This is a genomic window from Pseudomonas putida (assembly GCF_001976065.1).
Taxonomy (GTDB): Bacteria; Pseudomonadota; Gammaproteobacteria; order Pseudomonadales; family Pseudomonadaceae; genus Aquipseudomonas; species Aquipseudomonas serbica.
Genome location: NZ_MNAH01000007.1, coordinates 227224 through 283530 on the forward strand (window position 1 = coordinate 227224; position 56307 = coordinate 283530).

General features: G+C 60.2%; 53 protein-coding genes and 1 tRNA gene (1 of these 54 only partly in view). 35 read left to right on the plus strand and 19 right to left on the minus strand.

The window, feature by feature from the left end:
- Nucleotides 1–13 precede the first annotated feature (13 nt).
- Nucleotides 14–1495, minus strand: a complete 1482-nt coding sequence (locus BKX96_RS23095) for a methyl-accepting chemotaxis protein (protein WP_046816140.1) — start codon at nucleotides 1493–1495, stop codon at nucleotides 14–16.
- Between the two features lie 178 nt (nucleotides 1496–1673).
- On the opposite strand from BKX96_RS23095, the gene BKX96_RS23100 reads away from it, so the two are divergent.
- From BKX96_RS23100 to BKX96_RS23130, 7 genes are all read left to right on the plus strand, one after another.
- A complete protein-coding gene (locus tag BKX96_RS23100; protein WP_046816141.1) occupies nucleotides 1674–2204 on the plus strand; it encodes a hypothetical protein in 531 nt (176 codons plus the stop codon).
- A gap of 81 nt (nucleotides 2205–2285) precedes the next feature.
- Entirely contained in the window at nucleotides 2286–2477 is a 192-nt protein-coding gene (locus BKX96_RS23105) for a PLDc N-terminal domain-containing protein (protein ID WP_008061810.1), read from the plus strand.
- 86 nt (nucleotides 2478–2563) lie between these two features.
- Complete coding sequence (locus tag BKX96_RS23110; RefSeq protein ID WP_046816142.1) at nucleotides 2564–2797, plus strand: hypothetical protein; 234 nt, start codon at nucleotides 2564–2566, stop codon at nucleotides 2795–2797.
- Between the two features lie 217 nt (nucleotides 2798–3014).
- Nucleotides 3015–3359: a ribonuclease E inhibitor RraB gene (locus tag BKX96_RS23115; RefSeq protein WP_046816143.1), complete on the plus strand. Its 345-nt coding sequence runs from the start codon at nucleotides 3015–3017 to the stop codon at nucleotides 3357–3359.
- Between the two features lie 357 nt (nucleotides 3360–3716).
- A complete protein-coding gene (locus tag BKX96_RS23120; RefSeq protein ID WP_046816144.1) occupies nucleotides 3717–5126 on the plus strand; it encodes a circularly permuted type 2 ATP-grasp protein in 1410 nt (469 codons plus the stop codon).
- Between the two features lie 12 nt (nucleotides 5127–5138).
- A complete protein-coding gene (locus tag BKX96_RS23125) occupies nucleotides 5139–6089 on the plus strand; it encodes an alpha-E domain-containing protein (protein ID WP_046816145.1) in 951 nt (316 codons plus the stop codon).
- A complete protein-coding gene (locus BKX96_RS23130) occupies nucleotides 6086–6895 on the plus strand; it encodes a transglutaminase family protein (protein WP_077185559.1) in 810 nt (269 codons plus the stop codon). Before BKX96_RS23125 ends, BKX96_RS23130 begins: the two co-directional genes overlap by 4 nt.
- 177 nt (nucleotides 6896–7072) lie before the next feature.
- Here BKX96_RS23130 and BKX96_RS23135 read toward each other — a convergent pair whose 3' ends face one another.
- A complete protein-coding gene (locus BKX96_RS23135) occupies nucleotides 7073–7894 on the minus strand; it encodes a c-type cytochrome (RefSeq protein ID WP_077185560.1) in 822 nt (273 codons plus the stop codon).
- A 597-nt stretch (nucleotides 7895–8491) separates the two neighbouring features.
- On the opposite strand from BKX96_RS23135, the gene BKX96_RS23145 reads away from it, so the two are divergent.
- The 3 genes from BKX96_RS23145 to BKX96_RS23155 all read left to right on the plus strand — a co-directional run bounded on the left by BKX96_RS23145 (nucleotide 8492) and on the right by BKX96_RS23155 (nucleotide 12684).
- Nucleotides 8492–9697, plus strand: coding sequence for an acetyl-CoA C-acetyltransferase (locus BKX96_RS23145; RefSeq protein ID WP_077185561.1), 1206 nt, complete (start codon nucleotides 8492–8494; stop codon nucleotides 9695–9697).
- Nucleotides 9698–9721: 24 nt separating this feature from the next.
- Nucleotides 9722–11866: a 3-hydroxyacyl-CoA dehydrogenase NAD-binding domain-containing protein gene (locus BKX96_RS23150; protein WP_077185562.1), complete on the plus strand. Its 2145-nt coding sequence runs from the start codon at nucleotides 9722–9724 to the stop codon at nucleotides 11864–11866.
- Nucleotides 11867–11961: 95 nt separating this feature from the next.
- Nucleotides 11962–12684 carry an amidotransferase gene (locus BKX96_RS23155; RefSeq protein ID WP_046816151.1) on the plus strand — a complete coding sequence of 241 codons (723 nt, stop codon included), beginning with the start codon at nucleotides 11962–11964 and terminating at the stop codon, nucleotides 12682–12684.
- Between the two features lie 52 nt (nucleotides 12685–12736).
- Here BKX96_RS23155 and BKX96_RS23160 read toward each other — a convergent pair whose 3' ends face one another.
- From BKX96_RS23160 to BKX96_RS23170, 3 genes are all read right to left on the minus strand, one after another.
- The gene (locus BKX96_RS23160; RefSeq protein ID WP_046816152.1) at nucleotides 12737–13708 is read right to left on the minus strand and encodes a magnesium and cobalt transport protein CorA; all 972 of its coding nucleotides are present in this window, start codon (nucleotides 13706–13708) and stop codon (nucleotides 12737–12739) included.
- A 145-nt stretch (nucleotides 13709–13853) separates the two neighbouring features.
- Nucleotides 13854–14576 carry a lysophospholipid acyltransferase family protein gene (locus BKX96_RS23165; protein WP_077185563.1) on the minus strand — a complete coding sequence of 241 codons (723 nt, stop codon included), beginning with the start codon at nucleotides 14574–14576 and terminating at the stop codon, nucleotides 13854–13856.
- Nucleotides 14577–14780: 204 nt separating this feature from the next.
- Nucleotides 14781–15470, minus strand: coding sequence for a crotonase/enoyl-CoA hydratase family protein (locus tag BKX96_RS23170; protein WP_077185564.1), 690 nt, complete (start codon nucleotides 15468–15470; stop codon nucleotides 14781–14783).
- 309 nt (nucleotides 15471–15779) lie between these two features.
- On the opposite strand from BKX96_RS23170, the gene BKX96_RS23175 reads away from it, so the two are divergent.
- From BKX96_RS23175 to BKX96_RS23215, 8 genes are all read left to right on the plus strand, one after another.
- Nucleotides 15780–15869: transfer RNA gene (locus BKX96_RS23175), tRNA-Ser, on the plus strand.
- A gap of 199 nt (nucleotides 15870–16068) precedes the next feature.
- A complete protein-coding gene (locus BKX96_RS32500) occupies nucleotides 16069–16293 on the plus strand; it encodes a hypothetical protein (protein ID WP_143512462.1) in 225 nt (74 codons plus the stop codon).
- Nucleotides 16290–16610, plus strand: coding sequence for a YbjQ family protein (locus tag BKX96_RS23180; RefSeq protein WP_046816155.1), 321 nt, complete (start codon nucleotides 16290–16292; stop codon nucleotides 16608–16610). Before BKX96_RS32500 ends, BKX96_RS23180 begins: the two co-directional genes overlap by 4 nt.
- 143 nt (nucleotides 16611–16753) lie before the next feature.
- Nucleotides 16754–16942, plus strand: coding sequence for a hypothetical protein (locus tag BKX96_RS23185; RefSeq protein ID WP_046816156.1), 189 nt, complete (start codon nucleotides 16754–16756; stop codon nucleotides 16940–16942).
- Between the two features lie 1148 nt (nucleotides 16943–18090).
- Nucleotides 18091–18459 carry a hypothetical protein gene (locus BKX96_RS23195; protein WP_046816163.1) on the plus strand — a complete coding sequence of 123 codons (369 nt, stop codon included), beginning with the start codon at nucleotides 18091–18093 and terminating at the stop codon, nucleotides 18457–18459.
- A gap of 113 nt (nucleotides 18460–18572) precedes the next feature.
- The gene (locus BKX96_RS23200) at nucleotides 18573–19040 is read left to right on the plus strand and encodes a glycine zipper domain-containing protein (protein WP_046816164.1); all 468 of its coding nucleotides are present in this window, start codon (nucleotides 18573–18575) and stop codon (nucleotides 19038–19040) included.
- Between the two features lie 107 nt (nucleotides 19041–19147).
- Complete coding sequence (locus BKX96_RS23205; RefSeq protein WP_046816165.1) at nucleotides 19148–19366, plus strand: hypothetical protein; 219 nt, start codon at nucleotides 19148–19150, stop codon at nucleotides 19364–19366.
- A 627-nt stretch (nucleotides 19367–19993) separates the two neighbouring features.
- Complete coding sequence (locus tag BKX96_RS23215) at nucleotides 19994–20692, plus strand: HAD-IA family hydrolase (protein ID WP_077185566.1); 699 nt, start codon at nucleotides 19994–19996, stop codon at nucleotides 20690–20692.
- Between the two features lie 27 nt (nucleotides 20693–20719).
- Here the strand turns inward: BKX96_RS23215 and BKX96_RS23220 are convergent, their stop codons facing one another.
- Nucleotides 20720–21466, minus strand: coding sequence for a 3-oxoacyl-ACP reductase family protein (locus BKX96_RS23220; protein WP_046816167.1), 747 nt, complete (start codon nucleotides 21464–21466; stop codon nucleotides 20720–20722).
- 126 nt (nucleotides 21467–21592) lie between these two features.
- On the opposite strand from BKX96_RS23220, the gene BKX96_RS23225 reads away from it, so the two are divergent.
- Nucleotides 21593–22516, plus strand: a complete 924-nt coding sequence (locus tag BKX96_RS23225) for a LysR family transcriptional regulator (protein WP_077185567.1) — start codon at nucleotides 21593–21595, stop codon at nucleotides 22514–22516.
- A 116-nt stretch (nucleotides 22517–22632) separates the two neighbouring features.
- On the opposite strand, the gene BKX96_RS23230 is transcribed toward BKX96_RS23225, so the two are convergent.
- The 3 genes from BKX96_RS23230 to BKX96_RS23240 form a co-directional block, all read right to left on the minus strand.
- Entirely contained in the window at nucleotides 22633–23361 is a 729-nt protein-coding gene (locus tag BKX96_RS23230; protein WP_046816169.1) for an aspartate/glutamate racemase family protein, read from the minus strand.
- A gap of 56 nt (nucleotides 23362–23417) precedes the next feature.
- A complete protein-coding gene (locus BKX96_RS23235) occupies nucleotides 23418–24959 on the minus strand; it encodes an NCS1 family nucleobase:cation symporter-1 (RefSeq protein WP_077185568.1) in 1542 nt (513 codons plus the stop codon).
- A gap of 498 nt (nucleotides 24960–25457) precedes the next feature.
- On the minus strand, nucleotides 25458–26198 hold the full coding sequence (locus BKX96_RS23240; RefSeq protein WP_046816171.1) for a phosphoadenylyl-sulfate reductase: 741 nt from the start codon (nucleotides 26196–26198) through the stop codon (nucleotides 25458–25460).
- Nucleotides 26199–26361: 163 nt separating this feature from the next.
- Here BKX96_RS23240 and thrH point away from each other — a divergent pair, with 163 nt between their 5' ends.
- A complete protein-coding gene (thrH, locus tag BKX96_RS23245) occupies nucleotides 26362–26979 on the plus strand; it encodes a bifunctional phosphoserine phosphatase/homoserine phosphotransferase ThrH (protein WP_077185569.1) in 618 nt (205 codons plus the stop codon).
- Between the two features lie 84 nt (nucleotides 26980–27063).
- Here thrH and pabB read toward each other — a convergent pair whose 3' ends face one another.
- The 4 genes from pabB to rloA form a co-directional block, all read right to left on the minus strand.
- On the minus strand, nucleotides 27064–28401 hold the full coding sequence (gene pabB, locus BKX96_RS23250) for an aminodeoxychorismate synthase component I (protein WP_046816173.1): 1338 nt from the start codon (nucleotides 28399–28401) through the stop codon (nucleotides 27064–27066).
- Nucleotides 28402–28590: 189 nt separating this feature from the next.
- Nucleotides 28591–29577 carry an alpha-L-glutamate ligase-like protein gene (locus tag BKX96_RS23255; protein WP_077185570.1) on the minus strand — a complete coding sequence of 329 codons (987 nt, stop codon included), beginning with the start codon at nucleotides 29575–29577 and terminating at the stop codon, nucleotides 28591–28593.
- Nucleotides 29577–31112 (minus strand): osmotic stress tolerance membrane protein RloB, encoded by a 1536-nt coding sequence (rloB, locus tag BKX96_RS23260; RefSeq protein WP_046816175.1) that lies wholly within the window; start codon nucleotides 31110–31112, stop codon nucleotides 29577–29579. The genes BKX96_RS23255 and rloB overlap by 1 nt, the downstream gene beginning before the upstream one ends.
- A 5-nt stretch (nucleotides 31113–31117) precedes the next feature.
- Nucleotides 31118–31654, minus strand: coding sequence for a retropepsin-like aspartic peptidase RloA (rloA, locus tag BKX96_RS23265; RefSeq protein ID WP_046816176.1), 537 nt, complete (start codon nucleotides 31652–31654; stop codon nucleotides 31118–31120).
- 303 nt (nucleotides 31655–31957) lie between these two features.
- Here rloA and BKX96_RS23270 point away from each other — a divergent pair, with 303 nt between their 5' ends.
- The 6 genes from BKX96_RS23270 to prpD all read left to right on the plus strand — a co-directional run bounded on the left by BKX96_RS23270 (nucleotide 31958) and on the right by prpD (nucleotide 40388).
- A complete protein-coding gene (locus BKX96_RS23270) occupies nucleotides 31958–32674 on the plus strand; it encodes a GntR family transcriptional regulator (RefSeq protein ID WP_178134434.1) in 717 nt (238 codons plus the stop codon).
- Entirely contained in the window at nucleotides 32671–33561 is an 891-nt protein-coding gene (gene prpB / locus BKX96_RS23275; RefSeq protein ID WP_046816178.1) for a methylisocitrate lyase, read from the plus strand. The genes BKX96_RS23270 and prpB overlap by 4 nt, the downstream gene beginning before the upstream one ends.
- A gap of 42 nt (nucleotides 33562–33603) precedes the next feature.
- Nucleotides 33604–34731 carry a bifunctional 2-methylcitrate synthase/citrate synthase gene (prpC, locus tag BKX96_RS23280; protein ID WP_046816179.1) on the plus strand — a complete coding sequence of 376 codons (1128 nt, stop codon included), beginning with the start codon at nucleotides 33604–33606 and terminating at the stop codon, nucleotides 34729–34731.
- Between the two features lie 204 nt (nucleotides 34732–34935).
- Nucleotides 34936–37530: a Fe/S-dependent 2-methylisocitrate dehydratase AcnD gene (gene acnD, locus BKX96_RS23285; RefSeq protein WP_046816180.1), complete on the plus strand. Its 2595-nt coding sequence runs from the start codon at nucleotides 34936–34938 to the stop codon at nucleotides 37528–37530.
- A 67-nt stretch (nucleotides 37531–37597) separates the two neighbouring features.
- On the plus strand, nucleotides 37598–38788 hold the full coding sequence (gene prpF / locus BKX96_RS23290; protein WP_077185571.1) for a 2-methylaconitate cis-trans isomerase PrpF: 1191 nt from the start codon (nucleotides 37598–37600) through the stop codon (nucleotides 38786–38788).
- A gap of 115 nt (nucleotides 38789–38903) precedes the next feature.
- On the plus strand, nucleotides 38904–40388 hold the full coding sequence (gene prpD, locus BKX96_RS23295) for a 2-methylcitrate dehydratase (protein WP_077185572.1): 1485 nt from the start codon (nucleotides 38904–38906) through the stop codon (nucleotides 40386–40388).
- 115 nt (nucleotides 40389–40503) lie between these two features.
- On the opposite strand, the gene ppsR is transcribed toward prpD, so the two are convergent.
- Nucleotides 40504–41322 carry a posphoenolpyruvate synthetase regulatory kinase/phosphorylase PpsR gene (ppsR, locus tag BKX96_RS23300; protein ID WP_008048584.1) on the minus strand — a complete coding sequence of 273 codons (819 nt, stop codon included), beginning with the start codon at nucleotides 41320–41322 and terminating at the stop codon, nucleotides 40504–40506.
- A gap of 174 nt (nucleotides 41323–41496) precedes the next feature.
- Between ppsR and ppsA the strand changes: the two genes are divergently transcribed.
- The 8 genes from ppsA to BKX96_RS23340 all read left to right on the plus strand — a co-directional run bounded on the left by ppsA (nucleotide 41497) and on the right by BKX96_RS23340 (nucleotide 49574).
- Nucleotides 41497–43872 (plus strand): phosphoenolpyruvate synthase, encoded by a 2376-nt coding sequence (ppsA, locus tag BKX96_RS23305; RefSeq protein WP_046816183.1) that lies wholly within the window; start codon nucleotides 41497–41499, stop codon nucleotides 43870–43872.
- A 94-nt stretch (nucleotides 43873–43966) separates the two neighbouring features.
- Nucleotides 43967–44956 carry an alpha/beta fold hydrolase gene (locus tag BKX96_RS23310; protein ID WP_046816184.1) on the plus strand — a complete coding sequence of 330 codons (990 nt, stop codon included), beginning with the start codon at nucleotides 43967–43969 and terminating at the stop codon, nucleotides 44954–44956.
- A gap of 137 nt (nucleotides 44957–45093) precedes the next feature.
- On the plus strand, nucleotides 45094–45585 hold the full coding sequence (gene rraA, locus BKX96_RS23315; RefSeq protein ID WP_046816185.1) for a ribonuclease E activity regulator RraA: 492 nt from the start codon (nucleotides 45094–45096) through the stop codon (nucleotides 45583–45585).
- Between the two features lie 34 nt (nucleotides 45586–45619).
- A complete protein-coding gene (cmaX, locus tag BKX96_RS23320) occupies nucleotides 45620–46615 on the plus strand; it encodes a divalent cation transporter CmaX (RefSeq protein WP_046816205.1) in 996 nt (331 codons plus the stop codon).
- Nucleotides 46616–46678: 63 nt separating this feature from the next.
- Entirely contained in the window at nucleotides 46679–46927 is a 249-nt protein-coding gene (locus tag BKX96_RS23325) for a hypothetical protein (RefSeq protein ID WP_046816186.1), read from the plus strand.
- A gap of 2 nt (nucleotides 46928–46929) precedes the next feature.
- Entirely contained in the window at nucleotides 46930–47754 is an 825-nt protein-coding gene (locus tag BKX96_RS23330; RefSeq protein WP_034147984.1) for a mechanosensitive ion channel family protein, read from the plus strand.
- A 90-nt stretch (nucleotides 47755–47844) separates the two neighbouring features.
- Entirely contained in the window at nucleotides 47845–48435 is a 591-nt protein-coding gene (sigX, locus tag BKX96_RS23335) for an RNA polymerase sigma factor SigX (RefSeq protein WP_075949123.1), read from the plus strand.
- Between the two features lie 107 nt (nucleotides 48436–48542).
- Nucleotides 48543–49574, plus strand: a complete 1032-nt coding sequence (locus tag BKX96_RS23340) for an OmpA family protein (protein ID WP_046816187.1) — start codon at nucleotides 48543–48545, stop codon at nucleotides 49572–49574.
- A gap of 65 nt (nucleotides 49575–49639) precedes the next feature.
- On the opposite strand, the gene cobA is transcribed toward BKX96_RS23340, so the two are convergent.
- The 5 genes from cobA to BKX96_RS23365 form a co-directional block, all read right to left on the minus strand.
- Entirely contained in the window at nucleotides 49640–50404 is a 765-nt protein-coding gene (gene cobA / locus BKX96_RS23345; protein ID WP_046816188.1) for a uroporphyrinogen-III C-methyltransferase, read from the minus strand.
- A gap of 51 nt (nucleotides 50405–50455) precedes the next feature.
- The gene (locus BKX96_RS23350) at nucleotides 50456–52126 is read right to left on the minus strand and encodes a bifunctional protein-serine/threonine kinase/phosphatase (protein ID WP_077185573.1); all 1671 of its coding nucleotides are present in this window, start codon (nucleotides 52124–52126) and stop codon (nucleotides 50456–50458) included.
- 7 nt (nucleotides 52127–52133) lie between these two features.
- A complete protein-coding gene (locus BKX96_RS23355) occupies nucleotides 52134–53345 on the minus strand; it encodes a nitrate/nitrite transporter (protein WP_077185574.1) in 1212 nt (403 codons plus the stop codon).
- Between the two features lie 271 nt (nucleotides 53346–53616).
- On the minus strand, nucleotides 53617–54192 hold the full coding sequence (locus BKX96_RS23360) for an ANTAR domain-containing response regulator (protein WP_008056396.1): 576 nt from the start codon (nucleotides 54190–54192) through the stop codon (nucleotides 53617–53619).
- A 15-nt stretch (nucleotides 54193–54207) separates the two neighbouring features.
- Nucleotides 54208–55419, minus strand: a complete 1212-nt coding sequence (locus BKX96_RS23365; protein ID WP_046816191.1) for a CmpA/NrtA family ABC transporter substrate-binding protein — start codon at nucleotides 55417–55419, stop codon at nucleotides 54208–54210.
- A gap of 230 nt (nucleotides 55420–55649) precedes the next feature.
- Between BKX96_RS23365 and BKX96_RS23370 the strand changes: the two genes are divergently transcribed.
- Nucleotides 55650–56307, plus strand: partial view of a quinone-dependent dihydroorotate dehydrogenase gene (locus BKX96_RS23370; protein WP_077185604.1) — the 5' portion only. It continues 362 nt past the right edge of the window; only the first 658 of its 1020 coding nucleotides appear in the window; its start codon is at nucleotides 55650–55652; its stop codon lies beyond the right edge, outside the window.

The window sequence follows — 56307 nt, forward strand, 5'->3', positions numbered from 1 at the left end:
TTGATGTTGCCCGTTATAGCTTGAGCTGCCCTATCGCCTTGCTCAATTGACCGGCCAACGCCGCCAGCTCATCACTGGTGGTGGCCGAGCTGACGGTCTGGCGTACCGTGTTCTCGGTGACGTCGCGGATGCTCACCACCGCGCGGTTCATCTCTTCGGCCACCTGGCTCTGTTGCTCGGCCGCCACGGCGATCTGGGTATTGCTTTCGCGCATCTGCGCCACTGCCCCGGTGATGTGTGCCAGCGCGGCCCCGGCCTCCTGGGCCTGCTGCACGCATTCGTCGGCCTTGAATGAACTCTCCTGCATGAAGTCCACCGCATCGCGAGTGCCCGATTGCAATGCGGATACCATCACGGTGATTTCATCGGTGGAGGTCTGCACGCGCTTGGCCAGGTTGCGCACTTCATCGGCGACCACCGCAAACCCGCGGCCCATTTCCCCGGCCCGGGCCGCTTCGATCGCTGCGTTCAGCGCCAGCAGATTGGTCTGCTCGGCAATGCTGTGGATCACATTGACCACGCCATTGATCTTCTGGCTGTCCTGGGCCAGGCGCTGGATCATCTCGGCGGTCTGTTGCACCCCGGTGGACAGCCCGGCAATCGATCGCTGCACGCGCATGACCACTTCCTGGCCGCTGCCGGCCAGGGTGTCGGCCGATTGCGACAGGTCGCGGGTGGCACCCGCATGCTGGGCAATGTGGTAGACGGTGGCGGTCATTTCATTGATGGCCGTCGCCGCCTGATCGGTTTCGCTCTGCTGGCCCAGCATGCCGTGACGCACTTCATTCATGCTCGATGCCAGGCGTGCGGCGCCGTCGTCCAGTTGTCGGACCGTGCTGGCGACGGTGCTGACCACACGCTGGTAACCGGCCTGCATGGCGTTGAATGCGTTGGCCATCTGTCCGACTTCGTCGCTGCAGGTCAGCGGCACACGGGCCGCCAGGTCGCCGGTTTTTTCAACGTGAAGCATCACATCCTTCAAGGTGTTGAGCTGACTGAGCAAAAAACGGATCAACAACTGTGAGGCACCGAGCATCGCCAGCATCAGGATGAACACCGCCGCCGCATAGTTGGCAAACCGCTCGCCGAACACCTGGGCCAGGCTTGGGCCATGGGCAATCAACGCGACCCGCTGGCCATCCGCACGGGTGAAGACTTCGGCACCGATCGGCAGGTTGTCACCGAAATATGGCAGCGCATCGATCTTGACCCAGCCGTTGGCATCGGCCAATCCCGGCACCGTCTGCCCGTTCACCTGCGGTGCCTGGCCGTGACTGAAGGCCAGCAGATCATCGGCTATGGGCAGCGGCTGCCCGGCAGGCCAGGCCGCGAGCAATCGTGCCTGGGCCTGGGCCGATGCCTGGGCGGCATGGCTGCGGGCCTGTTGTTCGAGTTGCACGGCATAAAACACCAGCAGTAGCGTGGTGACGAAGGCGACGGCATTGACCGCCCAGAATTTGTACTTCAACGAGATGTTGCTAAGCCAGGCACCCATGGAGGTCTTCTCTGATAGCGGAAACAGTTTTGGCAAGGTGCCATTATTGTGCCGCTACGCTTCGGTTGAGCGCTTGATGTGGGTCAAGATAACGAGCCATGCTTGCATGCCGCCTTCCCTGGGCGTAATGCGCTATCCTGCGCGCCCTCAAAATTTTCTTGCTACAGGATCCGCCCCCATGAAAGCCGCACTCATCGAACTCATCAGCAACATCAGCTCCGGGTGCATGGGCGATGACGAAATCGAGAAAGTCGCTGACGAAGCGGCCCAGGCTTACGCTGATCCAGCCGCTTTCCTGAGCGCCAACCCGGACATCAACTACGACGACAGCTTCCCGATCCCGCTCGGTGAATGGGTGGTCGTTGGCAGTTTGCCTGAGACGGTACTGTTCCAGGCCGACACCTATATGGACCTGTTTGCCCAGATCGTTGCCTCGTTCGGCCCGGGGGTGGAATTCAATCTCAAACCCAAGCAATTGGCCAAGACCGAAGCCCTGACCGCGCTGAACCGCATCCAGGTGCAGATGAGCAGCCTGAACAAGGAAAACGGCGGTTACACGCTGATGAACTTCAGCCAGTTGCTGGACGATGAACTGCAAGTGGTTTTGGTCTACGGCAATGCTGTGCCACGGGTACTGGAGTTGTGCGCCGAAATCGGCATCGCTGCCGCACCCTCGCTCGAAGCCTTGAAAGTGGCAATCCACGTCTGACCGTTAAAGCTGTCAAAAAAAGGGAACCCTGGTCAGTGCCGGCTATCCTAAGAGGGCATACCACTCTTCGGGAGCGTCATCATGGGTTCCACGTTCAATAGCCTGGTTGGCCTGATCATTCTTGCCTTGGACATCTGGGCAATCATCAACGTGCTCAAAAGCGGCGCCGAGACAGGGATGAAAATTTTCTGGGTGCTATTGATCCTGTTGCTGCCGGTTCTGGGCTTGATCATCTGGGCCATCGCAGGGCCGCGAGGCAATGTGCGCGTTTGACGGAGATCACTCGCCGGAACATTTGTCCGGCGTTCAGAGTCGAAATAGATGTAAGCCCATTCATGGGTTTTATCGAGGAGGCACCGATGCAAAAGTGGAAAGTCACTTTCGTGGATGATCATGGTGAAGTAATCGACGAAGTCTTCGAGTGCGAGGAGTGTCCGAGTCATGAGAAGGCCGCCAGGCTCATCAAGGAACGGCTCCTTCCTGTGGCCGCCGAACTGGATCTGAACGATCTGGAGGGGCGAACCACCGATGCAGGCGTGAAAAGCCTGAAAACCCAGAACAGTATCGAAATCCACAGTATTACCCCCATCTGATTCTCTTCCCGTCATTTACAGCAGCAACCAGGCCTTGGCAGCGGCTCTATCTTGGGGCTACTCTGCACTCGAGATCAGCGAAAGGATCGCTAAGGTCTGGTCTTGTCAGCTCCATGCTTGTTTCCCATCGGCATCTGGTTGTCGATTCGTGCGCACCTTTGGGCTGCGCACCTCGGGAGTACGGAAAGTCTATCCATCAGTTTGAGGAGGACGTTTCATGAGCACAGCCTATCAAGAAGACATCAGCAGCAATGTACTGCGCCGCATGAAAGAAGGCGGTTTCGACTTTTCCCGGTTCCATCCCATCGAGTTCTACGCCATTTTCCCGGACGAGGAGCGGGCACGCAGGGCGGCAGGTCATTTCCACCGTGGTGAATCCCTGGATGCGCAAGTCAGTGTGCGCGACGATGGCGCCTGGGCGCTGGAGTTGTGCAAGGTCATGTATGCCACCTACGACGACATTGGCGATTTCGAACAGGGTTTCGAGGCAGTGGTCGAGCCTCTGGGCGGCATCATTGAAGGCTGGGGTGTGAAACAGGAGGTACGAGGGCGACTCGCATAATCTTATGAACAGTAACAATCGGCAATGACGGCTGACCTTCGGGTTGGCCGTTTTCGTTTGTGCCGCAGGGAAATTCATCACGCTTTGTAGGAGCCCGGCTTGCCGGCGAAGGCGTCGCCGAAGAACGACGCATGACTTAATGACGTCTTCACCGGCAAGCCAGCTCCTACGGACTATGCTGAGACAGGCGACAACAACGCCTTGCAATGAAGCGGGGGCAGTCAGGTTGGGGCAATTGCCGCACAGGATTGGTGCGGCGCTCGCGCAGTGGTTATCCAACCGATTGAAAAATAAGCGTTTCTGCCGATGGCACGGGCCTTGCGAAGGCCTGGATGTCCGGGTGACAAGGAGTACGGCATGATCCGCACCTATTTTGATGAGATGTACGATGCCGGCGGCCAGGTCCGCCCGCATTATCGGGAGTTTGCCCGTTGGCTGGCCGAAACGCCTGACGAGCTTTTGGCACAACGGCGACGCGAGGCCGATCTGTTATTTCATCGCGCCGGGATTACCTTCACGCTCTACGGTGATGAGCAGGGGACAGAGCGCCTGATTCCCTTCGATACCATCCCGCGCAGCATCCCTGCCAGTGAATGGCGTGTGGTCGAGCGCGGTTGCATCCAGCGGGTCAAGGCGCTGAACATGTTCCTCGCCGACCTGTACCACGAGCAACGCATCATCAAGGCCGGGATCATTCCGGCCGAGCAGGTGCTGGCCAACGAGCAGTACCAGTTGGCGATGCAAGGGCTCGACCTGCACCGTGATATCTATTCGCACATTTCCGGCGTCGACCTGGTGCGCGACGGCGACGGCACGTACTACGTGCTCGAAGACAATCTTCGTACACCGAGCGGCGTCAGCTACATGCTCGAAGACCGCAAGATGATGATGCGCCTGTTCCCCGAGCTGTTTGCGGCCCAGCGCATTGCCCCGATCGACCATTACCCGAACCTGTTGCTCGACACCCTGAAAAGCTCAAGCCCGATCGATAACCCGAGTGTCGTGGTGCTGACGCCGGGACGCTTCAACAGCGCATTTTTCGAGCATGCGTTCCTGGCGCGGGAAATGGGCGTGGAGCTGGTCGAGGGCGCAGACCTGTTCGTGCGTGACGACAAGGTGTTCATGCGCACCACCGACGGACCAAAAGCCGTCGACGTGATTTACCGCCGTCTCGACGATGCGTTCCTCGACCCGCTGGCGTTCAATCCCGACTCGATGCTGGGCGTGCCGGGGCTGCTGTCGTCCTACCGTTCCGGCAATGTCGTGTTGGCGAACGCCATCGGGACCGGGGTGGCGGACGACAAATCGGTGTATCCGTTCGTCACTGACATGATCCGTTTCTATCTGGACGAAGAACCGATCCTCAAGAACGTGCCCACGTGGCAGTGTCGTAATCCCTCTGAACTTTCCCACGTTCTGGCCAATCTTCCAGAGCTGGTGGTCAAGGAAACCCAGGGCTCCGGCGGCTACGGAATGTTGGTGGGGCCAGCGGCGACGGCGGCGGAAATCGAAGCCTTCCGCGCGCGAATCATTGCCAAGCCCCACGCCTATATCGCGCAGCCGACGCTGTCGCTGTCGACCTGTCCGACCTTTGTCGAAAGCGGCATCGCGCCACGCCACATCGACTTGCGTCCGTTTGTATTGTCTGGCCGCGAAACCCGGGTCGTACCCGGCGGTTTGACCCGTGTCGCCCTGCGCGAAGGCTCCCTGGTGGTGAACTCCTCCCAGGGCGGCGGAACCAAGGACACCTGGGTGGTCGAGGATTGAAGGAAGCCTGACATGTTAAGTAGAACTGCCTCGGATCTGTATTGGATGTCGCGTTATCTGGAGCGGGCGGAAAACCTCGCACGGATGCTCGACATCAGTTATTCGCTGTCGCTGATGCCGCAGGATGGTCGCGGCGACGGCCTGCACGAACTGGCCATGCCGCTGCTGATTACCGGCACCCTGGACGATTACCTCGAACGCCACGGCGCATTGCATGCCGAACGGCTGCTGCATTTCTTTGCCCTGGACGCGGCCAACCCGGCCAGCATCTACAGCTGCCTCGGCGCCGCGCGGGCCAGTGCCCACGCAGTGCGTGGGCGCATCACCGCCGACATGTGGGAAAACATCAACGCCACCTGGCTGGAAATTCGCGGCATCGCCGAACAGGGCCTGAGCCGCTACGGCATGAGCCGTTTCTGCGAGTGGATCAAGGAACGTTCCCACCTGTTCCGTGGCGCGTCCTACGGCACCATCATGCGCAATGACGCGTTCCGCTTCATTCGCCTGGGGACGTTCATCGAAAGGGCTGACAACACCCTGCGCCTGCTCGATGCCCGCTATGAAATGGCGGGTGATCAGGCCGAAGCGGTCAGCGACGGCACGGCCCACGCCTACTACCAGTGGAGTGCGTTGCTGCGCGCCTTGTCTTCTTTCGAGGCCTACACCGAGATCTACCGTGACGCACCCGGTGCCCGGCATGTGGCCGAATTGCTGTTGCTGCGGGCCGATGTGCCGCGCTCCCTGCGCGCCTGCACCGAAGAAATCGACCAGATCCTCGCCCAACTACCGGGGGCCAATGGCCGTCCGGCGCAGCGCCTGGCCGCGGAGATAGACGCGCGATTGCGCTACACCGGCATCACCGAAATCCTTGACGAGGGCCTGCACGCCTGGCTCACCGAGTTCATCCCGCTGGTGCGCCAGTTGGGTAACGCCATACACAGTTCCTACCTGGAGGCTGCATGAGACTTTCCATAAGCCACGAGACCACCTATCACTACGAGGATCAGGTGCGGGCGAGCATCCAGTACCTGCGGCTGACCCCCCACGACAGCGAGCGCCAGCACGTGCTCAGCTGGCAGCTCGACCTGCCGCGGCCGGTGCGTGCGCAACTTGATCCGTTCGGCAACATCCTGCATGTGCTGACCATGGACGAGCCCCACGAGGCGATCATCATTGGCGCCCGCGGCCAGGTCGACATCGACGAATTGCGTGAGGCGGAACATGAAAGCCAGTCGGCATTGCCGTTCCTGCGCTTCACCCGGTTGACCGAGGCCGACCAGGCGCTGCGCGCGTTCGCCGAGAAGGCGTGCAAGCAGCGCCGCGATCGCACGGCGCTGATCGACTTGATGCACGGCCTGAACCAGCACATGACCTACACGCCGGGCGCCACCGAAGTGGACACCAGCGCCGCACAGGCTTTCGCCGGGCGTTCGGGCGTGTGCCAGGACCACACCCACGCGTTCCTCGCCTGCGCCCGCAGCCTGGGCATCCCGTCGCGTTATGTGTCGGGGTATCTGTACAGCGAGAACAGCGAACACCTGGCCAGCCATGCCTGGGCCGAAGCCTGGCTCGATGACGCCTGGTACAGCTTCGATGTGACCAATGAGCTGGCGCGACCCGAGCGTCACTTGAAACTGGCGGTGGGCCTTGATTACCTGGACGCCTGCCCGGTGCGCGGCATGCGCCGCGGTGGCGGGTGTGAGCAGATGCACGCCAAAGTGTTTGTTTCGCCGACGCCTGCACCGGTCATCTCAGTGCAACAACAGTAATCAGCTGCACACCCCTGTAGGAGCCCGGCTTGCCGGCGAAGGCGTCCTTAAACATTGCACTGGTCTTCCGTGCACCTTCCGTTGTAGGAGCCCGGCTTGCCGGCGAAGGCTGCCTTGAGTCTTGCGGCGAATTCCCGGGCGCCTTCGCCGGCAAGCCGGGCTCCTACAGGGTCGGTGTCAAGGTTTAACCTTGCGCCTGGCCATGTGCTGCAAATACCCCACCAGCATCCGCAGATCCTCATCCGGCAACACCTCGGCCGAGAACCCCGGCATCTTCGCCTGCGGCCACTGGCGCAAACTCTGCGGATCGCGGATATAGCGCTTGAGGAAGTCCGCGCCGAAGTACTCGGTGGGGTTATACGGAATGTTCAGGTCCGGGCCGAACTGCGCATCCCCGGCGCCATTCAAGCGATGACACGCCAGGCAGTTTTTCTGAAACAGCGCAAAGCCCTGGTTGACCGGGTCATCGGCCTTCAGCGCAGGATCCGGCAGCAGGGCAGGGAAGCGCTCTGCCACCGGGGCCATGCGCTTGATGCTGGCGACCTCGAACGGCCATTGTTCCGGGCTGATGTTGCCCGCCTGCGGGTCAGTCCAGACCAGGTAAAACGGCCCGGCGCTGTGCTTGCCTTGCGCCAGCGGTGGCCATGGCTTGGCGGGGTCTTCGATGGCCAGCCAGGCACGTGCGCCCTCGGTGTTGAGCAGCGGTGCGGCCGAAAGTTCGGCGGCAAAGCCGTCCAGCGCCACGGCTTGCAGGTGGTCGTCAGGCTTGATGTCGGTCAGCAGCGCGGCCAGCGGCACGGCGCGGTAGGTCATGTCACGCTTGTAGGACACGTCATTGCTGATGCTGATGGTCTGCACCTGAGGGTGCTTGAGCAGCTCCTCGGTTTGCCACGTGCGACCGGTCGCGCCCAGCTCCAGGTTCAGCTGTGCGGCATGTAGAGGCGTGCTGAGCAGCAACGCCCCGACCACTATGAGCATTTTCAAAAGATCGCCATCCATGTCGTGCAAGTGCCGCAAAGGTTGGCACAGCTACGTTGGCCCGGGAAGGAAGCCAGTCACATTTTTACGTGGCGATAAGACTTCTGGCGCCGTATTCCAAAAACGGCTATCCGATTACCTTGGTCAGGTTCGGCAAAATCAACAACAGAGTGGTGGCGAAAAGAATGAGCCCGGCTTGACGAACTTTCGATTGTTTGAACATGGCTGACCGCCTTTTTTTTGTTATTTCCTGATGCCTGCCTGCACATCTCCTGACGGCAAACGCTGCACTTCCTGTAGGACGAGCGCCTCGGCAAAACCCGACGACAACTTCGTACACCTTCACCTTAGAGCCCGCGTCACGCTTGGTTTAGATCCATTTAGTATGGTGTTAACGCAAGATGCTATTAAAAAGGCATGAGGCCTATTGCCAGCTTCTTGGGCGGCCTTTTGCTAGACACCTGCGTGTCCTGAACCGGTTCACTGGCGGCTGGACGACCGTCCGTCTGAGCGTGAGCGTCAACGTCCTTGAGCGCTGCGGTCATTGAATCGCCGGCCGCTCGGAATAAGGTGGAGGCTCTTTGGAAGATCGCAGCCACCATCAGGTTCGAGGACGTCATGACCCAAGCCTTTATTTTCGACGCGTTACGTACGCCCCGTGGCAAAGGCAAGGCCAACGGCGCCTTGCACGGCGTCAAGCCGGTGAGCCTGGTGGCCGGGTTGCTCACCGCGCTGCAACAGCGAACCGACCTTGACTCCAGTCAGGTTGATGACGTGGTGCTCGGGTGCGTGACGCCGATTGGCGATCAAGGTGCTGACATCGCCAAGACTGCGGTCCAGATGGCGGATTGGGATGTCAGCGTGGCCGGTGTACAGATCAATCGTTTCTGCGCCTCGGGGCTGGAGGCGGTGAACCTGGGGGCGATGAAAGTCCGTTCCGGTTTCGAGGACCTGGTGGTGGTCGGCGGCGTCGAGTCCATGTCGCGAGTGCCCATGGGCAGCGACGGCGGGGCATGGGCGCTGGACCCGGAAACCAACCTGCGCAGTCATTTCATTCCCCAGGGGGTGAGCGCCGACCTGATTGCCACGCTGGAAGGCTTCAGCCGGCAGGACGTCGATGCCTACGCGCTGCACTCGCAACAAAAAGCTGCACGGGCGCGGGCCGATGGCTCGTTCAAACAGTCATTGGTGCCGGTTCAGGACCAGAACGGCATCATCCTGCTCGACCATGATGAGTTCATCCGTGCTGAATCGACCCTGGAAGGCCTGGGCAAGCTCAAGCCGAGCTTCGAAATGATCGGGCAAATGGGTTTCGACGCCACCGCGTTGCGGGCCTACAGCCATGTGGAGCGGATCCATCATGTCCACACACCCGGCAACAGTTCCGGGATCGTCGATGGCGCGGCGTTGATGTTGATCGGCTCCGAAGCCAAGGGGCGGGCGCTGGGCCTGCAGCCACGGGCGCGGATCGTCGCCACGGCGGTTACCAGCACCGATCCGACCCTCATGCTCACCGGCCCCGCGCCGGCCACCCGCAAGGCGTTGGCCAAGGCCGGGCTGCGGGTCGAAGACATCGACCTGTTCGAGGTCAACGAGGCGTTTGCCTCGGTGGTGCTGAAGTTCGTCAAGGACATGGCCGTCGACCCGGACAAGGTCAATGTCAACGGCGGGTCCATTGCCATGGGCCACCCGTTGGGCGCCACGGGCTGCGCCATTCTCGGCACGCTGCTCGATGAACTGCAGGCCCGGCGCCTGCGTTATGGCCTGGCGACCTTGTGTGTCGGCGGCGGCATGGGCATCGCCACCATCATCGAACGCCTCTGATCCCGCACTTCAAGGAACCTGTTCATGAACCAAGCCATTCGCTACGAAAAAGGCCAGGACCAGATCGTCGTGCTGACCGTCGACATGCCCGGCCAGAGCGCCAACACCATGAATGCGGTCTACCGCGAGGCCATGGCTGACTGTGTCGCCCGCCTGGTAGCAGACAAGGACAACATCGCGGGTGTGATCATCACCTCGGCCAAGAAAACCTTCTTTGCCGGCGGTGACCTCAATGAGCTGATCAAGGTCGACAAAACCCAAGCCAAGGCGTTCTACGACAGGGTTCTGACCCTCAAGGGGCAATTGCGCACCCTGGAAACCCTTGGTAAACCCGTGGTCGCCGCGATCAATGGCGCGGCGTTGGGCGGCGGCTGGGAAATCTGCCTGTCGTGCCACCACCGCATCGCGCTGGACGATCCCTCCGTACAACTGGGCTTACCGGAAGTGACCCTCGGCCTGCTGCCGGGCGGTGGCGGGGTAGTGCGTATGGTACGGATGCTCGGCATTGAAAAAGCCCTGCCGTACTTGCTCGAAGGCAAGAAAGTCCGCCCGCAGCAGGCCTTGCAGGCGGGCTTGATCGATGAACTGGCGACGGATCGCGAGGCACTGCTGAGCAAGGCGCGCAGCTGGATCATTGCCCACCCGACGGCGGTTCAGCGCTGGGACGTGAAGGGTTACCAGATTCCCGGTGGTACGCCGTCTAACCCGAAAGTTGCACAGATGCTGGCGATTGCGCCGTCGATCCTGCGCAGTAAAACCCAAGGTACGCTGCCGGCGCCGGAGAAAATCCTCTGCGCTGCGGTGGAGGGCGCCCAAGTGGATTTCGACACGGCGCAACTGATCGAAACCCGTTATTTCACCGAGCTGACCACTGGCCAGGTCGCGAAAAACCTGATCGGCACCTTCTGGTTCCAGCTCAACGAAATCAATGCCGGAGGTTCGCGTCCGCAAGGTTTCGCGCCCCATGTGACGAAAAAAGTCGGGGTGCTCGGCGCCGGGATGATGGGGGCGGGCATCGCTTTTGTCAGCGCGTCGGCCGGTATCGATGTGGTGCTCAAGGACATCACCCTGGCGGCGGCCGAGAAGGGCAAGGCGCACTCGACGGCATTGCTGGACAAAAAAGTGGCGCGCCGGCAGATCAATGCCGAGCAGCGTGAAACCGTGCTGGCGCGCATCCATACTACCGACAGCGATGCCGACCTGGCAGGTTGCGACCTGATTATCGAAGCAGTATTCGAGGACCGTGAGTTGAAGGCCAAGGTCTCCTCGGCCGCGCAAAAAGTCGTGGGTGCGGATGCGGTGATTGCCTCCAATACCTCGACCCTGCCAATCAGTGGGTTGGCCACTGCAGTGCCCGACCCGAGCAAGTTCATCGGCCTGCATTTCTTCAGCCCCGTGGAAAAAATGCCGTTGGTGGAAATCATCAAGGGCGCCAGCACCAGCGAAGAGACCCTGGCTCGTGGCTTCGATTTCGTCCTGCAGATCCGGAAAACCCCGATCGTGGTCAATGACAGTCGTGGTTTCTTCACGTCCCGGGTGTTTGGCACTTTCACCAACGAAGGTATTGCCATGCTCGGTGAAGGCGTCTGCGCGGCGATGATCGAGACCGAGGCGCGCAAGGCCGGCATGCCGGTCGGGCCGCTGGCGATCGCCGATGAAGTTTCCCTGAGCCTCATGAACCACATCCGTCAGCAAACCGCCAAAGACTTACAGGCAGAAGGCAAGGCGCTGATCGACCACCCGGCGTACGCCGTGATTGACTTGCTGCTCAACGAATACAAGCGTCCGGGCAAGGCCGCCGGGGGGGGATTCTACGAGTACCCCGGGAGAGGCCAAAAACATTTGTGGTCGGAACTGAAAACCCGCTTCGAAAAGGCCGATGGGCAAATTTCGCCAAAGGATGTGCGCGATCGCCTGCTGTTCGTGCAAGCCATCGAAACCGTACGCTGTGTGGAGGAGGGCGTGCTGACCTCCACGGCGGATGCCAACGTTGGCTCGATCTTCGGCATCGGTTTCGCCACCTGGACCGGTGGAGCACTGCAGTTCATCAATCAGTACGGGGTCAAGGACTTCGTTGCCCGCGCCCAGTATCTGGCCAGGCAATACGGCGAGCGTTTCGCACCGCCGGCCTTGTTGCTGGAGAAAGCCGCCACAGGGGAGGCTTTTTAGGGATCGGTGACACGCTGCGGGGCTTGCCTTGTCACGGTGTTTCAAGGCAGGCTCTGGGGGTGTGCATTATTCCCATCACGTGTCAGGTATTTTTTATGTCGTTACGCATCTGCATTCTGGAAACCGACATCCTGCGTCCGGAATTGGTTGACCAATATCAGGGCTACGGGCAGATGTTCAAACACCTGTTTTCGCAGCAACCCATCGCCGCCGAGTTCACCGTCTACAACGTGATGCAGGGCGAGTATCCCAGCGATGACCTGACCTTCGATGCCTACCTGGTGACCGGTAGCAAGGCCGATTCCTTTGGCACTGACCCGTGGATCGAAACCCTCAAGGCTTACTTGCTCAAACGTTACGAGCGCGGCGACAAGCTGCTGGGCGTATGTTTCGGCCATCAGTTGCTGGCGCTGTTGCTGGGTGGCAAAAGCGAACGTGCGACCCAAGGCTGGGGTGTCGGGACCCATAACTACAAGCTCGCCGCCAAGGCACCATGGATGAGCCCGGTGCGCGAAGAACTGACCCTGTTGATCAGCCACCAGGATCAGGTCACCTCGCTACCGGAAAACGCCACGGTCATTGCCTCCAGCGATTTCTGCCCGTTTGCCGCCTATCACATCAACGATCAAGTGCTGTGCTTCCAGGGGCATCCCGAATTTATCCACGACTATTCCCGGGCGTTGCTGGAAATTCGCCAGCAGGCGTTGGGCGAGCAGATTTATTCGAAAGGCATGGCCAGCCTGGAGCAGGAGCACCACGGCACGACCGTCGCCGAGTGGATGATGCGTTTTGTGGCGCACAAGCCAGAAACCGTTTAAAAGCTTCGCCGGCAAGCCGGCTCCTACAGGGAGTTGGATTGCCAGCGATTCCCTACAACCACCCCGACTTCTTGAAGCTCGCCCACAAACCCGTACACCCCACCGCGATAAACCCCAACACTGCGAAATACCCGTAATGCCAGGTCAGCTCCGGCATGTTCTGGAAGTTCATTCCGTAGATCCCCGCCACCGCCGTCGGGAACGCCAGGATCGCCGCCCAGGCCGCGAACTTGCGCTGCACCACACTCTGGCGTGAGGCCTCCAGCAACACCCCGACCTCGATGGTCTGGCTGGCAATGTCCGCCAGGGTCGTCAGGTCTTCCATCTGCCGCGTCACATGAATCTGCACATCGCGGAAATACGGGCGCATGTTCTTGTCGATAAAGGGGAAGCTCAGCTTTTGCAGTTCCTCGCCGATCTCCACCATCGGCGCGGCAAACCGGCGCAAGCGCAATACATCGCGGCGCAAGCTATGGAGCTTTTGAATGTCGCGCTCATTCAGTGAGCCGCACATCACGTTGCGTTCCAGCTCATCGATCTCGGCATGGATCGCTTCGCCCATTGGCTGGTAGTTTTCGATGACGAAATCGAGGATGGCATAGAGTACGAAATCTTCCCCGTGCTCCAGCAACAGCGGACGCGCCTCACAACGCTGGCGGACATAAGCGTAGGACGCCGAATGACCGTTGCGCGCGGTAATGATGTAGCCGTTGCCAGCAAAGATATGCGTCTCGATGAACTTGAGTTTGCCTTCTTCGCGAATGGGCGAATAGGTGACGATGAACAGCGCATCGCCAAAGGTTTCCAGCTTCGGGCGGCTGTGTTTTTCCAGGGCGTCTTCAATGGCCAGCTCATGCAGGTTGAACTGGCGTTGCAGGTTGTACAGCTCCTCTTCATTCGGCTCTTCCAGGCCGATCCAGACGAAGTGCCCAGGCTTCGCAGCCCAGGCCGCGCCTTCGTCGAGGGTTATATTGGTGACTTTCTTACCGGCGCTGTAAACCGCAGCAGCAACAACTCTACCCATGATGTTGATTCACTTCTTCTTGGCAGCGTTCAGCTTAGCCTTGTCTGCTACTTGAGAGTCAGTGAAATTTTGCGGTGTGCCAATCCGGCTTGCGGGCGAAGGCGGCCATTCAGTCGATGGATCTATCGGCTGACAGACTGCTTTTTCAAGCAGCCTGCAGTTGCCGATCCATCGATTCAATGCACTCGCGCATCTGCTCGCGGCACTGGGCGATCAGCATGGGCATGTCATCCAGGCTCAATCCTGCCGTAGGAATGGCCGGCAGGGAGCGGATCAGAATTTTCCCACTGCGCCAGCGGTTCAATCGCATGTGTTTGACGTAAGTGCTGACACACACCGGAACGATCGGTACCCCGGCCGCTATGGCCATCTGGAAGGCGCCTTTCTTGAATGGCAACAACGCTTCGCCCAGGTTGCGCGTGCCCTCCGGGAAAACCCAGATCGAAGTGTCTTCATTCTGCAGGGTATGGGTGGTGGTCAACATCGACCGGCGCGCTTTCTGCGCATTGCCGCGGTCGATCAGCACATTGCCGGCCAGCCAGAACAACTGACCGAACAATGGCACCCATTTCAGGCTTTTTTTACCAATGCACACGGTTCGGCGGGGCACCACATTGCCAAACACGAACAAATCGTAGTTGGACTGGTGATTGGCAATGATCACGCAGCTGTCGGGTTGATCCATCAACGGCCCGACTTCGGCTTTTACCCGCAGGCGCAAGATGCACATTGCCGGCCACGCATAGAGGCGCGCGCACAGGCGGCTGTTGTCCGGATTGAACGGGCGACACAGGCCAAGCACCACGCCCAACACACCCGCCACAATAAAGTGCAGACCCATCAATGACATACGTAAAGCGAACAGCATTTGCAGGCCCCACCGGGACAAAAGGTGGCGCAGTGTACGGATGTGCACTGTTTTCGGCAATTGCCGCTATATAGGCGGGAGAAGGACGATGTTTAAGTGCATGTTTCCGACTGGTGGGTCAGACTTGTCCTAGAGCGGTCCCAGCGTTTTCAACGCAAAAGCCCGACACGACGGTCGGGCTCCCGGGTTAATGCAGCATCGGGCTCAGCCCAGATGTTCCTGATCCTGGATGATCGCGTTGTCCAACGCGTCCAGCAGCGCCTTGCGCGCTTTCAGCTTGGTGTTCTTGTGGGCCGTCATGTTGATTTTCTTCAACTGTCGAGCCGCCGCGAGCGCCGCGCCTTGCAGTTCTTCAGCCGCGACCACGACATCCAGGTAACCGGCAGCCACGGCGCTTTGCGGGTTGAACATCTCAGCGTTGACCACGGAACGCTGGAACGCCGATTTGCTCAGGCGATCGCGGGCAATCTCGATACCGGCGTGGTGCATGGTCATGCCGATCTGCACTTCGTTCAGGCCAATGCTGAAGGGGCCATCGACACCCAGGCGATAGTCCGCCGACAACAGCAGGAATGCACCCTTGGCCACCGCATGCCCAGGGCAGGCGACGACGACCGGGAAGGGGTGCGACAGCAGGCGACGGGCCAGCGTCGAGCCGGATGTCACCAGCGATACGGCTTCCTTTGGACCGGAGGTCATCACCTTCAGATCGTACCCGCCCGAGAGAATCCCTGGCTGACCGGTAATGATCACCACCGCGCGATCAGTCACTGCCTGGTCCAGCGCAGCGTTGAACGCCGCGATCACGTCCGGAGAGATGGCATTGACCTTGCCGTTGCTCAAGGTCAGGGTCGCGATACCGTCTTCGAGGTGGTAGGAAATCAACTCACTCATGACGCTAGTCCTTTCAATAAAGTAGGGCAGAAGTTACTCACCGGCATCGGCCAGGTAAAGCGCCGTGACTGACTCGCCAGTCACCCTTTTCCCGCTCGTCCAGCGTCACCCGGCACGCCTGCCGCGGATCGCCTGCTATATAGAGGTGGGGTGCCAGGCCGAAGATTGGCCGGTTTGCCATTAGCCTGGGCAACCAAAAACACCCAAGCGCCTTAAGCGCATGAAAATTCTCAAAAAAATGTTTGCCAACAGAAAAGCTTTCGACTACATTAGCGCGCCTCGACAGACAGAACATGTTTGAAGAGATACGGTGAAGTGTCCGAGTGGCTTAAGGAGCACGCCTGGAAAGTGTGTATACAGGAAACTGTATCGAGAGTTCGAATCTCTCCTTCACCGCCACATTCGATGTAGACAGAACCCCTGGTTTCGAGAGAAGCCGGGGGTTTTGTGTTTTTGGGCGTGTCAAATTACGCGCGTGCAGAGTTGCGTCAGGTCACAGAGCGAAGACAATTCTGAAATTTTCGTAGGAAACGGGATCGGCGTGTGGGACGTCATCCGGAAGAATCAAATGGATAGCTGCTTTCATAGGGGCTGCCACTTGAAACAAGTCGCCTGGGAAATGGGTATTGGTTTTATGTTTTCCGGGTGCACAATAAATGACAGCCCCCAACGCGACCCACTCCAGGATGGAAAGGTAACCGCCATGCAGGAATTCACCATGAAGCAGGCCGAACTTGAAAAGGTCCATGTGAAAATCGTCCAGCTGATGGCTGAACAGCGCAAGCTGAACGCCGAAGCGGGCAACAACAAGGACATTCCATGATCACGACGACAACCCACACGGTCGAAGGCCGACACATCACTGCCTACCTGGACATCGTCAGTGCCGAGTCCGTCCAGGGCGTCAACGTTGTCCGCGACCTTTTCGCCGGGATGCGGGATATTTTCGGTGGACGCTCCCAGACCCTGGAGCGGGCGTTGCAAGAGGCGCGTATCCAGGCCACCGACGAGATCAGGGAGCGAGCGCGGGCACTGCAAGCGGATGCGGTGGTAGGGCTTGATTACCAGATCAGCATGCCCGCCGGGAAGGGCGGCATGGTTGTGGTTTTTGCGTCCGGAACGGCGGTCAGGCTGGGGTGAAAGTTCCTGCCCATTCGTCGGGCATTCGCTCATCTGAACTACAAGTCCGTTAATGACCGGCTAGTCTCAGAATCCTTGGTGATCGATATTTTTCGTGCAAAGGGCTTGCCGGTGTCGATCGCGTATTTGAGAGGGGTGAAGCGATGACTGAACCGTATATCGAAGACGACGGCGCAGAATATCCGATCAACAACTACGTTCAGTGCGGCCAGACGGAGTACGTGGCCAGCTTCGGCGAAGACCAGGCCAAGGTCCTCAAGATAAAGACCAAGGCTTGTCGAGTGTTGAAGGGGAAATTCCTACCCAAGCTTACAGAACCGGCCAGGCAGTAAATTGTACCCGCGAGCAAACCCCTGTTCACTTTAGGTTGGAGGGCTCCAGGTGCATATTTGGATCAGGTGTATATCCATTCCTGCGGTAACGGCCACCTATGGTTTCGCTCTTACAGCGAGTCACTTGGAAAAGCCCCAAGTAACCAAGGGCTCTTGCCCCTGACGTTCGGTGCCTCGCCGTGGCTCGGCATACCCTCGCTCTGGTCCTGCTCCGTGGGCCCGCCGCGATGGGCCATCCTTGGCCCAGCGCGGCTAAACCGGCATCCATGCCGGTTTACCCACTGCGCAGAACCTCCACTCGGCCTCTCGAGGGGGCAAGAAAATCAAAAGCCAAAGCAAAAGAGAGGCGGCCTGACAGCCGACCTGATTAAGGGACCTGTCTACGATCCAATTGTGAGAGCTCGCTCCTTCAGGGAAACGTGTTCACTAGAATTCAGGTCGGCTGTCAGGCCGCCTCGCTTTGCTTTTGATCGTGGCGCCCCGTTAAACCACGATGGCCGAACGCAGGCATTGCGTAGTGGGTAAACCGGCAGGACGCCGGTTTAGCCGCGCTGGGCCAGGGATGGCCCATCGCGGCGACCCACGGAGCAATGCCGGAGTGAGGGCATGCCGAGCCTAGGCGAGGCACCGAGTGGTGGGGCAAGAGCCTTTTGGTTACTTTTGGGCTCTTCCAAAAGTGACTCGCTGTAAGAGCGAAACCATAAGTGGTCGTTACCGCAGCAATGGATATCCCCCCAATCCAGTTCTTAACAACCCCATGCTTAAGTGAACAGCATTACGTCATCGAACGGGATTTTTGTGTGTGTAGGAGCGAGCTTGCTCGCGATGGATTTGAAGGCGACACGTTCCGTCGGGAAACACGCGTTATCGTCAGCGTCCATCGCGGGCAAATGTGAATGAATATTTAATTGGGAGAGTTTTCACAAACTTTTCACAGGGCGCTACGTAGGCTCAACTCATCCGTTAGAAGCAACATCCTGCCCGTTCCCCAGCGGGCTTTTTTTTGCCTGCCATAAAACCTTTTCCAAAAATGCTGTCCAACCGTCGCTTACAACGGGTTTGAGCGCGCGCATGTCTGGACTTTGTCTCCTCTAAAGCATTCAATCTCGCCCCTTTGAATTTCATCCCCTATTTTTGAGGTTTCTGTCATGCGTTTTACACTGCCTGCTCTGGTTCTGGGTCTTCTGGTTGCTCAAGGTGCAATGGCCGGCGACGGCACGGCTGCCATCGGTGGCGGCCTGGGTGGCGCACTGGGTAACGTCGTTGGTCAGAGCATGGGCGGCAGCACCGGTGCCGCGATTGGTGCTGGTGTCGCAGGCGCAGCCGGCAGCGCGGTTGCTGCCAAGAAAGGCCACCGTACCAGTGCTGCCATCGGTGGTGGCGTTGGCGCTGCCGGTGGTTCGGTGATCGGCAACAGCCTGGGTGGCAAGACCGGTTCGACCATCGGCGCAGGCCTGGGTGGCGCGTTGGGCGGTGGCGTAGGCAGCAATCTGGCCCACGGCCACAAGCGTCACTGATCCTTAAGGGTTCACGACAAAAGCCCGGCTCGATGCCGGGCTTTTGCGTTTTTGAACGTTTCTGCAGTTAACGCCTCGAATGCTTCATACCCCCGAAGAATGCGAGGCATACCATGACCCCGAAAACCAAAGGCAATGCAGTGCGATACCCAGGTACTCAACGCTTGACGTTGCCGGCGCTTGTTTTTGGATTGTTGTTTACACCGTTCGTACTGGCGGCAGGAGACGGTACTGCAGCAGTTGGCGGTGGCATTGGCGGTGCATTGGGCAACGTAGTGGGCGGACAAATGGGCGGCAGCACAGGCGCCGCGGTTGGTGCTGGTGTCGGCGGCGCCGCCGGTAGTGCAATCGGCGCACCCAAGGGCAGTCGCACCGAAGCCGCACTGGGTGGTGGCTTGGGTTCGGCGGGTGGCTCGGTGATTGGCAACAGCCTGGGCGGCTCCACCGGTTCAACCATTGGTGCAGGCCTCGGTGGCGCGGCCGGTGGTGCGGTGGGCAACAATCTGGGCAGCGACAATGGCGGATCCCATTCCGGTGGCGGCCATAAACACAAGAACAAACATAAAAACAAGCATCACTGACGGCATCGATCTGCGATGTAACCGATGGTCTCTTTGATCGAACCTGACGATCGACTATCCCCTCCAACGTTCAGGGCCTGCTTTTCAGGCCCTTAGAGAGGTGTCTTATGCACGCTGATCCAAAAGTCTCCGACATCGACGAAACCCCTGAATACCCCCTGCCTTCGCCCACCGATTCCTTGAGTCGGGATCAGCGCCCGCCCGATGATGAGCCCGGGGTCGAGCAGGTTCCCAATGATGATCTCAAGCGCGCCGACCCTGATGTCGAAGCAGACCCGAGTGATCCGGACATTGCTGGCGAGGATGCCTCCGGCGAGCCAAGTTGATCCGCGTCTTCGTGCGAGACCGTCTGTCGAATGAATGGCAACCACGCCATCGCGCTGCTGCCAGACATAAGGTATGCAACTCGTAAAGGAGACGCACCATGACCAGGTCAAGATGGATGGCCCTCACAGTGGCTGGTCTGTTGTCGCTCGGGTCAGGCATGGCACTTTCCCAGTCCTCTGGCAACGATGCACCCGTCGACAAGGGCGGGATGCCACCGTCCACCGAAATGAATGCAGGCTCTGGCCCGGAGAATGCGCTGCCTCCCGGCTCCATCAATAAGGGCAATGCAGGCGATGCCAATGGGAGCAGCACCCGCCCGGAGACGGGAAATGGTTCGACCAGCGGTGGCGCTTCGATGGGGAGCGGTTCTGGGAGTGGGTCTGGAGGATCAGGTAGTGCTTCCGACAAAGGCTCAGACACACTGCCTGCGGATGGCAAAGCGGGCGGTTAGTCCGCTGAGGAATCAACCACAGTGAAATGACGAGCCCGGCGATTTGCCGGGCTTTTTGCGTCATCCTCCGTTGCTCTTGGTCGCGGCTGATCGTTATGCTGCTGAAACCTTTAATCTGTCGCGGAGCCGGCCGTACCTGAGCCGCCTGGGATGCCATGAAAACGGATCAGATGCGATGAATTTACCGCGCAAAGAGTTCGGCCCGATCAAGGCCGTGATTTTCGACATGGACGGCTTGTTGCTGGACACCGAGGGGATCTATACCGAGGTCACGGCCACGATTGCCGCGCGTTATGGACGCACGTTCGACTGGAGCGTGAAACAGAACATCATCGGCCGTGGTGCAGGTGATCTGGCGCGCTACGTGGTGCAGGCGCTGGACTTGCCGATCAGCGCCGAAGAGTTTCTGGTGATTCGCGAACCGCTGATGCGCGAGCGTTTTCCGACGGCGCAGGCGATGCCGGGTGCAGAACAACTGGTCCGGCACTTGAAGGCGCATAACATTCCCATTGCGGTGGGTACCAGTTCCTCGAGCCAGTCGTTCGGCCAGAAAACCACCTTGCACCGCGACTGGTTCGCCTTGTTCGATTTCATCGTCACCGCCGATGATCCGCAAGTCGGTGCGGCCAAACCGGCGCCGGATATCTTCCTCACGGCAGCGCGACGCTTGGGTGTCGAGCCGCAGGATTGCCTGGTATTCGAGGATTCGCCATTTGGTGTCACGGCAGCGAAAGCGGCGGGGATGACGGCGATTGCGATTCCGGATGCAGCGATGGCCGACGAAAAATACGCCCATGCTGATGGCATTCTTCGTTCGTTGAAGGCATTTGTGCCGGGTGCCTGTGGCTTGCCGGCACTGGACTGGGCGTCGTAGGAGCGAGCAAGCTCGCTCCTGCAAGAATCAGGCGCCAAAACCACCGTCGATGGTCAGGCTCGCACCAGTGATGTAGCCGGCTTCGGGGCCGACCAGGTAAGCCACGAAACTGGCGATCTCATCGGCCTTGCCGTAACGCCCGACTGCCATCAACGGAATAAGGCTGTCGGCGAAGTCGCCGTGGGCAGGGTTCATGTCGGTATCGACCGGGCCCGGCTGCACATTGTTGATGGTGATGCCTTTGGGGCCGAGGTCGCGGGCCAGGCCCTTGGTCAGGCCGACCAGCGCTGATTTGCTCATGGCGTAAGGGCCGCCACCGGCGAACGGCATGCGGTCGGCGTTGGTGCTGCCGATGTTGATGATCCGACCGCCCTCGGTCATGTGCTTGGCGGCAGCCTGGGTGGCGATGAACACACTGCGCACGTTGATGGCCAAGGTCTGATCGAAGTCTTCGAGCTTGAAATCTTCCAGCGGTGCAACAGCCAGCACGCCAGCGTTGTTGACCAGGATATCCAGCTTGCCAAAGGCTTCCACGGTAGCGTTCACGGCACCACGAATGGCATCGGCGTCGGCGCTGTCGGCCTTGATGGCCAGGGCTTTACCGCCAGCAGTGGTGATGCTGTCTTGCAATTCCTCGGCCTTGGCCGTGGAGCTCACATAAGTAAAGGCGACAGTCGCGCCTTCAGCGGCCAGGCGTTTGACGATGGCTGCGCCGATGCCGCGGGAACCGCCCTGGATCAAAGCCACTTTGCCACTGAGGTTCTGAGTAGTCATATCGATCTCCAAAATCCCGAGGCGAGATGTCCCGGTTGATGGAGCCTAGTATCGAATCAGGATTGCAGGCTGAGTAGGGGGTAATTGCGATAGTCTGTATAAACCAGAAGTTTAGAATGGCCCTCTATGGAAACCTTCAGCAGTATCGAATGCTTTGTACGCAGCGCCGAGGTTGGCAGCTTTGCCGAGGCTGCACGGCGGTTGAGCCTGACCCCGGCGGCCGTAGGTAAAAGCGTGGCCAAGCTCGAAGCGCGACTGGGCGTACGGCTGTTCCAGCGCAGCACCCGCAGCCTGACGCTGACCGAGGCCGGTCAGCTGTTTCTCGATGAAGTTAGCGGCAGCCTGCTCACGATCCAGAATGCCGTGGCCAATCTGGCCAGCGCCGAAGGTCGACCGGCGGGTACCCTGAAGGTCAGCATGGGCACCGTGTTCGGGCGTTTATACATCGTGCCGTTACTCGGTGAATTTTTGCGGCGCTTTCCCGCGATCAATCCGGACTGGCATTTCGATAACCGTCAGGTAGACCTGATCGCCCAGGGCTTCGATGCCGCGATCGGGGGCGGTTTCGAACTGCCGCAGGGTGTGGTTGCACGCAAGCTGACACCGGCCCATCGCGTGCTGGTGGCCTCTGCCGATTACCTGGCGGCGCGCGAAGCGATCCTTGAGCCTGACGATCTCAGGCTTCACGACGGCATCCTCATCCGCTCGCCGCAGACCGGTCGCGTGCGCTCCTGGCAGTTGACCAGCCGCACCCGGCAACACAGTCCCTTGACCCTCGACGCACGGATGACCATGAGCGATTCGGAAGCGGCTTGCGCCACGGCCGTCCAGGGTTTGGGCGTTGCACTGGTGAGCATGCCCTTTGCGGTGGGTTATCTGGAGGCGGGGACGTTGCAGCGGGTGCTGCCGGACTGGTATGTCGATGATGGCAATATTTCCATCTATTACGCCGAACACAAACTGCTGCCCGGCAAGACCCGGGCGTTTGTGGATTTCATTATTGAGCAGTTTGCGGAGCGAGGGTTGGGGCAGCGTTTTAGTGCGGTATGAACCAGGCGCCCCCTTCGCGAGCAAGCCCGCTCCCACATTGGATCTGCGGCTTGCACAAATCCCCTGTGGGAGCGGGCTTGCTCGCGATGAGGGCGACTCGGTTCAAGGTTGGGAATTCAGCGCCCAAACCGCCCCGGCCAGCCAATGATGTGCTTCGCCCGTGGCGTCGCATAAGTCCGCACCTTGGACGTCGACAACCCCAGTCGCACCAGTGATTCGGCGATGGTCACCGCCGCCGTCACGCCATCGATCACCGGCACGCCAGTACGCTGGCGGATCTGTTCATCCAGCCCGGCCATGCCGCCGCAGCCCAGGCAAATCACTTCGGCCTTGTCCTGGGTCACCGCCAGTTCAGCCTGATGCACGATGGCCTCCAGTGCGCGTTGCGGCTCGTGTTCCAGTTCCAGCACCGCCAGGCCGCTGGCCCGCACCGAAGCACAGCGGTCCCAGAGCCCGGACAGCTTCAGCCGATCTTCGATCAGCGGCACAGTGCGGTCGAGGGTGGTAACGACCGAGTAGGCGTGACCGAGAAACATCGCGGTGCTCGCGGCCGCATCGGTGATGTCCACCACCGGTACGTTGAGCAATTCCTGCAGGCCTTCGCGACCGTGTTCGCCGTAGCCGGCTTGAATCACGGCATCGAAGGGCTGGTCGTAGGCCATCACCCGGTCCATCACCGCAATGGCGGCCAGGTAGCTTTCGAAGTTGCCTTCGACCGAGTCGGCTCCGAAGTACGGCGTCAGGCCAACGATCTCCGTGCCGGGCGCGGCCACGGCCTGGGCCGAGCGGGCGATGGCCTGGGTAATGGATTCGGTGGTGTTGACGTTGACCACGAGAATGCGCATGGGAAATCCTTCTAGCGGGTGGTTCAGCGGCCCGATGCAACCGGGCCGCGAGGGAGTTAGTGGCTGACGTTGTCCACGGCGATTGCTTCACCGCTGACGTCGGCGTAGTGGGGTTGGCGCTTGGCGATGATCAGGTAGAGCATCCCGGAAATCCCGGCGCCGATCAGCCAGGAGAACGGCGACACCAGGTGGAAACCCGGTACCAGTGCCAGGACGATGGCGATCAGCGCGGCGGGAATGAAGGCCGCCACCGCGCGCAGGTTGACCCCGCGGCTGTAGTAATAGGCGCCGTTGGGGTCTTCGCTGTACAACTGCGGCACGTTGACCTGGCCTTTTCGCACCAGCCAGTAGTCGACCATGATCACGCCGTACAGCGGGCCGAGCAGGGCGCCGAGTCCGGAGAGGAAGTAGACGATCACCAGTGGGCTGTTGTAGAGGTTCCACGGCAGGATCAGCACGGCAATTGTCGCGCTGATCAGCCCGGCACGGCGGAACGTCAGGTACTTGGGCGCCAGGTTGCTGAGGACAAAGGCCGGGGCGACGAAGTTGGCCATGATATTGACCGCCACGGTGACGATCAGGAACGCCAGGCAACCCAGGACCAGGAAGAAGGTATTTGGGATCGAGGCGATGATCTCGGTCGGGCTTTCAATGATCCGGCCGTTAATCTGGAATTGCGCGCCACAGAGCAGGACTGTGATGGCGGCGAAGACCAGGATGTTCACCGGCAGGCCCCAGAAGTTGCCGACCTTGATGGTCTTGCGGCACGGCGCAGAGCGGGCGAAGTCGCAGAAGTTGAGGATCAGCGTGCCGTAGATCGCCAGCCACAACGCACCGCCGGCAAAGATATTGCGCCACATCTCGCCACCGCCCAGCGGCTCGCGGATCGACCAGGCGATGGTCGCATTGGCCTGGAAGTACATCCAGGCGGCAAGGGCGGCGACGGTGAGCAGGATCACCGGCCCGGCAAACCCTTCGTAGCGCCGCACCATCTCCATGCCATAGGCGAGGATCGCCAACTGCACCAACCAGATCGAGACGAAACACACCCAACCCAGTGTCGACAGACCGAGGATCGAGTCGTGGTCGTACTCGGCGAAACCGGGATGGATGGCGGTCAGCAACACCCGAAAGACCACCGAGGCCAGGTAGGTCTGGATTCCGAACCAGGCGATGGCGATCACAGCGCGGATCAAAGCGGGAATCTGTGCCCCGTGGATGCCGAAACTGATGCGGCTGATGACCGGAAACGGCACCCCGGTTTTCTGGCCCATGTAGCCCGACAGGTTCATGAAGCAATACACCAGCGCCGCGCCGATGCCCAGGGACAGGAGAATCTGCCAGCCGCCCAGGCCCAGGGCATAAAGGCCGATGGCAAACGAGTAGTTGGCGATGTTGTGCACATCGTTGGTCCACAACGCGAAGATGCTGTAGCGACCCCAGCGCCGGCCTTCCGCCTTCGTTGGCGCCAGGTCCTTGTTGTGCAGGCGGGGGCTGAGCACGACAGAGGATTCAAGCGATTGCCCAAAAGCTGTCTGGGTGACGTGGGAGGAGGGTAGATCCAGCGCGACATTGTTATTGGAGAGACTTGTACGCATTCCGGCAGGCTCCTGATGCTCGACGCCGCGATGACTGTGCTTGAGCCTTTGCTCGGCAATCTTCGTCGCGGGTGGCGAATATCATTGGTTACGGGGCATCTGCAGCCTGTACGGGATAGGGCGCTTCAGGCTTGCGGATCTAAGTGTTTTTATGTTTTGGATTTATTGTATACAAAACATGTATGCACTTAAGCGAGATGCGTGCCAGTCGGGAGATATATGAAATGCGCTGCTCATTTCGTTTTGTTATGGATTTCCGCCAAGTGATTGAAAAATCGGAAATATAAATTGACCGTTTGAACAGGTATTTATTTTTCAGCGGGATTGTTGGGTTTGATCGACTGGGGAAGTCAGGAAAGGAGGATGTAACTTTTTGGGGCGTGTAAATTAAAAGTGCACACATAAATGGCACCTATGGTGACATTCCTGTGTACACATTTATCGGCTCGGTCACGAATCCTGAGCAAGCTTGCTCCTACAGGGGGATTTGCAGAGAGATCAGGCTTTGGACTTGCTGATGATATTGCCGGCATGCAACCCGCATTCTTTCTGCGTGGCTTCTTCCCACCACCAGCGACCTTCACGCTCGTGCTGGTTCGGTAGCACCGGGCGGGTGCACGGCTCGCATCCGATGCTGATGAACCCGCGTTCGTGCAGGCTGTTGTACGGCAGTTCGAGCATACGGATATAGCCCCAGATTTCCTCGCTGGTCATTTGTGCCAGGGGGTTGAACTTGTACAGGGTGCGTTCCGGGGTGGAGAACGCGGTATCGACTTCCATCACGGCTACGGCGCTGCGCGTGCCGGGGCTCTGGTCGCGGCGCTGGCCGGTAGCCCAGGCCTTCACGCCAGACAGCTTGCGACGCAGCGGCTCGATCTTGCGGATGCCGCAGCATTCGCCATGACCGTCCTTGTAGAAACTGAACAGGCCTTTTTCCTTCACGAACGGTTCCAGCTTGGTGTAGTCCGGCGACACCAATTCGATATCGATCTTGTAGTGTTCGCGCACCTGATCGATGAAGCGATAGGTCTCGGGATGCAAGCGGCCGGTGTCGAGGCTGAATACCTTGACGTTTTTGTTCAGCTTCCAGGCCATGTCCACCAGCACCACGTCTTCGGCGCCGCTGAAAGATATCCACAGTTCATCGCCAAACTCGGCAAACGCGAGTTTGAGAATGTCCTGGGCAGATTTGTTGGCATAGGTCGTGGCGAGTTCCACGACGTCGAACGTTGGGCTCATCAGGGCGGCTTCCTACAGGTCGGTGGCGCTTGGCGCTCTATATGGGGCCGATGGTAACAAAAAGCTGCAGGGGCCGGGGCGTCCTCTGCGTTGCGCGGTGGTGGAGTTGTCGCTAGAGTTCGGGCTCGCTCGACTCAATGAACAATACCAATGGGAGTGTCTTGTGGAAATTGCCTGTCTGGATCTTGAAGGTGTGCTGGTCCCGGAAATATGGATCGCCTTCGCGGAAAAAACCGGGATCGAATCCCTCAGGGCCACCACTCGGGACATTCCCGACTATGACGTGCTGATGAAGCAACGCTTGCGGATTCTCGACGAACACGACCTGAAGCTTGCCGACATCCAGGAAGTGATCGCGACCCTCAAGCCGCTGGACGGTGCCGTCGAGTTCGTCGACTGGCTGCGCGAGCGCTTCCAGGTGGTGATCCTGTCGGACACCTTCTACGAGTTTTCCCAGCCGCTGATGCGTCAGCTGGGCTTCCCGACCTTGCTTTGCCATCGTCTGGTCACTGACGACAGCGGGCGCGTCACGGGCTATCAGTTACGCCAGAAAGATCCCAAGCGCCAGTCGGTGTTGTCCTTCAAGAGCCTCTACTACCGGGTAATCGCGGCGGGGGATTCCTATAACGACACCACGATGCTGGGTGAGGCGGATGCCGGGATTCTGTTCCATGCGCCGGATAACGTGATCGCCGAATTCCCGCAGTTTCCGGCGGTGCATACGTTTGAAGAGCTGAAGCAGGAATTCATCAAGGCTTCCAACCGTACCTTGAGTCTGTAGTCGTCTGAACTGACTCCTTCGCCGGCAAGCCGGCTCCTACAGGAGCATCACGATCCCTGCAGGAGCCGGCTTGCCGGCGAAGCTTTAAAGGCCTTGCAGGGTATCGAGCAGCACCTTCACCTTGGTAATCGATTCCTGATACTCGGCCTGCCACTCGGAGTCCGCGACGATTCCACCGCCGCCCCAGCAACACACCTGTCCATCCTTGACCAGCAAGCTGCGGATGGCGATGGAGCTATCCATCTCGCCGCGCACGTCCAGATACAGCAATGAACCGCAATACAGGCCGCGTCGGGTGGGTTCCAGCTCGTCGATGATCTGCATCGAGCGAATTTTCGGTGCGCCGGTAATCGAGCCGCCCGGGAAGCTGCCGGCGATCAGGTCGAGCGCATCCCGATCATCCGCCAGTTCGCCGGTCACGCTACTCACCAGGTGGTGCACATTCGGGTAGCTTTCCAGGCTGAACAACTCAGGCACACGAACCGAGCCGGTGCGGCAGGTGCGGCCGAGGTCGTTGCGCAGCAAGTCGACAATCATCAGGTTTTCCGCGCGGTCCTTGGGGCTGGCCAGCAGTTCAGCTGCGTTCGCCGCGTCTTCGGCAGGCGTGAGGCCTCGTGGGCGCGTGCCTTTGATCGGGCGGGTTTCAACCAGGCGCTCGCTGACTTTGACGAAACGTTCTGGCGACAGACTCAGCACCGCACCGCCGTCGGGCAGGCTCTGGAAGCCGGAAAACGGCGTGGGGCAAGCCAGGCGCAACGCGCAGTATGCTGTCCATGGATCACCCTGGCAGGGCGCGCGGAAGCGTTGGGCGAAGTTGACCTGATAGCAGTCACCGGCCTGGATGTATTGCTGGATGCGCTCGATCGCCTGGCGATATTGTTCAGCGCTCAGGTCGGCATGCATTGGCGCCTGCAAGCTGAATGGCTCAGTCGCGTCCGCGGTCGGCTGGGTGAATAGCTCGATCAAACGCTGACGTTCGCTGTCGGCCAACGTCGGATGGAACACCAGTTGGCTGGTGGCCTGCTGGTGATCGCTGATCAGTGCCCAGGCGTACAGGCCGAACCGCGCATCCGGCAAATGCAGGTCATCCAGGGCTCGGCTCGGCAGGTTTTCCAGGTGGCGGCCGAAGTCGTAGCTCAGGTAGCCGATCAAGCCGCCGGCGAAAGGCAGGTCATGGGCAAGCGTCGCTTCGCCCAGGCGCGCCAGATTATTGCGTAGGCGTTGCAGGAAATCGCTGCCACGTTCGTCAGGCGCGACCGTCAATTCGTCCAGCGGCCAGGCGCTGAGCAGGTCAAAGCGCCCGCGCTCGGCACTGGGCCGGCCGCTGTCGAGCAGCACGGCACCGGGGGCATGACGAATGGCCGCAAAGTAGTCGGCGGGGTTGGCGCGATAGGGCAGCGGGTGTACGGAACAGGTCGGCATGGGCGGGAGAGATCAGCCATGGAGGCGGGGTGGCGATTGTAGTCCTCTCGGGGAATTGCTCCTAGAGGGTATGTCGGGGATTGGCAGGTTGGGTACTTCATTGGCAATTCGGCCGCCATCGCTGGCAAGCCAGCTCCTACAGGGTTGTGGGAGCTGGCCTGCCGGCGATGGCAGCAACGCGGTCTCGGATCAGCCCTCAACCGGCGGAATATGCCCAAACATCTCCTGCACAAACGCCACCCGCTCTTCTACGGTTTCAGTCACACCACGGGCCTTCAGCTCTTCCAGCCGCGCCTCGACGGCATGGGTACGCAACGTCAGCCCGCAATCATTGGCAATCTGGATGTTCAAACCCGGCCGGGCGTTGAGCTCGAGAATCAGCGGGCCTTTCTCCTGGTCCAGCACCATGTCGACACCGATGTAGCCCAGCCCGCATAGCTCGTAGCAGCCCGCGGCGAGCTTCATGAAACCGTCCCAGTAGGGCAGTTGTACGCCATCCACCGCGTTGGTGGTGTCCGGGTGCTTGGCGATGATGTTGTTCAGCCAGGTGCCGCGCAAGGTCAGGCCTGTGGCCAGGTCGACACCGACGCCGATGGCGCCCTGGTGCAGGTTGGCCTTGCCGCCGGACTGGCGGGTGGGCAAGCGCAGCATGGCCATCACCGGGTAGCCCATCAGCACGATGATGCGGATGTCCGGCACGCCCTCATAGCTGATGCTCTTGAAGATCTGGTCCGGAATCACCCGGTATTCGATCAATGCCCGGTCGCGGTGCCCGCCGAGGGAATACAGCCCGGTCAGGATGCTGGAGACATGGTGCTCGATCTCTTCGTGGCTGATGATCTTCCCGGATACTGTGCGATAGCGGCCCTCGAAGCGGTCGGCGATGACAATGATGCCGTCGCCGCCAGCGCCCTGGGCCGGCTTGATCACGAAGTCGTTGCGCTCGCCGATGATCTCGTCGAGCTTGTCGATTTCCTTCTCGGTGGAGATCACGCCATACAGTTGCGGCACATGGATGCCGGCGGCAATCGCGCGTTCCTTGGTGATGATCTTGTCATCGACGATCGGATACAGGCTGCGCTTGTTGTACTTGAGCACATAGTCTGCGTTGCGCCGGTTGATGCCCATGATGCCCCGGGCTTCCAGGGCTTTCCAGGTCTTCCAGAAGCCGAACATCAAGCGTCAGCCTTCTTCAGGAAGGCTTTGAAACGTACCAGTTCGGTCAGGCGGTAGCCGCGATAACGACCCATGGCCAGCATGAAGCCCACCAGGATCAGCAGGATCGCCGGGAAGGTGAACACGAAGTAAACCAGTTCCGGAACGCTCATGATCAGGTGCGCGAGGGAGGCCGCGAACAAGGTGCCGATCGCCACTTTCATGGCATGGCTGGCGCCGCGTTCTTCCCAGGTGATCGACAGGCGTTCGATGGTCATGGTCAGGATCACCATCGGGAACAGCGCCACCGACAGTCCGCGTTCCAGGCCGAGCTTGTGGCTGAACAGGCTGATGGCCGCGATCAGCACCACCACGAACGTCAGCACCACCGACAGCCTCGGCAGCATTTGCAGCTTCAGGTGTTCAAGGTAGGAGCGCAGCGACAGTCCCAGCGCCGTGATGATGGTAAACAGCACGATCCCGAAGCCGAGCTGGGTCTCGCGGAAAGCCAGGGCGATCAGCACCGGGGTAAAGGTACCGAGGGTCTGCAGGCCGATCAGGTTGCGCAGGATCAGGATCACCAGCACGCCGATCGGGATCATTACCATGATCATGAAGGTCTGCTGGGTTTGCAGCGGCAGGCCGTACAGCGAGTATTCGAGGAAGTTGGCGTCGGTGTTCTCGTCGGTCAGCTTGGCCAGGCGAATGGCGTTCATCTCGCTGTTGTTCATGCTGAAGGTCACAGTGGCCTTCTTGCCGCCATCGACGGTGATCAGGTTTTCGTCGCCGGTCCACCACAACAGGCGGTCGGTGGGCAGGCCCTGTTCGCCGGTTTCCGGGTTGAAGTACAGCCAGTCGGTGCCGTTGAAGCTGCGCAGCCAGAGTTCCGGGGTTTGCGGCTGGTCAGCCACCAGGCGAATGGTGTGGACTTTTTCCACCGGGACGTGGGCGATGGACAACAGCAGCTCGACGATCTTCGCCTTGTGGGCCGGTGTCGGGTCACCGGCCAGAAGCATCTTGGCATTGTCGTCGTTGCTGTTGTTGACCCGCTTGATCGCTTCGCTGATGAACGTCTCGACGTCGGCCGAGTGCTGGCGAATTGGTGCCAACAGCGCTTCGGCGGCGAGTTTCTCGGGGCCTTCGACGGCAATGCTGTCGCGGAAGGTCGGGCCCTTGATCTTGGCTTTTTCCGCGGTGTAGCGCTTGGTCAGCACCAGGCGGTAATAAAGAGTCTGGTTGCCTTTGGCCCGGCGTGCCGACCAGGTGACCTTGCGGTTGCCGTCGACACGGTTGACGGCCACGCCGTAGTTGTTGGAGATGAAACTTTCGTTGAGGCTCACGTAATCGCGGCTCAGCGGTGGCACGAACATCTGGATCTTGACCGGGTCCTTGGCACTGGCGACGAACTCGACCTTGGCGTCGATGTTCCACAAGTCGTCGGTGGCGTCTTCCGTCACGGGAATGCCGAGTACGAAGATCTGGTAGGCCGTGACTGAAATGCCCAACACCACCAGGATGGCGATCAGCATTTTCAGATGAAGGGTAAGAGAGCGCATTTGAATTACTCGGCGGTATGAGCGTCGGTGGCGCAGGCGGGTTTGCCGGCAGCGTATTTAAGACTGGGGTCGACCAGCGCATCGAAGCGTTTGAGTGCTTCGGAGCCGATCAGGAGCGGGTATTGGAACGCGCTACGGTCGGTCAGGTTCACTTCGATGCTGCGTAAAGCCGAACCCATGCAGATATCCAGCTCGATCACCGGACGGGCGGTGTACTTCTTGCCTTCTTCGGGATCGTAGTCACCGGCCCGGCGCTTGATCTTGCTGACACGGGCCAGCGGTCGTTCGATCGGGTGCGAATGGGCCGCGTCGATGGCCAGGTAGAAGCGCACCCAGGACTCGCCATTGCGTTTGAATCGCTTGATGTCGCGAGCACTCAGGGACGCGGTTTTCGCGCCGGTATCGAGTTTGGCGGCGACTTCGAGGTCGATGCCACCCAGCGATGCGTATTCATTGAGGCCATATACGGTCTTTTCCCCCGCCACGGCAAAACCGGGCAGGCAAAGACAATAAAGGAGTGTGGAGAAGGGCTTGAGTCTCATAAATCCTGGTGCGCAGCGGTGCGTATTTCGGTTCAAGGCCCTGGCATCGCTGCGCAAGCTCCCTCGTAGGCCTATCAGCAACTTATGACAAGCCGTGCAGATGTGACAGACAAATGCGGCCGGCATTCTAGCACGGTGGGTTGATGGCGCCACCGCTGGCGGGCAGCTATAACCAGAGGGTCGTGCGTGGTTATGGTGCGGGCGGTTATTAGACGATTGTCGACAATATCTAATTATCCTTTGACTGGCGCGCCTGTTTTGGTTAGTTTTTGCGGCACTGGCTTTCAAGGTGTCGACAATATGTTGGATCAACTGGATCCCCCGCTCATCGTTCAGGATGACTCGGAAACACTTTCCGAGAACGTCTTCCGGCGCATTCAGGCGGCCATCGTCAAGGGTGATATCGCTCCGGGCAGCAAGATCTCCGAGCCGGAGCTGGCCCGGACCTATGGCATCAGTCGTGGCCCGCTGCGCGAGGCCATCCACCGTCTGGAAGGCCAGCGTCTGCTGGTGCGCGTGCCGCACGTCGGGGCGCGGGTGGTGTCGCTCAATCATGCCGAGTTGATCGAGCTCTACGAAATCCGCGAATCCCTTGAAGGCATGGCCTGTCGCCTGGCCGCCGAGCGCATGAGCGTCGAAGAGATTGACGAACTGCGCCGCGTCCTCGAAACCCACGAGCGCGACGAGGCCTTCCAGGCCGGTCGCGGTTACTACCAACAGGAAGGCGATTTCGACTTCCACTACCGGATTATCCAGGGCAGCGGTAACCGCACCCTGACGCAAATGCTCTGCGGCGAGCTGTATCAACTGGTGCGCATGTACCGCATCCAGTTTTCCACCACGCCCAATCGGCCACACCAGGCCTTTGCCGAGCACCACCGAATTCTCGATGCCATCGCCGACCGTGACGGTGAACTGGCCGAGTTGTTGATGCGCCGTCACATCGGCGCCTCCAAACGCAACATCGCCCGTCATTATCAGGACGGCGCCAACCCGACAGCCAAACGAGGTGAGTCATGAGTTTGAACAAGAGCACTCCAGGCCAGCGTTTCCGCGATGCGGTCGCCAGCGAGCATCCATTGCAAGTGGTCGGCGCGATCAACGCCAACCACGCGCTGCTGGCCAAGCGCGCCGGTTTCAAGGCGATCTACCTGTCGGGTGGCGGGGTGGCTGCCGGCTCCCTCGGCCTGCCGGACCTGGGCATCACCGGCCTGGATGACGTGCTGACCGACGTGCGCCGCATCACCGACGTCTGCGACCTGCCGCTGCTGGTGGACGTGGACACCGGTTTCGGTTCCTCGGCCTTCAACGTAGCCCGTACCGTGAAGTCAATGATCAAGTTCGGCGCCGCGGCGATTCACATCGAGGACCAGGTCGGCGCCAAGCGTTGCGGCCACCGTCCTAATAAAGAGATCGTGACCCAGCAGGAAATGGTCGATCGCATCAAGGCTGCAGTCGATGCCCGTACCGACGACAGCTTCGTGATCATGGCCCGTACCGACGCCCTGGCGGTGGAAGGCCTGGAATCTGCCCTGGATCGCGCTGCTGCCTGCATCGAAGCTGGCGCCGACATGATTTTCCCGGAAGCCATCACTGAGCTTGAGATGTACAAGCTGTTCGCCAGCCGTGTGAAAGCGCCGATCCTGGCCAACATCACCGAATTCGGCGCGACGCCGCTGTACACCACCGAACAACTCGCGGCTGTCGATGTGTCGCTGGTGCTGTACCCGCTGTCGGCCTTCCGCGCCATGAACAAGGCCGCAGAAAACGTCTACACCGCGCTGCGCCGCGATGGCACGCAGGCGAATGTCATCGACACCATGCAGACCCGCATGGAGCTTTACGATCGCATCGACTACCACACCTTCGAGCAGAAGCTCGATGCGTTGTTCGCCGCGAAAAAGTAAGTCGATTAACTCCCTAATAAATTCAAGAAATTGGAGGCAGAAATGGCCGAAGCAAAAGTACTCAGTGGCGCCGGGCTCCGTGGCCAGGTAGCCGGGCAAACCGCACTGTCCACCGTGGGGCAGTCGGGTGCCGGTCTGACCTATCGTGGTTATGACGTACGTGAACTGGCGGCTGACGCGCAGTTCGAAGAGGTCGCTTACCTGCTGCTGTACGGCGAACTGCCGAGCAAGGCGCAACTGAGCGCCTACATCGCCAAGCTGAGCAAGCTGCGTGACCTGCCGCAAGCGCTCAAGGAAGTGCTGGAACGCATCCCCGCCGACGCCCACCCGATGGATGTGATGCGCACGGGCTGCTCGTTCCTGGGCAACCTGGAACCGGAAAACGACTTCTCCGAGCAGCACGACAAGACTGACCGCCTGCTGGCTGCTTTCCCGGCGATCATGACCTACTGGTACCGCTTCAGCCACGAAGGCAAGCGCATCGAGTGCGTCAGCGACGAGCAGTCCATTGGTGGTCACTTCCTGCACCTGCTGCACGGCAAGAAGCCGAGCGAGTTGCACGTCAAGGTGATGAACGTTTCGCTGATCCTCTACGCGGAGCACGAATTCAACGCCTCGACCTTCACCGCCCGTGTGTGCGCGTCGACCCTGTCCGACCTGTATTCGTGCATCACTGCGGCCATCGGCTCGCTGCGTGGCCCGCTGCACGGCGGCGCCAACGAAGCGGCGATGGAAATGATCGAGCGCTTCTCGTCGCCTGAAGAGGCGGTCGAGGGCACCCTCGGCATGCTGGCGCGCAAGGACAAGATCATGGGCTTCGGCCACGCGATCTATAAGGACAACGATCCGCGCAACGAGGTGATCAAGGGCTGGTCGAAAAAACTGGCCGACGAAGTGGGCGACAAGGTGTTGTTCCCGGTATCCGAAGCCATCGACGCCACCATGTGGGAACAGAAGAAGCTGTTCCCGAACGCCGACTTCTACCATGCCTCGGCGTACCACTTCATGGGCATTCCGACCAAGTTGTTCACACCGATCTTCGTCTGCTCGCGCCTGACTGGCTGGGCGGCCCACGTGTACGAACAACGTGCCAACAACCGCATCATCCGCCCGAGCGCCGAGTACACCGGCGTCGAACAGCGCAAGTTCGTGCCAATCGAACAACGCTGAATGGTGGGAATGCCTGCACAGGTCACTGAATGAACCGGTGACCCTGTAGGAGCTGGCTTGCCAGCGAAGGCGGTTTGTCATTCAACATCGTTGTTGCCTGACCCACCGCATTCGCCGGCAAGCCGGCTCCTACAGAGGTCCGCGTTCAATTCAGGAGCCATGCCAGGCCCCGCCTTTTGAAACTACCGTGACCGAGTCCCGACGATGAACACAGAATTCCGTAAATCGCTTCCCGGCAGCCACCTGGATTACTTCGACGTCCGCGCGGCGGTCGAGGCCATCCAGCCCGGCGCCTATGACACCCTGCCGTACACCTCCCGCGTGCTGGCGGAAAACCTGGTGCGTCGCTGCGACCCGGCCACGCTGACCGAATCCCTGAAGCAATTCATCGAGCGCAAGCGCGACCTCGACTTCCCGTGGTTCCCGGCTCGTGTGGTGTGCCACGACATTCTTGGCCAGACCGCGCTGGTCGACCTCGCCGGCCTGCGTGACGCCATCGCCCAACAGGGTGGCGACCCTGCGCAAGTGAACCCGGTGGTGCCGACGCAACTGATCGTCGACCACTCCCTGGCCGTCGAGCGCGGTGGTTTCGATCCGGAGGCGTTCGAGAAGAACCGCGCCATCGAAGACCGTCGCAACGAAGACCGTTTCCACTTCATCAACTGGACCAAGAAGGCGTTCAAGAACGTCGACGTGATCCCGCCAGGCAACGGCATCATGCACCAGATCAACCTGGAGAAAATGTCTCCGGTGATCCAGGTACGTGACGGCGTGGCATTCCCTGACACCTGTGTCGGCACCGACAGCCACACCCCGCACGTCGATGCGCTGGGCGTGATCGCCATTGGTGTCGGTGGCCTGGAAGCCGAGAGCGTGATGCTGGGCCGTGCCTCCTGGATGCGCCTGCCGGAAAGCGTCGGCGTTGAACTGACTGGCAAACTGCAACCGGGCATCACCGCCACCGACATGGTGCTGGCGCTGACCGAGTTCCTGCGCAAGCAGAAAGTGGTCGGTGCATGGCTGGAGTTCTTCGGCGAAGGCGCCGCGGCGCTGACCCTGGGTGACCGCGCGACCATTTCCAACATGGCTCCGGAATACGGTGCCACCGCGGCGATGTTCTACATCGACCAGCAGACCATCGACTACCTCAAGCTCACCGGTCGTGAAGACGAGCAGGTGCAACTGGTCGAGAACTATGCCAAGACCACCGGTCTGTGGGCAGACAGCCTCAAGGGCGCGCAATACGAGCGCGGCCTGACCTTCGATCTGTCTTCGGTCGTGCGCAACATGGCCGGCCCGAGCAACCCGCACGCCCGTGTGGCCGTATCGGACCTGGCTGCCAAAGGCATCTCCGGGCAGTGGGACGATGTGCCGGGGCAAATGCCCGACGGCGCGGTGATCATCGCCGCCATCACCAGCTGCACCAACACCAGTAACCCGCGCAACGTGATCGCCGCCGGCCTGCTGGCGCGCAATGCCAACAAGCTCGGCCTGACCCGCAAGCCTTGGGTCAAATCGTCCCTGGCACCGGGCTCGAAAACCGTCGCCCTGTACCTCGACGAAGCCGGCCTGACCGATGAGCTGGAACAGCTCGGTTTCGGCGTAGTAGCCTTCGCCTGCACTACCTGCAACGGCATGTCCGGCGCGCTCGATCCGGTGATCCAGCAAGAGATCATCGACCGCGACCTGTACGCCACTGCCGTGTTGTCCGGCAACCGTAACTTCGACGGCCGGATTCACCCGTACGCCAAACAAGCGTTCCTCGCTTCGCCGCCGCTGGTCGTCGCTTACGCGATCGCCGGTACCATCCGTTTCGATATCGAGAAGGATGTGCTGGGCGTGGTTGATGGCAAGGAAATCCGCCTGAAAGACATCTGGCCGAGCGACGAAGAAATCGACGCCGTGGTGAAAGCCTCGGTGAAGCCGGAGCAGTTCCGCCAGGTCTACATCCCGATGTTTGCCATCCACGAAGACACTGGCCCGAAAGTCGCGCCGCTGTACGACTGGCGCGAGAAGAGCACCTACATCCGCCGTCCGCCGTACTGGGAAGGCGCACTGGCCGGCGCGCGTCCGCTCAAGGGCATGCGCCCGCTGGCAGTACTGCCGGACAACATCACCACCGACCACCTGTCGCCATCCAACGCGATCATGCTCGACAGCGCCGCCGGCGAATACCTGGCGAAAATGGGCCTGCCGGAAGAGGACTTCAACTCCTACGCGACGCACCGGGGTGACCATCTGACCGCGCAGCGCGCAACCTTCGCCAACCCGAAACTGTTCAACGAAATGGTCCAGGAAAACGGCAAGGTCAAGCAGGGCTCCCTGGCCCGCGTCGAGCCGGAAGGCAAAGTGATGCGCATGTGGGAAGCGATCGAAACCTACATGGATCGCAAGCAGCCGCTGATCATTATCGCCGGTGCCGACTACGGTCAGGGTTCGTCCCGCGACTGGGCGGCCAAGGGCGTGCGCCTGGCGGGTGTCGAAGCGATTGCCGCCGAAGGTTTCGAGCGTATCCACCGCACCAACCTGGTGGGCATGGGCGTGTTGCCGCTGGAGTTCAAGCCGGGCACCAACCGTCATACCCTGGCCATCGACGGCAGCGAAACCTACGACGTGATCGGCGACCGCACCCCACGTGCCGAGCTGACGCTGGTGATCCATCGCAAGAACGGCGAGCGCGTCGATGTGCCGGTGACCTGCCGCCTGGACACCGCTGAAGAAGTGTCGATCTACGAGGCTGGCGGCGTGTTGCAACGCTTCGCCCAGGACTTCCTCGAAGAATCGGCGGTCGCCGTTTAACACTTGCTGCGCCGACACGGGACTTTGAGTCCCGTGTCTGTTTTCTAGCTAAGGAGTAAGCAACACCATGGCTCATGCACCGCAAATCAAAATTCCCGCTACTTACATGCGCGGCGGTACCAGCAAAGGCGTGTTCTTCAGCCTCAAGGATCTGCCGGAGTCGGCCCAGGTTCCAGGCCCGGCCCGCGATGCGCTGCTGTTGCGCGTGATCGGCAGCCCCGACCCGTACGACAAGCAGATCGACGGCATGGGCGGCGCGACGTCCAGCACCAGCAAAACCGTGATCCTGTCGAAAAGCGTCAAGGCCGATCATGACGTCGATTACCTCTTCGGCCAGGTGTCGATCGACAAACCGTTCGTCGACTGGAGCGGCAACTGCGGCAACCTGACCGCAGCGGTCGGTTCGTTCGCCATCAGCAACGGCCTGGTGGACGCCAGCCGCATCCCGCACAACGGCATTGCCGTGGTGCGCGTGTGGCAGGCCAACATCGGCAAGACCATCATCGCCCACGTGCCGATCACCAACGGTGAAGTGCAGGAAACCGGCGATTTCGAACTCGACGGCGTGACCTTCCCGGCGGCGGAAGTGCAGGTCGAATTCCTCGACCCGGCCGCGGAAGAAGAGGGCGGTGGCGGTTCGATGTTCCCGACCGGCAACCTGGTCGATGATTTGGAAGTGCCTGGCGTCGGGACCCTCAAGGCAACCATGATCAACGCCGGTATCCCGACGATTTTCGTCAACGCCGAAGACATCGGCTACAAGGGCACCGAGCTGCAAGGTGCGATCAACGGCGATCCGAAAGCATTGCTGATGTTTGAAACCATCCGCGCCTATGGCGCACTGCGCATGGGCCTGATTTCCAACGTCGACGAAGCGGCCAAGCGCCAGCACACGCCGAAAGTGGCGTTCGTGGCCAAGCCGGCGGAGTACGTGTCTTCCAGCGGCAAGACGGTTGCAGCGGGCGATGTCGACCTGCTGGTACGTGCACTGTCCATGGGCAAGCTGCACCACGCGATGATGGGCACCGCGGCGGTCGCCATCGGCACCGCGGCAGCGATTTCCGGCACCTTGGTCAACCTTGCGGCGGGCGGTGTCGAACGCAATGCAGTGCGTTTCGGCCATCCGTCGGGCACCTTGCGCGTTGGCGCCGAAGCCAGCCAGGTCAACGGCGAATGGACCGTGAACAAGGCCATCATGAGCCGCAGTGCGCGGGTGTTGATGGAAGGTTACGTCCGGGTGCCAGGCGATTCGTTCTAACGACGCACCCCCTGCAGGAGCTGGCTTGCCAGCGAAGAGGCCGTCAAATTCAACATCATTGTTATCTGTGACACCGCTTTCGCTGGCAAGCCAGCTCCTACAAGGTGAATCGAACATGAGCGCCAACGTTGACCTCAACAACCGCCCCGACTACGACCAGGTCCTGCAGGACATTGCCGATTACGTCCTGAGCTACAAGATCGAGTCCCGGGAAGCCCTCGATACCGCCCGCAACTGCCTGATGGACACCCTCGGCTGCGGCCTGCTGGCCCTGCGATTCCCGGAATGTACCAAGCACCTGGGGCCCATGGTCGAAGGCACCGTCGTCCCGTTCGGCGCCCGCGTGCCCGGCACCAGCTATCGGCTGGATCCAGTCAAGGCGGCCTGGGACATCGGCTGTATCGTGCGCTGGCTCGACTACAACGACACCTGGCTTGCGGCCGAATGGGGCCATCCGTCGGATAACCTTGGTGGCATTCTCGCGGTGGCTGACCACCTGTCGCAAAAGCGTTCGGCCAACGGCGAAGCGCCGTTGACCCTTCGCACGGTGCTTGAAGCGATGATCATGGCCCATGAGATCCAGGGTGTGATCGCGTTGGAAAACTCGTTCAACCGTGTCGGCCTCGATCACGTCATCCTGGTTAAAGTCGCCTCCACGGCAGTCACCGCCAAACTCATGGGCGCCAATCGCGAGCAGTTGCTCTCGGCCTTGTCCCATGCGTTCGCTGATGGCCAGGCCTTGCGCACCTATCGCCACGCGCCAAATGCCGGCTCGCGCAAATCCTGGGCGGCGGGCGATGCGTCCAGTCGAGGTGTGCGCCTGGCAGACATCGCCCTGCGCGGCGAGATGGGCATTCCGGGTGTGTTGAGTGCCAGGCAGTGGGGCTTTTACGACGTACTGTTCAGCCACACCAACAGCGATCTGGCACTCAAGCCCGAGGATAAACGGACATTCAGTTTTTCCCGACCGTACGGCAGCTATGTGATGGAAAACGTGCTGTTCAAGATCAGTTTTCCTGCCGAGTTCCACGCGCAAACGGCCTGTGAAGCAGCGGTCACCTTGCACCCGCAGGTGCGTAATCGCCTGCATGAGATCGACCGGATCGTCATCACCACACAGCAATCGGCGATCCGCATCATTTCCAAGGTTGGCCCGTTGGCCAACGCCGCTGACCGCGATCACTGTATCCAGTACATGACCGCTGTGCCGCTGGCTTTCGGCAATCTGGTGGCCGAGCACTACGAAGATGATTTTCACAAGGCGCATCCGATCATCGATGTGCTGCGCAACAAGATGACCGTTGTCGAAGATCCGCGTTTCACCCGCGAATACCTGGAAGCCGACAAACGCTCGATCGCCAATGCGATCCAGGTGTTTTTCAAGGATGGGTCGAGCACCGAAAACGTGGTGGTGGAATATCCGATTGGTCATCGTCGGCGTCGTGCCGAGGGCATTCCATTGTTGGAGGACAAGTTCAGGGCGAACTTGCTGACACGATTCACCCGTCAGCGTAGCGAGGAGATTTTTGCGTTGTGCAAGGATCAGGTAGCGCTTGAAGCGACGCCTGTTAATCGGTTTGTAGATTTGTTTGTGATCTAGGAGACCGCGTAATCGTTCTTCGCGAGCAAGCCCGCTCCCACAGATCTTGCGATCACTGGAGATCCAGTGTGGGAGCGGGCTTGCTCGCGAAGGCGGTGGGACAGGCGCTATAAAACTACTTGAAACGCCGCTCGACGCCTTTTTCCACCAAGATTTTCGCGGAAATCTCTTCCACGGAAAAATGCGTGGAGTTGATGTTCGGAATGTTCTCGCGGCGGAACAGGTTTTCCACCTCGCGCACTTCGAACTCGCACTGGGCGTAGCTCGAGTAGCGGCTGTTGGGCTTGCGCTCGTTGCGGATCGCGGTGAGGCGGTCCGGGTCGATGGTCAAGCCGAACAGCTTGTGCTGGTGGGCACGCAGGGCGCTTGGCAGTTGCAGGCGCTCCATGTCGTCTTCGGTCAGCGGGTAGTTGGCCGCGCGAATGCCGAATTGCATGGCCATGTACAGGCAGGTCGGGGTCTTGCCGCAGCGCGAGACGCCCACCAGGATCAGGTCGGCCTTGTCGTAATAGTGCGTGCGGGCACCGTCGTCGTTGTCGAGGGCGAAGTTCACCGCCTCGATACGCTCCATGTAATTGGTGTTGGCCCCGATGGAGTGGGATTTGCCCACGGTATAGGAAGAATGCTCGGTCAGTTCCTGTTCAAGGGGCGCCAGGAAGGTCGAGAAAATGTCGATCATGAAACCATTGGAAGTCGCGAGGATCTCACGAATGTCCTGATTGACGATGGTATCGAAGATAATCGGACGGAAACCGTCGGTTTCGGCGGCTTTGTTGATTTGTTGTACCATGGCCCGCGCTTTGTCCACGTTGTCGATGTACGGCCGCGTGACTTTGCTGAAGGTAATGTTTTCGAACTGCGCCAAAAGGCTTTGGCCGAGGGTTTCGGCGGTAATGCCCGTGCCATCGGAGATAAAGAAAGCAGATCGTTTCATTTGCACCTTGGGCCTTAAGCTAGTAACGAATCTTGGATATGATAGGCGCGATTTGCCGGCCGCCAATGGCCCGCATTCTCACTTATTTTCCAGGTCCAGGCCATACAACTGGCAAACGCTCCCTTGAGCCGCCGGTTTCTGAGCTTTTCCAACACAGTTAGTGGAGAGATCACCTTGGTAGAGTACGTAGTTTCCCTCGACAAGCTCGGCAAAGACGACGTTGAGCACGTGGGGGGCAAGAACGCATCCCTGGGCGAGATGATCAGCAATCTTGCGGGTGCCGGTGTATCGGTGCCCGGTGGCTTCGCCACGACCGCTCAGGCATATCGTGATTTCCTCGAGCTGAGCGGCCTGAACCAGCAGATTCATGACGCCCTGGATGCCCTGGACGTCGACGACGTGAATGCCTTGGCCAAGACCGGTGCCCAGATCCGCCAATGGATCATGGAAGCCGAGTTCCCGGAAAAACTGAATGCCGAGATCCGTACCGCGTTCGCCACGCTGTCCGCCGGCAACCCTGACATGGCCGTGGCCGTGCGCTCTTCCGCTACTGCCGAAGACCTGCCGGATGCTTCCTTCGCCGGCCAGCAGGAAACCTTCCTGAACATCCGTGGTGTCGAAAACGTCATTCGCGCCGCCAAAGAGGTGTTCGCTTCCCTGTTCAACGACCGCGCCATTTCCTACCGCGTGCACCAGGGCTTCGACCACAAGCTGGTCGCCCTGTCGGCTGGCGTGCAGCGCATGGTCCGCTCCGAGACCGGCACTGCCGGCGTGATGTTCACCCTCGACACCGAGTCGGGCTTCCGTGACGTGGTGTTCATCACCGGCGCCTACGGCCTGGGTGAAACCGTCGTACAAGGCGCGGTGAACCCGGATGAGTTCTACGTCCACAAGGGAACCCTGGCTGCCGGTCGTCCGGCGATCCTGCGCCGCAACCTGGGCAGCAAGGCCATCAAGATGATCTACGGCGACGAGGCCAAGGCCGGTCGTTCGGTCAAGACCGTCGACGTCGACAAGGCCGATCGCGCGCGTTTCTGCCTGACCGACGCCGAAGTCAGCGAGCTGGCCAAGCAGGCGATGATCATCGAGAAGCACTACAAGTGCCCGATGGACATCGAATGGGCCAAGGACGGTGACGACGGCAAGCTGTACATCGTGCAGGCCCGTCCGGAAACCGTTAAGAGCCGTACCCAGGCCAACGTCATGGAACGTTACCTGTTGAAGGAAACCGGCACTGTGCTGGTTGAAGGCCGTGCCATTGGCCAGCGTATCGGCGCCGGCAAGGTTCGCATCATCAAGGACGTGTCCGAGATGGACAAGGTCCAGCCAGGCGACGTGTTGGTGTCGGACATGACCGACCCGGATTGGGAACCGGTCATGAAGCGCGCCAGCGCCATTGTCACCAACCGCGGTGGTCGTACCTGCCACGCGGCGATCATCGCTCGCGAGCTGGGCATCCCGGCCGTGGTCGGTTGCGGCAACGCCACCCAGCTGTTGAAAGACGGCCAGGGCGTGACCGTTTCCTGCGCTGAAGGCGACACCGGTTTCATCTTCGAAGGCGAACTGGGCTTCGACATCAAGAAGAACTCCGTGGACGCCATGCCGGACCTGCCGTTCAAGATCATGATGAACGTCGGCAACCCGGACCGCGCCTTCGACTTCGCGCAGTTGCCGAACGCCGGTGTGGGCCTGGCCCGCCTCGAGTTCATCATCAACCGCATGATCGGCGTGCACCCCAAGGCGCTGCTGAACTACGACGGCCTGCCGCAGGACATCAAGGAAAGCGTCGACAAGCGCATCGCCGGTTACAGCGATCCGGTCGACTTCTATGTCGACAAACTGGTCGAAGGCATCAGCACCCTGGCTGCAGCGTTCACGCCGAAAAAAGTCATCGTGCGCCTGTCGGACTTCAAGTCCAATGAATACGCCAACCTGATCGGCGGCAAGCTCTACGAGCCGGAAGAAGAGAACCCGATGCTGGGCTTCCGCGGTGCTTCGCGTTATATCAGCGAATCGTTCCGTGACTGCTTCGAACTCGAGTGCCGTGCCCTCAAGCGCGTGCGCAACGAGATGGGCCTGACCAACGTCGAAATCATGGTGCCGTTCGTCCGTACCCTGGGCGAAGCCAGCCAGGTGATCGATCTGCTGGCCGAAAACGGCCTGGCGCGTGGTGACAACGGCCTGCGCATCATCATGATGTGCGAACTGCCGTCCAACGCGATCCTGGCTGAAGAGTTCCTCGAGTTCTTCGACGGGTTCTCCATCGGCTCCAACGACCTGACCCAGCTCACCCTGGGCCTGGATCGTGACTCCGGAATCATCGCGCACCTGTTCGACGAGCGTAACCCGGCGGTCAAGAAGCTGCTGGCCAACGCCATTGCCGCCTGCAACAAGGCTGGCAAGTACATCGGCATCTGCGGCCAGGGCCCTTCGGACCACCCGGACCTGGCCAAGTGGCTGATGGAACAGGGCATCGAAAGCGTTTCGCTGAACCCTGATTCCGTACTCGAAACCTGGTTCTTCCTGGCGGAAGGTCAAGCGCAGGCTTGAGGGTGTGAACGGGCCGTTCCCCAGGGGGCGGCCTTTTTTGAGATTCAAGTAGGGCGGGCTCCTCTGGATGCCGCCCTTTTTTGTGCAAGAGATTATGCAAAGCAGCAGCAACCTGTTTCCTGTCGCTCTGATCAGCGCCGAGCGGCGCGGCGATCTGAGCGAAGATGTCTACCGGTTGAAACCCGGTAACAGCCCCGACGGCACCGTAGAAGTGGCGGTGACGCGCCTCGGCATGGCTGATGAGTCGGTATCCCGTGGCGTGCCGGTGATCCTGTTGCACGGCAGTTTTTCCAATCGACGTTTCTGGTTCTCCCCCAAGGGGCTGGGCCTGGGTGCCTATCTGGCGCGCCTGGGGTTCGATGTCTGGATCGCCGAAATGCGCGGTCACGGCCTGTCCCAGCGCAACCAGAACTATCGCAAGAACCGTGTTGCCGACTATGCGCGATACGATCTGCCGGCCATTGGTGCGTTCGTGCGCGAGCAAAGCGGCCAGGTCCCGCACTGGATCGGCCACTCGCTGGGCGGCATTACCCTGGCGGCCGCGCTGGGGGGCGAATACATTGGCGAGCCCGTGGTCGCTTCCGCGGCATTCTTTGGCACGCAAGTCAGCCGCACCTACTGGCCGCTGAAGTTTCCGCCGGTGGAATGGAGCGGTCGTTTCATCCTCAAGCGTTTTGCCCAGCTGTCCGGTTCACGGCTCAAGCGTGGCCCGGAGGACGAGCCGATCGGCCTGGCCCTGGAAAGCATGCGCTGGTACGGCCTGTTCGGGCGCTTTGGCGATGCTGACAAAGATTGGTGGGCGGGCTTGGCCGAGGTCAAGGTGCCGGTGCTGGCGGTGAGCGCCGTGGGCGATCATCAGGACCCGGCCTGGGCGTGCCGCAAGTTGTTCGATCAGCTGGGTTCCGAGCACAAGCAATTCATTAACCTTGGACGCGAGCAGGGTTTTGCCGATAATTTCGGCCATGTGGAAATGCTGGTCAGCAAAGCCGCCCAGGTTGAGGTCTGGCCCCTGGTGGCACGCTGGTTGACGGATCAACACACGCCGTTGCTCGGTGATCAAGCGGATCTGGCCACGGCGATCTAAGCTGGACGCTCTATCAAGGGCATTTCGCTCTGGTCGGCTTGCGGCTAAGATATGACGCATTGAGCTGTTCTGGTCATTTTCGATGACTGAGTCAGTAGTGATGTTCGTGCTTTCTTCCTCTTTACAGGAGTTTCTCGATGAACCATTACCTCACGCCTGACCTGTGCGACGCCTACCCGGAGTTAGTGCAGGTGCTGGAACCGATGTTCAGCAATTTCGGTGGCCGGGACTCCTTCGGCGGCGAAATCGTGACCATCAAGTGCTTCGAAGACAACTCGCTGGTAAAGGAGCAGGCCGAGCTCAAGGGTAATGGCAAAGTGCTGGTGGTCGACGGCGGTGGCTCCCTGCGCCGAGCGCTGCTGGGCGATATGATCGCCGAGAAAGCTGCAAAAAATGGTTGGGAAGGGCTGGTGATCTACGGTTGCATCCGTGACGTCGACGTCATCGCGCAAACCGACCTGGGGGTTCAGGCACTGGCCAGCCACCCGATGAAAACCGACAAGCGCGGGCTTGGCGACCTGAACGTTGCCGTGACCTTCGCCGGCGTGACCTTTCATCCAGGTCACTACATCTATGCGGATAACAATGGCGTGATCATCTCGCCCAGCCCGCTGAAAATGCCTGAGTAAGCTGTAGCCGACTTTTTTGAAGAATGGGATGCGGATGTTCGAGGAAGAAAACGCGCAGTGGGGGCTGGTACATGCCCTGGTGCTGGACGGAAAAGGCGGTGCGCGTTCGATAGCCCGGACAGAACTCGACGAATTGCAGCTGCAGGCTCACGAAAGCCTGTGGCTGCACTGGGATCGCAGTCACCCGCAAACCCAGACCTGGCTGCGCAAGTCCAGTGGCCTGAGTGAGTTCAGCTGCGACCTCCTGCTTGAAGAAAACACCCGTCCGCGCCTCCTGCAGCTTTCGGACAGCGAACTGCTGCTGTTTCTGCGTGGGGTAAACCTCAATCCAGGGGCCGAGCCTGAAGACATGGTCTCGGTGCGGATCTTCGGCTCCGCCCAGCGGGTGATATCCCTGCGGCTACGTCCGTTGCGCGCCACCGAAGAATTACTGGTGCAACTGGAGGAGGGCAAGGGGCCGAAAACTGCCTCCGAACTCATTCTCTACATGGCTCAGTACCTCACCAACAAGGTGCAGGATCTGGTCAGTTGCCTCTCGGAAGTGGTCGATGAGGAAGAAGAAAAGCTGGATTCCGACGAACGGTATACGCCCGAGCACGGGGCTGTTTTACAGATCCGTCGTCGGGCGGCTGCGTTGAAGCGTTTCCTCGCTCCGCAGCGGGATATCTTTGGTCAACTGACGCGGATCAAGCTGCCCTGGTTCGTCGAGGACGATGGCGATTACTGGAACGAATTGAACAACAGCCTGACCCGCTATCTGGAAGAGCTTGAGTTGACGCGGGAGCGCGTGGGGCTGGTCCTGGAGGCTGAAGACCGACGGTTGAGCGTGCGCATGAACCGCACGATGTATCGCTTCGGCATCATCACCGGGATTTTTTTGCCGATGAGTTTTCTGACCGGCCTTCTGGGGATCAACGTTGGAGGCATTCCTTTTTCACAAAGCCCCTACGGCTTCCTCGTCGCCTGCCTGCTGATGCTCTCGGTGGCGCTGGGGCAGTGGTGGTTATTCCGACGTTTGCGCTGGGTTTGAAAATGCGCCATGTGACCCGAGCAAATTTGATCGCGTCTTTCACAGACATCACGAGAGGTGCGTATGCACGATCCGTTTGAACAGTCTTTGCGCGACATGCTCAAGGCATCACCGTCCACCCGGGACGACGATGCGTGCCTGGGACGTGTCCTGAAAACCGCCAATCGCCAGGTGGGTGCCGGTGATTTGTTCAGCCTGCTGGGCCGCTGGTTGCCCGCCCTGATGATCGCCCTCAATAGCGGCTCGGCCCATGTCTCGCCGGTCTCCCGTCTTCGTAAACCTACCGCCCGCACTGCTGATAAGGCTGATTGAATATGGAACTTGATCTCTGGACACAGAGCCTCGTCACTGCAATGACTGCGTTATGGACCAAGATTGCGAACTTCATTCCGAACCTGTTCGGCGCACTGGTTGTGCTCCTGCTCGGTTTTGTCGTCGCCAAGTTGCTGGATACCCTGCTGTCCAAATTGCTCGCCAAACTGGGTCTGGATCGCCTGATGGGCGGTACCGGTTTGACCAAACTGTTGTCCCGCGCCGGGCTTCAAGTTCCCATTTCGACGCTGATAGGCAAGATCGTCTATTGGTTCGTTCTGCTTATTTTTCTGGTTTCTGCCGCAGAATCACTTGGACTTGAGCGAGTTTCAGCTACGCTGGACATGCTTGCGTTGTATTTGCCGAAAGTATTCGGCGCGGCGCTGGTACTGCTGGTGGGTGTCTTGCTGGCACAATTGGCCAACGGGCTGGTGCGCGGCGCGGCAGAAGGCGTAGGACTGGACTACGCTTCAGGGCTTGGGAGAATTGCCCAGGGCCTGGTGATCATCATCAGTATCTCGGTCGCGATCAGTCAGTTGGAGGTCAAGACTGACCTGCTCAACCATGTGATCGTGATCGTATTGATTACCGTTGGTCTGGCGGTTGCGCTGGCCATGGGATTGGGAAGCCGGGAAATTGCCGGTCAGATTCTTGCGGGAATCTATGTGCGTGAGTTGTACCAGGTTGGGCAACAAGTGCGAGTTGGAGAGGTCGAAGGGCAGATCGAAGAGATCGGCACGGTTAAAACCACATTGCTGACCGATGAGGGTGAGCTAGTCTCTCTCTCCAATCGGATCCTCCTCGAGCAGCATGTGAGTAGCCGCTAACCCGGCAAACCCTGCTAATGTATGCCGCCGTAAAATGCCGCCTGATGCTGGCTGCGGCGGACATTGACCTGACTGTCGGCACGACTTGTTTTGAATAAAGCCCAATCGCTATCCATGCGCTACGACCCCCGCGAGCTCTCTGATGAGGAGTTGGTCGCGCGCTCGCATACCGAGCTGTTTCACGTGACGCGCGCCTATGAAGAACTGATGCGGCGTTACCAACGAACATTATTTAACGTCTGTGCAAGGTATCTCGGGAACGATCGCGACGCTGACGATGTCTGTCAGGAGGTCATGTTGAAGGTGCTGTACGGCCTGAAGAACTTCGAGGGAAAATCGAAGTTCAAGACATGGCTATATAGCATCACGTACAACGAGTGCATTACGCAGTATCGAAAGGAACGGCGAAAGCGTCGCTTGATGGACGCATTGAGTCTTGACCCCCTCGAGGAAGCGTCCGAAGAAAAGGCGCCGAAACCCGAGGAGAAGGGTGGACTTGATCGCTGGTTAGTGTATGTGAACCCGATTGACCGGGAAATTCTGGTGCTACGATTTGTCGCAGAGCTAGAGTTTCAGGAGATCGCAGACATCATGCACATGGGCTTGAGCGCAACAAAAATGCGGTACAAACGCGCTCTAGATAAATTGCGTGAGAAATTTGCAGGCATTGCTGAAACTTAGTTCGGCGCAAATATCTCTTACGTGTAGGCAAGTTCTGATAGACTTGCCGCCGAGTTGTCCCCCGGTTTGCGGGACTGCTTCACAATCACCAGATGGGGATTTAACGGATGAAACTGAAAAACACCTTGGGCTTGGCCATTGGTTCTCTTATTGCCGCCACTTCCATCGGCGCTCTGGCACAGGGCCAAGGCGCAGTTGAAATCGAAGGCTACGCAAAGAAGCAGTATTTCGATAGCGACCGTAACTTCAAGAACGACGGCATCCTGCCGGGCGGTTCGATCGGTTACTTCCTGACTGACGACGTTGAACTGCGTCTGTCCTACGACGAAGTTCACAACGCCGTTACCGATGATGGCCAGAACGTGAAGGGCTCGAACGCAGCTCTGGACGGTCTGTACCACTTCAACAACCCAGGCGACATGGTTCGTCCGTACCTCTCCGGTGGTTTCTCCCACCAGAGCATCGACCAGAACGGTTCGAACGGTCGTAACCACTCCACCTTCGCCAACGTTGGCGGCGGTGCCAAGTTGTACTTCACCGAGAACTTCTACGCCCGTGCTGGCGTTGAAGCTCAATACAACATCGACCAGGGCAACACCGAGTGGGCTCCTAGCGTCGGTATCGGTGTGAACTTCGGTGGCGGCTCCAAACCAGCTCCTGCTCCAGTTCCAGCTCCAGAAGTCTGCTCCGACAGCGACAACGATGGCGTTTGCGACAACGTTGACAAGTGCCCGGACACCCCAGCCAACGTAACTGTTGACGCTGACGGCTGCCCAGCAGTTGCTGAAGTTGTTCGTGTTGAGCTGGACGTGAAGTTCGACTTCGACAAGTCGGTAGTCAAGCCTAACAGCTACGGCGACATCAAGAACCTGGCTGACTTCATGAAGCAGTACCCATCCACCAGCACCACTGTTGAAGGTCACACTGACTCCGTCGGTCCTGACGCTTACAACCAGAAACTGTCCGAGCGTCGTGCAAACGCCGTTAAGCAGGTTCTGACCAACCAGTACGGTGTTGAATCGTCCCGCGTTCAGTCTGTTGGCTACGGCGAATCCCGCCCAGTTGCCGACAACGCTACTGACGCTGGCCGTGCTGTAAACCGTCGCGTAGAAGCGCAGGTTGAAGCTCAAGCTAAGTAATTAGCTCGCAGCTACGAGAAAAGCCCGGCTTAGGCCGGGCTTTTCTTTGCCTGCGATTTGAGGGTTTACGCAGGACCCGTGTAGGAACTGCCGCAGGCTGCGATCTTTTGATCTTCTCGCCAGCTGCCCGCCGCCACCGCACCGATCACCAGAATGGCCGGGCTTTTCAGCTCAAAGGCGTAGGCATCTTCCTCCATGGCTGTCAGATCGCTCCTACATTCGCGCTGTTGCGGCATTGAAGCGTTTTCGATCATCGCCACCGGCGTGCCCGCGGCCATCCCGCCCGCCAACAGCTGCTCGCGGATTTCGCTGAGTTTGGCCACGCCCATGTAGATCACCAGGGTCGTACCGCCCTGGGCCAAAGCCTGCCAATTCAGGCTGCTGCCGTCCTGGGTATGGGCGGTGACCAGTGTCACGCCACGCGCTACACCGCGCAGGGTCAGCGGGATATCGCATTGCGTGGCACCCGCGAGCCCGGCAGTGATGCCATTGACCAGCTCCACTTCGACCCCGCGCTCACGCAGCCACTGCGCCTCTTCGCCACCACGCCCGAAAATGCACGGATCACCCCCTTTGAGCCGCACCACGCATTTGCCCTGGCGGGCGTAACGCAGCATCAGGCGATGGATGAACGCTTGGGGCGTGGAGCGGCAACCGCCGCGTTTGCCCACCGCTACGATCCGTGCATCCGGGCAGTGTTCGAGTATCACGCCATTGACCAGGTCATCGATCAGCACCACATCCGCTTCCTTCAATGCGCGCACGGCCTTGAGGGTCAGCAATTCAGGGTCACCAGGACCCGCACCCACCAGCCAGACTTTTGCGTTCATGGTGTTTTTCCTCACGAGATGACGGTGATAGGTTTTAAGAACAAAACAGGCTCAGCCATGGAACACCAGGAACAGCAACGCCAGGTTGGCCACCAGCGACAACAGGGCCAACGTGCGCCATACCTTCAGCGGTTCGCGTTCCAGTAGAGGCCTGGGCCTTACGCTTAAACTGTGTCGCTCCCCCTGCTCCAGCAGCCGCAACCATTCCTCTGCCGTTTCAAAGCGCTGGGCCGGGTCCGGGGCAACTGCGCGTTCCAGGCTTTGCGCCAGCCATTCCGGCAGGTCGGGGCGGTAGCGACTGGCACTGACCGGTACGCCGAACCGGGGGCGCTGAAAGGCTTCTATTTCACCGTAGGGATACTGCCCTGTGAGCAGAAAGTACAAAGTCACCCCAACCGCATACAGGTCTTGTTGCGGGGTCGGTGCGTCGCCGCGGAAGGCTTCCGGGGCGATGTAACTGGGAGTCCCGGGCAACACGCTGGGTTGATCTTCAGACAGGCCGGGGCAGTAGGCGAGGCCGAAATCCAGCAGGCGCAACTCGCCGTCGTCCCCTGACAGCAGGTTCTGCGGCTTGATATCGCGATGCAGGATCTGCCGTCGATGCAGCATGCCGACGGCCCGCAGCAGGCGTTCAGCGATGTCCTGCCATTGGGCCAGGGGCAGGGGGCCGATCTGTTCTTGCAGTTGCGCCAGGGTCGAGCCCGGATATTCACGCATCACGTAGTACAGATGTTGACGCTGGCTGGCCGCATGCACTTCAGGGAAGTGCCGCCCGGCCACGCGTTTGAGGAACCACTCTTCGGACAGCAATGCCTGCCCGGCCTGGTGATCGTCGTGCAAGTGCGCGGGCAGGGTTTTCAGCAGCCAGGGTTGCTGTTGGCTGTCGCGTACCCGGTAGAGCAAGGATTGCTGGCTCTGGCTGAGAATCCCTTCAATCTGCCAGCCTTCGAAAACCTGGCCCGGTTTCAGTGCCGGAGGCAGGGGCCATTGCTGCAGGTGAATCAAAGCATCGCCGATACTCGCTTCACCCAAGGCATCGACCCGCACCAGCAGTGCGCTGGCGTTATCCTGGCTGCCCGCCAGGTGCGCGGCGTTGACCAGGGTCTGCGCGGCGCTGTCGAGGTCCGGTTGATCGCGCAGGATCGCCGCAATGGCGGTGTCGCCCAGAACCGCCCAGACACCGTCGCTGAGCAGCACGAAGCTTTCATCAATGCGCAATTCACCATCGAGAAAATCCAGCACCAGGTGCTGATCCAGTCCCAGTGCACGCTTGAGGACATGCTGCATGCCCGGTTGGTCCCAGACGTGATCCTCGCTGACCCGTTGCAACTGTTCGGCGTGCCAGCGGTACACCCGGCAATCGCCGACATGGGCCAGGGTAAAGCGCCGGCCGCGCAGGACCAGGGCGCTGACGGTGGTCAGCAACGGCTGACCTGCACCGTTGGCCTGCAGCCAGCGGTTCTGCGCCAGCAGCAAGCGATCCAGGGCCTGGGCGACCCCCCAGGTTTCCGGAGTGGCGTAGTAGTCCAGCGCCAAAGCCTGCAAGGTCGAGCGAGCCGCCAGGCCACCGTCGGCGCACTGGCTGACGCCGTCGGCGATGGCGAACAGGTAGCCCTTGCTGGCCGCCAGCGCCGGGGCCGGCGTGACGAGTCGCAAGGCATCCTGATTCTCGTCGCGCGGACCGATGGCGCTGGCTTGGGCGAAACTCAGTTGCAGGCTCATGGCGGTGTCAGACCCGTGCAGCCGTTACGGCAGCCGAACCCCAGGTGGTCCTCCAGCGGCGTTTTACGCCATGCAGGCCGAACCAGGCGAGAACGCCCAGGCTGGCGAACAACCACAAAGCCATCTGGTAGCTGCCGGTGCTCTGCTTGATCGCGCCCATGCCGGCTGCCAAGGCAAATCCACCGATGCCGCCAGCCATGCCGATCAGCCCGGTCATGACGCCGATCTCACGACGGAAACGCTGTGGCACCAACTGGAACACTGCACCGTTACCTGCACCCAAACCAAGCATCGTGCACACGAACAGGGCCAGCGCGGCGTAGGAACTCGGCAAGTTGAAACCGACGGCAGCGATGCAGATGGCCGCCACGGTGTACATCGCCAGCAGGGTGCGAATGCCGCCGAAGCGATCGGCCAGGGCGCCGCCCAACGGACGCATCAGGCTGCCGCCGAACACACAGGCTGCCGTGTAGTAACCGGCGGTGACCGGGCTCAGGCCATACTGGTCGTTGAAGTAACCGGGCAGGGCGCTGGCCAGGCCGATGAAACCACCGAAGGTCACGCTGTAGAAAAACATGAACCACCAGCTGTCGCGGTCGCCCAAGGCCTTGAAGTAGTCGGCCATCGACTTGGCTTTCGGCCGCTCAGGCGCGTTTTTCGCCAGCCAGGCGAAGACGATCAGCGTCAGGATCAACGGGATCAGCGCGAAGCCGAACACGTTGCTCCAGCCAAAGGCGCCTGCCAGGACCGGTGCAATCAGCGCCGCCAGTACGGTGCCGGAATTACCGGCCCCGGCGATGCCCATGGCCTTGCCTTGATGCTGTGGCGGATACCACTGCGATGCCAAGGGCAGGGCGACAGCGAAGGACGCGCCGGCCATGCCGAGGAACAGCCCCAACAGCAAGGCTTGTTCGTAGCTGTGGATGCCGAGTTTCCAGGCACCGAACAGCGCGCAGATGACGATCACCTGACCGATCAGGCCGGCGGTCTTGGGTGACAGGCGATCAGCCAGCATTCCCATCACAAAGCGCAGTACTGCCCCGGCCAGAATTGGCGTGGCCACCACCAGCCCGCGTTGCTGGGTGGTCAGGTGCAGGTCGCCCGCAATCTGCACGGCCAGCGGGCCAAGCAGGTACCACACCATGAAGCTCAGGTCGAAATAGAGGAAGGCTGCGAACAGTGTCGGGGTATGGCCGGATTTCCAGAAGCTTGAATTCATCGCGCACCTCAGGTGGTAGGAGTCTCGAACGGGGGCCAAAACAAAAAAAACGCCGCCACCTGATTCGCCAAGGGGCAAATGAGGTGAGCGACGTCTTTGTCGTAGGTGGGGCAACCGCCGTTGGTTACCTGTAGGGATTACTAAGCCAGATCTGTGCCAACAGTTGAGACCGAGTTGCGGCCATTCGCGAGCAGGCTCGCTCCCACAGGGGAATGCCATTCATGTGGGAGCGAGCCTGCTCGCGAAAAGGCCTTCAAAGGCACCACGAAACTCACCCAAGCAATTCGCTCATGGCAATGATCTGCTCCGCCACCTGGATCAGCTTCTGCTGGCGGCTCATCGCCTGGCGACGCATGAGGGTGTAGGCCTCTTCTTCGTTGCAGTCCTTCATCTTCATCAGCAGCCCCTTGGCCAGTTCGATGCGCTTGCGCTCGGCCAGTTGCTGGTCGCGGGCGTGCAGTTGGGCGCGCAAGGCCTGGTCGCTTTCGAAGCGCGCCATGGCCACGTCAAGAATGGGTTGCAGGCGTTGCGCGTGGATGCCTTCGACGATGTAGGCGCTGACCCCGGACTTGATCGCCTGGCGCATCACATCGGGATCGTGTTCGTCGGTAAACATCACGATCGGCCGTGGCTGGTCGCGGCTGACCAGTACCACTTGCTCCATGACATCTCGGCTCGGTGACTCGGTATCGATCAGGATCACGTCCGGGCGCACCGTTTCGACGCGTTCGGGCAAGTCGATGGTCAGCCCGGATTCGTCGATGACCTCGAAACCGGCCTCGGTGAGGGCAGCCTTCAAGCGTCCGACTTTTTTTGCAGTGTCGTTGATCAGCAGGATACGCAGCATGTTCGCAGTCTCCTGTCAGCGGCTGGCGAGAAGTGGCGAGCTGTCGTTCAAGGCGTGCAGCTTGAAGCTGCGCGCATAACCGGCCGGGTCCAAACCGTCCCAGACCTTGCCGTCAATCAACTGGCTGCTGCGCATCTCATTGCGTGGGGCGGCGACACCGACGGCGCTGGCGGCTTCACGGTATAAGTCTAGTTGTTGCACCTGGCGGGCTACGGCAAGGTAATCGGGGTCGTCGCGCAGCAGGCCCCAGCGACGAAACTGGGTCATGAACCACATGCCATCGGACAGGTAGGGCAGGTTGATCGCGCCCTCTCCATGGAAGCGCAGCGCGTGCGCATCTTGCCATTGGTTGCCCAGGCCGTCGTCGTAGTTACCCAGCAGCCTCGGTTCAATGCACGCCAGCGGCGCATCGAGGTACTGCGGCGCGCTGAGCAATTGCGCGGTACTGCGGCGATTCTCGGTGCTGTCGTCAATGAAGCGGCTGGCTTCGAGGATGGCCATCACCAGCGCCCGGGCGGTGTTGGGGTATTGCTCGACGAAGGCGCGCGTACAGCCGAGGACTTTTTCCGGGTGATCGGGCCAGATGGACTGGGACGTGGCCATCGTAAACCCGAGGTTCTGCTTCACCGCACTGTCCGCCCAGGGCTCGCCGACGCAGAAGCCGTCGATGCGCCCGGCTTGCAGGTGCGCGACCATTTGCGGTGGCGGCACCACCACGCTGTCGACGTCGTGCAACGGATGAATGCCCTGGCTGGCCAGCCAGTAATAAAGCCACATGGCATGGGTGCCGGTCGGAAAGGTCTGGGCGAAGGTCAGTTTTGGGCGACTTTGGTGCACGTGACGGTCCAGTGCTTCAGGACTGGTCACGCCAGCGGCCTGCAAGCCGTGGGAGAGATTGATGCTCTGGCCGTTCTGGTTCAGGCCCATGAGCACCGCCATAGGGGTGGAGGCCACGCCGCCAATGCCCAGGTGTACCGCATAGATCAGGCCGTAGAGGCTGTGGGCGGCATCGAGTTCACCGCTGACCAGTTTGTCCCGCAGGTTGGCCCAGGACGATTGGCGCTTGAGGTTCAAGGTCAGTCCGTAGGGCTGGGCGAAGCCCTGGGTGGCGGCGACCACGACCGAAGCGCAGTCGCTCAGGGCCATGAAGCCGAGGTTGATTTCGGTCTTTTCCGGGGCATCGCTGCCATTGACCCAGGCCAGGGGGCCGGTTGAGGGTTCGTTCATCGATTTCGCACCTTCCAAAAAAAAACGTCGTCCCGGATCCCTTATGAGCAGGGCCGGCTGACGACGCCATTGTCCTGACACGCATTCCGCCGTTGGCCTGCGTGCTGATGCCTGTGCTGGTGCAAGGCATATGCCAGCGCCCGCTGATTTTGTCGCGCGCCTCGCTTGCGACCCCGATGCGCGGGTATAATCGCCGCCTCATTTCGCCGCCAATCGAGTCAAGCCCGCCCATGTACACCCTGGCCCGTCAGCTGTTGTTCAAACTTTCCCCGGAAACCTCTCACGATCTGTCCCTGGACTTGATCGGTGCGGGCGGACGCCTGGGGCTCAACGGTTTGCTGTGCAAGGCCCCGGCAAGACTGCCGGTGAATGTCATGGGCCTGGAGTTCCCGAACCCGGTGGGCCTGGCCGCCGGCCTGGACAAGAATGGCGCCGCCATCGACGGCTTTGCGCAACTGGGTTTTGGTTTTGTCGAAATCGGCACCATTACCCCGCGCCCGCAACCGGGCAATCCGAAGCCGCGCCTGTTCCGTCTGCCGGAGGCCGAGGCGATCATCAACCGCATGGGCTTCAACAACCTGGGCGTCGATCACCTGCTGGCCCGCGTGGCAGCGGCCAAGTACAAGGGCGTGCTGGGCATCAATATCGGCAAGAACTTCGACACCCCGGTCGAGCGCGCGGTCGACGACTACCTGATCTGCCTGGACAAGGTCTACGCCCATGCCAGCTATGTGACGGTCAACGTCAGCTCGCCCAATACCCCGGGCCTGCGCAGCCTGCAGTTCGGTGACTCGCTCAAGCAACTGCTGGCGGACCTCGCCACGCGTCGGGCCGAGCTGGCGCTGCGCCACGGCAGGCACGTGCCGCTGGCGATCAAGATTGCGCCGG

What these genes read in the sequence shown, in the direction of transcription:
- BKX96_RS23095 (WP_046816140.1), bottom strand. Translation starts at nt 1,495, where the DNA reads ATGGGTGCCTGGCTTAGCAACATCTCGTTGAAGTACAAATTCTGGGCG.
- BKX96_RS23100 (WP_046816141.1), top strand. Translation starts at nt 1,674, where the DNA reads ATGAAAGCCGCACTCATCGAACTCATCAGCAACATCAGCTCCGGGTGC.
- BKX96_RS23105 (WP_008061810.1), top strand. Translation starts at nt 2,286, where the DNA reads ATGGGTTCCACGTTCAATAGCCTGGTTGGCCTGATCATTCTTGCCTTG.
- BKX96_RS23110 (WP_046816142.1), top strand. Translation starts at nt 2,564, where the DNA reads ATGCAAAAGTGGAAAGTCACTTTCGTGGATGATCATGGTGAAGTAATC.
- BKX96_RS23115 (WP_046816143.1), top strand. Translation starts at nt 3,015, where the DNA reads ATGAGCACAGCCTATCAAGAAGACATCAGCAGCAATGTACTGCGCCGC.
- BKX96_RS23120 (WP_046816144.1), top strand. Translation starts at nt 3,717, where the DNA reads ATGATCCGCACCTATTTTGATGAGATGTACGATGCCGGCGGCCAGGTC.
- BKX96_RS23125 (WP_046816145.1), top strand. Translation starts at nt 5,139, where the DNA reads ATGTTAAGTAGAACTGCCTCGGATCTGTATTGGATGTCGCGTTATCTG.
- BKX96_RS23130 (WP_077185559.1), top strand. Translation starts at nt 6,086, where the DNA reads ATGAGACTTTCCATAAGCCACGAGACCACCTATCACTACGAGGATCAG.
- BKX96_RS23135 (WP_077185560.1), bottom strand. Translation starts at nt 7,894, where the DNA reads ATGGATGGCGATCTTTTGAAAATGCTCATAGTGGTCGGGGCGTTGCTG.
- BKX96_RS23145 (WP_077185561.1), top strand. Translation starts at nt 8,492, where the DNA reads ATGACCCAAGCCTTTATTTTCGACGCGTTACGTACGCCCCGTGGCAAA.
- BKX96_RS23150 (WP_077185562.1), top strand. Translation starts at nt 9,722, where the DNA reads ATGAACCAAGCCATTCGCTACGAAAAAGGCCAGGACCAGATCGTCGTG.
- BKX96_RS23155 (WP_046816151.1), top strand. Translation starts at nt 11,962, where the DNA reads ATGTCGTTACGCATCTGCATTCTGGAAACCGACATCCTGCGTCCGGAA.
- BKX96_RS23160 (WP_046816152.1), bottom strand. Translation starts at nt 13,708, where the DNA reads ATGGGTAGAGTTGTTGCTGCTGCGGTTTACAGCGCCGGTAAGAAAGTC.
- BKX96_RS23165 (WP_077185563.1), bottom strand. Translation starts at nt 14,576, where the DNA reads ATGCTGTTCGCTTTACGTATGTCATTGATGGGTCTGCACTTTATTGTG.
- BKX96_RS23170 (WP_077185564.1), bottom strand. Translation starts at nt 15,470, where the DNA reads ATGAGTGAGTTGATTTCCTACCACCTCGAAGACGGTATCGCGACCCTG.
- BKX96_RS23180 (WP_046816155.1), top strand. Translation starts at nt 16,290, where the DNA reads ATGATCACGACGACAACCCACACGGTCGAAGGCCGACACATCACTGCC.
- BKX96_RS23185 (WP_046816156.1), top strand. Translation starts at nt 16,754, where the DNA reads ATGACTGAACCGTATATCGAAGACGACGGCGCAGAATATCCGATCAAC.
- BKX96_RS23195 (WP_046816163.1), top strand. Translation starts at nt 18,091, where the DNA reads ATGCGTTTTACACTGCCTGCTCTGGTTCTGGGTCTTCTGGTTGCTCAA.
- BKX96_RS23200 (WP_046816164.1), top strand. Translation starts at nt 18,573, where the DNA reads ATGACCCCGAAAACCAAAGGCAATGCAGTGCGATACCCAGGTACTCAA.
- BKX96_RS23205 (WP_046816165.1), top strand. Translation starts at nt 19,148, where the DNA reads ATGCACGCTGATCCAAAAGTCTCCGACATCGACGAAACCCCTGAATAC.
- BKX96_RS23215 (WP_077185566.1), top strand. Translation starts at nt 19,994, where the DNA reads ATGAATTTACCGCGCAAAGAGTTCGGCCCGATCAAGGCCGTGATTTTC.
- BKX96_RS23220 (WP_046816167.1), bottom strand. Translation starts at nt 21,466, where the DNA reads ATGACTACTCAGAACCTCAGTGGCAAAGTGGCTTTGATCCAGGGCGGT.
- BKX96_RS23225 (WP_077185567.1), top strand. Translation starts at nt 21,593, where the DNA reads ATGGAAACCTTCAGCAGTATCGAATGCTTTGTACGCAGCGCCGAGGTT.
- BKX96_RS23230 (WP_046816169.1), bottom strand. Translation starts at nt 23,361, where the DNA reads ATGCGCATTCTCGTGGTCAACGTCAACACCACCGAATCCATTACCCAG.
- BKX96_RS23235 (WP_077185568.1), bottom strand. Translation starts at nt 24,959, where the DNA reads ATGCGTACAAGTCTCTCCAATAACAATGTCGCGCTGGATCTACCCTCC.
- BKX96_RS23240 (WP_046816171.1), bottom strand. Translation starts at nt 26,198, where the DNA reads ATGAGCCCAACGTTCGACGTCGTGGAACTCGCCACGACCTATGCCAAC.
- pabB (WP_046816173.1), bottom strand. Translation starts at nt 28,401, where the DNA reads ATGCCGACCTGTTCCGTACACCCGCTGCCCTATCGCGCCAACCCCGCC.
- BKX96_RS23255 (WP_077185570.1), bottom strand. Translation starts at nt 29,577, where the DNA reads ATGTTCGGCTTCTGGAAGACCTGGAAAGCCCTGGAAGCCCGGGGCATC.
- rloB (WP_046816175.1), bottom strand. Translation starts at nt 31,112, where the DNA reads ATGCGCTCTCTTACCCTTCATCTGAAAATGCTGATCGCCATCCTGGTG.
- rloA (WP_046816176.1), bottom strand. Translation starts at nt 31,654, where the DNA reads ATGAGACTCAAGCCCTTCTCCACACTCCTTTATTGTCTTTGCCTGCCC.
- prpB (WP_046816178.1), top strand. Translation starts at nt 32,671, where the DNA reads ATGAGTTTGAACAAGAGCACTCCAGGCCAGCGTTTCCGCGATGCGGTC.
- prpC (WP_046816179.1), top strand. Translation starts at nt 33,604, where the DNA reads ATGGCCGAAGCAAAAGTACTCAGTGGCGCCGGGCTCCGTGGCCAGGTA.
- acnD (WP_046816180.1), top strand. Translation starts at nt 34,936, where the DNA reads ATGAACACAGAATTCCGTAAATCGCTTCCCGGCAGCCACCTGGATTAC.
- prpF (WP_077185571.1), top strand. Translation starts at nt 37,598, where the DNA reads ATGGCTCATGCACCGCAAATCAAAATTCCCGCTACTTACATGCGCGGC.
- prpD (WP_077185572.1), top strand. Translation starts at nt 38,904, where the DNA reads ATGAGCGCCAACGTTGACCTCAACAACCGCCCCGACTACGACCAGGTC.
- ppsR (WP_008048584.1), bottom strand. Translation starts at nt 41,322, where the DNA reads ATGAAACGATCTGCTTTCTTTATCTCCGATGGCACGGGCATTACCGCC.
- BKX96_RS23310 (WP_046816184.1), top strand. Translation starts at nt 43,967, where the DNA reads ATGCAAAGCAGCAGCAACCTGTTTCCTGTCGCTCTGATCAGCGCCGAG.
- rraA (WP_046816185.1), top strand. Translation starts at nt 45,094, where the DNA reads ATGAACCATTACCTCACGCCTGACCTGTGCGACGCCTACCCGGAGTTA.
- cmaX (WP_046816205.1), top strand. Translation starts at nt 45,620, where the DNA reads ATGTTCGAGGAAGAAAACGCGCAGTGGGGGCTGGTACATGCCCTGGTG.
- BKX96_RS23325 (WP_046816186.1), top strand. Translation starts at nt 46,679, where the DNA reads ATGCACGATCCGTTTGAACAGTCTTTGCGCGACATGCTCAAGGCATCA.
- BKX96_RS23330 (WP_034147984.1), top strand. Translation starts at nt 46,930, where the DNA reads ATGGAACTTGATCTCTGGACACAGAGCCTCGTCACTGCAATGACTGCG.
- BKX96_RS23340 (WP_046816187.1), top strand. Translation starts at nt 48,543, where the DNA reads ATGAAACTGAAAAACACCTTGGGCTTGGCCATTGGTTCTCTTATTGCC.
- cobA (WP_046816188.1), bottom strand. Translation starts at nt 50,404, where the DNA reads ATGAACGCAAAAGTCTGGCTGGTGGGTGCGGGTCCTGGTGACCCTGAA.
- BKX96_RS23350 (WP_077185573.1), bottom strand. Translation starts at nt 52,126, where the DNA reads ATGAGCCTGCAACTGAGTTTCGCCCAAGCCAGCGCCATCGGTCCGCGC.
- BKX96_RS23355 (WP_077185574.1), bottom strand. Translation starts at nt 53,345, where the DNA reads ATGAATTCAAGCTTCTGGAAATCCGGCCATACCCCGACACTGTTCGCA.
- BKX96_RS23360 (WP_008056396.1), bottom strand. Translation starts at nt 54,192, where the DNA reads ATGCTGCGTATCCTGCTGATCAACGACACTGCAAAAAAAGTCGGACGC.
- BKX96_RS23365 (WP_046816191.1), bottom strand. Translation starts at nt 55,419, where the DNA reads ATGAACGAACCCTCAACCGGCCCCCTGGCCTGGGTCAATGGCAGCGAT.